Here is a 57,020-nt window from a genome sequence, read left to right as displayed (position 1 = left end):
TGCGGACCGCCCTGCATCATGGCGAGCACCTCCTTGCCGGGGCTGAATTCGGTGACGGTCGCCTTCAATAGACGCAGGGCTCCCGCGACGTCATTGACGTCGATCAGACGCCGCATCTCGTCGAAGATACGCACGATGACGCCGCGCTCGATTGCGCGCGGGAACGCCACGAGAATTCCGTCGATATCCGTCTGCGCCAACGTCTCGCGGGAATCGAACAGCTCCTCATAAAGCTTTTCGCCCGGCCGCAAGCCCGTATAGACGATGTTGACGTCGATATCCGGCCGCAAGCCGGAGAGACGAATGACATTGCGCGCGAGATCGGCGATCTTCACCGCGGCACCCATGTCGACCACGAAGATCCGCCCCCGTTCCTCGGGGTCCTCCAGGCTATGGGCGGCCGATTGCAGCACCAGAAGGCAGGCTTCCGGTATCGTCATGAAGTAACGTTCGATCTCCGGATGGGTGACCGTCAGCGGTCCACCGGCCTTCAATTGCTTTTCGAAAAGCGGAACGACCGAGCCGGCCGAGCCGAGGACATTGCCGAAGCGGACGGTGACGAAACGCGTTCCGGCCTTATCGGAACCCAGATCCATCGCCTGGCAGAACATCTCCGCCATGCGCTTGCTGGCGCCCATGACATTCGCCGGATTGACGGCCTTGTCAGTCGAGATCATGACCACCGCGCCCACCTTGGCGCGCATCGCGGCCTCCGCCACGTTGCGGGTCCCGATGGTATTGGTGAACAGTCCTTCGAGCGGCTGCGCTTCGACGATCGGAACATGCTTCAGTGCCGCGGCGTGAAAAATGACGTCCGGCCGGTGCGCATCGACAATGCGGGCGATCGCCTCCTTCTCACGCACGTTGCACAACAGCGGATGCAGGGCGTATTGGGGGTTGCCTCGACGCAGTTCGCCGTCGATCGCGTAAAGCAGGTACTCACTGGCATCCACAAGGATCAGGCTGGCCGGTTCCAGGGCGACGATCTGACGGACGAGTTCCGATCCGATCGAACCGCCCGCTCCGGTGATCAATATCTTCTGGCCCTTGATCATCGTCGCCATTTTCGGAACGTCCAGGCGTAGCGGCTTGCGCTGCAACAAATCCTCCAGCTTGATCGGGCGGACTTCCACTTCCGCGCCGACTTCGCGCAGGTCGAGAACCTTGGGCAAGCGCAGCATCTCCAGACGATGCTCGCTGGCGATGTCGATCAAATCCTGAATCCGCGCGTGGCGCTCGAAGTCCTCGCGCGTTCGCGTCAGGATCAAGGCTTCGGGCCGGCGCCCCCGTCGATCGAACCGCCGGATGATCTGCGGCAGTTTCTCCATCCCCCCCAGTACCGGAACGCCGCGAATGAACCGGCCGGTGCGGCGTCCCCGCTCGTCGATGATCGCCAGAACATCGAAGGATTGTCCGCTTCGTTCCGCGATGGTCTTCAAGAATGTCTCGGTGTTATCGCCGGCGCCGATCAGCAAAACGCGCTTGGCCGAGCCGCCGTCCCTGTCCCGGGCGCGGCGCGTATCCCGCCAGTTGCGATAGACCCGATAGACGGCGCGTGGCGTCGCCAGCAAGACGATCAGAAACGCCCATGCGATAATCATCGACGAGCGCGGGATCGCCTCCAGCCGCACCAGCAGGAAATGCGCGACGATGAAAATCGCAACCGAGATTGTAGCCGCCTTGATGATCGCCACGAGATCCGGGAGCGAGGCGTAGCGCCAGACCCCCCGGTTCATCCCGAGCACGAATCCGACGATGCCAACGACTGCGCCAAAAACAAGCGTCGCAAGGCCATATTCCAGCAGGTTGGAAAGGACCCTATCCAGATCCAGCCTCAGGACCAGAGCCAGAAACAGCGCCGCGCCTCCCATGACGGCATCATGGACTAAGGCTATACCTCGAATGAAAAGCATTCGAGAGACGTGACTTGAACTTGCCATAACAACCATCCACCCGCAGTGGAAATTTAAAGGATTAAGAGTTTCTTACCCAAAAAATCCGTCGAGGGATAGGCTGAGCCCCCCAACCCCAGACGAGATCAGCATAGCATGCTTCATGGCTAGAATTCGGCTCGGCGCCAAGTCGGCCGTATCACAGCCACCACCCGCTCGGGCGAGCAGCTGACCGAGGTGGTTCATTCGTCGATTATCGCCACCAGGGTCTGGAGCTTGAACTGAAGGTGCTCCTTCATCAAACGGCCGAGAAGAGGGGCGTCCCGCCTCGCAAGCGCGGCATGGATGACCTCGTGTTCCCGCGTCGCGGCGAGCCAGCGCTCGGGTGTCAGATTGGCTTGATAGCGCGCCCGGTAGACACGCCGCGCCACCATGGCGTGATGCTGGATGAGAGTGGGGTTGCCGGCGGCCGTGAGTATGGCCGCGTGGATCGCCTGGTTGATCTCGAAATAGGTGGGGCGATCCTGCATTTCGTGGCTTTCGCGAAGACGGCGTGTCAGTTCGCCGATCGCCGCAATATCCTCATCCGAGGCTCGTTCGGCCGCCAGTTCGCCGGCCAGGCCTTCCAGCACCGCGATCAACGGGAACAGTTCCGCCAGTTCCGACAGGGTCTGCCGCGCCACGACGGCACCCCGGTTCGGGACGAGTTGCACGAACCCCTCGTGCGCCAAAACCTTCAAGGCCTCACGAACCGGCGTGCGCGACACGCCAAAACGTTCGGTCAGTGCTTTCTCAGGCACTTTCTCGCCGCCCTTCAGCTCGCCTTCCATGATCATCCGCCGCATCCGGTCGGTCAGTTCGACCGCCAGCGCGGGACGCGTCAGGAAGCCTTCGGGGTTCAGGTCGGCAAGGCTCATGTCTCATTGTCCTGCGTCAGTATAGCGATCCGCCAACAGGCCGTCGCGCTTGATCTCGGTCCCACCGCAGCCCACGGCGGACGGGATGTCTGCTGCTACGCCGCCGCGAGCGGCCGGTCCAGCGCGCCGGCGAGAACCTCGGCGACATGAACCGCCTTTCGGCCTGCACCGTCGGTGATCTGGTGGCGACAGGAGGTGCCGTCCGCGACGATGATCGCATCCTCCGACGCACTTCGCACGGCTGGCAACAAGGACAACTCGCCCATCGCCAACGACACGTCGATCGTCTTGGCATCGTAGCCGAAAGCGCCGGCCATGCCGCAACATGAAGATTCGATCACCTCAAGATCGAGGTTCGGAATCAGCCGCAACGCGCCTTCGACCGCCGACATCGCGCCGAACGCCTTTTGGTGGCAGTGTCCGTGCAGGTAGGCCTTTCGGTCCAGCAGTCCGAGCGGCAAGGACAGGCGGCCAGCCCGGTTTTCGCGGACCAGAAACTCCTCGAACAGCATCGCGCCGGCGGCAACGGATTCGGCGTCCTCTCCGGGCACCAGCGCCAAGAATTCGTCGCGCAGCGTCAGGATGCAGGACGGCTCGAGACCGACAATCGTCCGCCCCGCCCGCACATGCGGTAGCAGCGCTGCGATCGTACGCCGCGCCTCCTCCCTGGCTCGATCCGCCATGCCCGCCGCGAGGTAGGTCCGGCCGCAGCACAGCGGCCGCTCGCCAATGCCGAGACTGGCGGTCGCAACGCTGTAGCCGCCTGCTTCGAGGACCTTCACTGCAGCACGCAGCGTCTCGGGGTCGAACCAGCGGCCGAAGGTGTCGGCGAAAAGAACCACACCACGTTCGCCCGCTCGCGGCAGCGGCTCGCCCCGATCCCCCTCCCCGTCGCGGAACCAATCGCGCCGAAAGATCGGAAGCGTCCTGCGGCGGGAGAAACCGAACAAGCGCTCCGACAGCGCGGCAAACCCGGGAATGCGATCGCGCAGCGCCAGCAATCCCGTCAGCCGCGCAGCCACCGGCGCATAACGCGGTAGCTCGGCGATCAATCGATCCTTCAGCGAAAAGCCCTTGGCCTTCCCGCGCTGGTAGAGCACTTCCGCTTTCATTTTGGCCATGTCGACGCCGGTCGGACATTCGCGGCGGCAGGCCTTGCAGGAAACACAGAGCTTGAGCGTCTCGGCCATGTCGTCGGAGGCCAACGCATCGGGGCCGAGTTGCCCCGACAGCGCCAGGCGCAGGGTGTTGGCACGCCCGCGCGTCACGTCGTTCTCGTTTCGGGTGACGCGGTAGCTCGGGCACATGACGGCCCCAGCCATCTTCCGGCAGGCGCCGTTGTTGTTGCACATCTCGACGGCCCCTTGGAGCCCGCCGGCCGCTCCCGGCCAGTCCGACCAGTCAAAGGCCGTCGTGATATCCTCGACCGCGTAGCCTGGCGGGTATCGCATCAGGCTGCGGTCATCCATCTTCGGCGGATGGACGATCTTGCCGGAATTGAGCAACCCGGACGGGTCGAAAATGGCCTTCACCTCCTCGAAGGCGCGCACGATGCGCGCGCCGAACATCTGCTCGTGGAATTCCGAGCGGACGATGCCGTCGCCGTGTTCGCCGGAATGCGAGCCCTTGTATTCGCGCACCATCGCGAAGGCCTCCTCGGCGATCGCCCGCATGGTGGCCACGTCCTTGTCCAGCTTGACATTCAAGACCGGACGCACGTGCAGGCAACCCTCTGAGGCGTGGGCGTACCAGGTGCCGCGCGTGCCATGCCGCTCGAAGATCGCCGTCAGCCGATCGGTATAGTCGGCGAGATGTTCCAGCGGCACCGCACAATCCTCGACGAAAGACACCGGTTTGCCCGCCTCCTTCATCGACATCATGATGTTGAGGCCGGAGGCGCGCAGGTCGGCGATAGCGGCCTGCAGCTTGGCGTCCTTGACCGCAACGACACCGCCTTCTTGTTCGCCTCCCTTACCGAAACCGTAGCCGAGACCGCTCATGACGTCCCGCAGCGCTTCGATGCTGCGTTCGTTCTCGTCCGCCTCGTCGGCGAATTCGACGAGGAGCAGCGCCGCCGGATCGCCTTCGACGAAAGCTTCCAGCGTCGGCACGAACATGTCGATCCGCCGGGCGAGCGCGATCATGGTCGAATCGACGAGTTCGACCGAGGTGGGTTTCAGCGCGACGATGTGCTGCGCGGCGTCCATCGCCGCCCGGAAGGTAGGGAAATGGCAGGCGCCGAGCAGTTTGGTGGTCTTCGGCAGCGGCGACAGAGCGATCTCGATGGCCGTCGAAATTCCCAACGTGCCCTCGGAGCCGACGAGGAGATGGGCGAGATTGATCGGCTCGGCGGCCGGCATCAGCGCGTCCAGATTATAACCGCCGACCCGCCGCTGGACCTTCGGGAACCGCGCTTCGATCTCGGCGGCCTCGCGCCGGCCGAGCGCCAGCATGGCGGCGACGAGATCGCGCGGCGGCTCATCCGAGGCGCCCTGGTCGAGGCGGGCGAAGCGGCCCCTGGTTCCGTCGGCGAGGATCGCGTCGATGGCGATGACGTTGTCGCGCATGGTGCCATAACGCAGCGAACGCGAGCCGCAGGAATTGTTGCCGGCCATGCCACCGATCGTCGCCCGCGAAGCGGTGGAAACATCGACCGGGAACCACAGGCCATGCGGTTTCAGGAGCCGGTTGAGGTCGTCCAGCACGATGCCGGGCTCAACCACCGCGCGACGGCCTTCGACGTCCAGTTCCAGGAGACGGTTGAGGTATTTCGAAGTGTCGACGACGAGCCCGGAATTCACCGTCTGGCCGCATTGCGACGTGCCGCCGCCCCGCATCGTCAGCGGCAGTCCCTCCTCGCGGGCCGCGTCGAGCGCGGCGGCGACATCGTCCGTCGTCTTCGCCACCACCACGCCGGCCGGCATGATCTGGTAGATCGAGGCGTCGGTCGCGTAGCGCCCGCGAGAAAAACGATCGAACAGCACCTCCCCGGCGATTTCTTTCGACAGCCTGCGGGACAGGCCCGGCCGGATCATCTCACCCACGATTTCGGATCTCCACTGCGGGAAAGCGCCATTCGCCGCTTGACAGAAATAATGAATTCATAATTCAATATGACCGCAATTAAGATGTGCCGGCAAGAGCGCATCGCAGGAAAGGGATCGGATGCGGCAAGGCGTCACGATCTCAGGGGGACTGATCGTGAGCTATCAACCGGGACGTCACTTCCTCCAGATTCCGGGTCCGACGAACGTTCCCGATCGCGTCCTGCGAGCGATGGACAGACCGACCATCGACCACCGCGGCCCGGACTTCCAAGCGCTAGGCAAGCGGGTTCTCTCGGGCGTCCGCACGATCTTCAAGACCAGCAATCCCGTCGTCATTTACCCGGCCTCCGGAACCGGCGCCTGGGAAGCGGCGCTAGTCAACACGCTGTCGCCTGGTGATCTGGTCTTGATGTATGAGACCGGGCATTTCGCTAGTCTTTGGAAGAAACTAGCCGAACGCCTTGGTCTGAAAACGGAATTCATTGCTGGCGACTGGCGCCACGGCGCCGACGCCCAAGCGATCGGCGAGCGTCTCGCGGCCGACAAGGGCCACGCGATCAAGGCGGTCTGCGTCGTCCATAACGAGACCTCGACCGGCTGCGTGTCGTCCGTCGCCGATGTACGCAAGGCCATCGATGCGGCGAACCATCCGGCCCTTCTGATGGTCGATACGATCTCGTCGCTCGGTTCGATCGACTACCGCCACGACGAATGGGGCGTCGACGTCACCGTGGGCGGCTCGCAGAAGGGGCTGATGCTGCCTCCCGGCCTGTCATTCAATGCACTGTCCGACAAGGCGATCGAAGCGTCGAAATCATCGATGCTGCCGAAATCCTATTGGGCCTGGGACGAGATGCTGCCGGCCAACGCCAACGGGTTCTTTCCGTTCACGCCGGCGACCAATCTCCTCTACGGCCTCGATGCGGCGATCGAGATGCTGCACCAGGAAGGCCTCGACAACGTCTTCGCCCGGCATCAGCGTCATGGCGCGGCGACGCGCGCGGCCGTCGCGGGTTGGGGCCTGGACGTTCTGTGCGCCGAGCCGGCCGAGCATTCGGGCGCTCTGACCGCCGTACTGATGCCGGACGGGAGCGGCGCCGACGCTTTGCGCAAGATCATCCTCGAGCGCTTCGACATGTCGCTCGGTGCCGGACTGTCGAAGGTGGCCGACAAGATTTTCCGCATTGGCCATCTCGGGGACTTCAACGATCTCATGCTTGTCGGTACGCTGGGGGGCGTCGAGATGGGCTTGCGGATAGCGGGCGTGCGGCACAAGGCAGGCGGCGTAGAGGCGGCGATGGAGGTCCTCGCCTCGGCGACGGAGGGGCAGGCACAACAAGCAGCAGAGTAAGAATCGGGCGGAGGAAACCGCCCGTCCGAAAATAACCGGGAGGAAAGACAATGAACATTCGCACATTGATGATGGGCGTCGCGGCAGCGGCGCTTTGGGGAACGACGGCGAACGCCCAGGAGGTCCTGAAACTGGGCCATGTCGGCGCGCCGGGATCGCTCTACGAATCGACCGGCAACAACTTCGCCGCATGCGTCGACGCCAGCGGCAAGGCGACCGTCGAGGTCTATGGCTCGTCGCAGCTCGGCAATGACGAGGAGATGCTGCAGAAGCTCAAGCTCGGGCAAATCGCCTTCTCGATCCCCTCCTCGATCATGAGCTCCGTGTCGCCGACCTTCGGCATCTTCGAGATGCCCTATCTGATCAAGGACCGCGACCACATGCGCAAGGTCCGCGACGAGATGGGGAGCACCTTCGTCGACGCGGCCAGCGACAAGGGCTACCGGATCATCGGTTTCTGGGAAAACGGCTTCCGCAACGTGACCAACAACGTCCGGCCGGTTACCGTGCCAGCCGATCTGGAAGGCATCAAGCTGCGTACGCCGAAGGGCGAGTGGCGGGTGAAGATGTTCCAGAGCTACGGCGCCAACCCGACACCGATGGCCTTCTCGGAAGTGTTCACGGCGCTGAAGACCGGCGTCATCGACGGGCAGGAAAACCCCCTCGCCCAGATCTATTCCGGCAAGTTCCAGGAAGTGCAGAAATACCTGTCGATGACGGGGCACGTCTATTCGCCGGCCTATCTGGCCAGCTCCGCCAAGCAGTGGGAAGGCTGGGACGACGAGCTGAAGGCCGCGATCCAGGATTGCGCGGTCAAGGCCAGCGACTTCGCCTATGACGAATCCGCCAAGCTCGACGGCGAACTGGTCGACAAGATCAAGGAAGCCGGCGTCGAAGTGAACGAGGCCGACAAGGATGCCTTCATCGAGGCCTCCAAGCCGATCTACGAGGAATTCGGTCAGCAGGTCGAGGGTGGCCAGAAGCTGATCGAGGACATCCAGGCGCTCGCCTCCAGCTCGTAAACCGAACGCCGGTGGCGCCCGCGCCACCGGCTTGCTTCATTGCGGCACCGCCCGTCTGGCGGACGACCGTCCTATTATTACCGATCATCGACAAATGGGGCGCCCGAACGGGCGCGGGAGGCCGAATTGCGCCTGATGGCGAAGCTTCTGGGCGAGGTTCTGACCTGGGTGGTCATTACCCTCATGGTTGGCCTCACGACCGTGGTCGTGGTGGCGGTGATCTTCCGTAAGGCAGGGGCTTCGCTCTCCTGGTATGACGAGGTCGCCTCGGTGCTCCTGGCATGGACCACCTATTACGGCGCCGCTCTCGCCGCGCTCAGGCGCGGCCACATCGGCTTCGATGACGTGCTCCTCGCGCTGCCGCGGAAGGCGCGCGGCGCGGCGGTGATCGTCGCCGAAACCCTGGTGATTTCGTTCTTCGCGCTGCTCGCCTGGGCGGGGCTCGAGGTCCTGAGCATCCTCGAAGGCGAGACGCTGGTCAGCCTGACATGGGTGCCGGTCTCTCTCACCCAATCGATCATCCCGATCGGCGCCATCCTGTTCATCGTCGCCGAACTTCTCAGTCTGCCCGACTACTGGCGCGACGTGATGGCCGGACGCTCGGTGGAACACGCGGTCATGGCGCATGGCGCAACGCCCGACAAGGATCAGGCCTGATGTTCATGTTCGCTATCTTCATCGCGCTCGTCGCGATGGTCTGCATCAACGTGCCGATCGCCATCGCACTGGCGCTGGCGGCGGTCCTTGCCATCGGGCTGACCGACGGAGCCGGCGCCCTCGTGACGATCGCGCTCGATATGTACTCGGGCGCGAAATCCTTCTCGCTGATCGCCATTCCGATGTTCGTGCTGGCCGGCGCGATCATGAACGCGACGGGCATCACCCGGCGCCTCATCGCCTTCGTCTCGGCGATCATCGGCTTCGTGCGCGGCGGCCTGGCGATGGTCAATGTCGGCGTGTCGCTGTTCTTCGCCGAAATCTCGGGCTCGGCGGTCGCGGACGTGGCGGCAATGGGCTCGATCATCATCCCGGAGATGAAGCGGCGCGGCTATCCCGCCCCCTTCGCGGCGGCGATCACCTCATCCTCGGCCTCGCTGGCGATCATCATCCCGCCATCGATTCCGATGATCCTCTATGGTGTTTCCTCCGGCGCCAGCATCGAACAGCTGTTCGTCGCGGGTGTCGTGCCGGGGCTGCTAGGCGCGGCTGGGCTGATGGGTGTGGCCTACTACTACGCGGTCAAATACGACTGGCCGACCGAGGATGCCTTCAATCTCCCAGCGCTGCGCGCCACCTTCATCGACGCGCTGCCGACATTCTCCCTGCCGGTGATCATTCTCGGCGGCATCTTCGGCGGGTTCATGACGGCGACGGAAGCGGCCGGCATCGCCGTCGTCGCGGCGATCCTGGTGGGTGCCTGGTACCGGGAGGTCGACTGGCGTCAGCTCAAGGAGGCGATGCTGGAAGGTGGCATGCAGACGGCGGTCGTCATGCTGCTGGTCGCCACCTCTGTTCTGATGGGCTCATTCCTGACCACCGCGCGCGTTCCCCAGGACATCGCGGCGGCGATTTTGGACCTCACCAGCAACCAGTACTTCATCCTTTTGATCCTCAACGTCTTCTTCCTGGTGATCGGCTTCTTCCTGCATTCGGCCGCGGCGATCATCCTGGTCGTCCCGATCATCACCCCGCTGATCCAGCAGGCAGGGATCGATCCGGTGCATTTCGGTCTGGTCGTGACGCTGAATCTGGCCATCGGCCAGCAGACGCCGCCCGTCGCTTCGGTGCTGATCACGGCCTGCTCGATTGCCAAGGCGAACATCTGGGAGGTGACGAAGTGGAACCTGCCGCTGATCGGGGTTCTCCTGTTCGTGCTGATTATCTGTACCTACGTGCCGGCCATCCCGATGTTTCTCGTCGAATACTTCTACAGGTGATCCGATGTCCGATAACGAACTGCTCTACGAAGTCCGCGGAACCACCGCCTGGATCACGCTGAACCGCCCGCAAGCCCGCAACGCCCTGACCTTCGCCATGTATGACGGCCTTGCCGAGATCTGCCGGACGGTCCCCACCGACGGCTCGGTCAAATGCCTTGTCGTCACCGGCGCCGGTGAGAAGGCGTTTGCCGCCGGCACCGACATGACGCAGTTTCGCGGCTTCACCACCGATCAGGACGCGCTCGACTACGAACACCGGATGGACGTCGTCCTCGGCGCGGTCGAGGCCTGTCCGGTGCCGACCATCGCGGCGATCTCGGGCGCCTGCACCGGCGGCGGCGCGGGAATCGCGGCCGCCTGCGACATCCGCATCACCACCGCCGACCTCAGATTCGGCTTTCCGATCGCCCGCACCCTTGGCAATTGTCTGTCGATCGCCAATCTCTCGCGCCTTTCCAGCCTGATGGGCGCCGGCCGAACCAAGGAGGTTATCTTTACCGCGCGGCTCGTCGGCGCCGACGAGGCGCAGGCGATCGGCCTCGTCTCGGAGATCGTGCCCGATCACCCCGCGCTAATCACCCGTATCGAGGCGCTGGCCGAGCAGCTGGCCGGCCACGCGCCGATCACCCTCGCCACCACCAAGGAGGCGCTGCGCCGGCTGCGCATCGAGGGCGCCGGCGCCGATGACCGCGACCTGGTCGTCAAGGCCTATATGAGCGAGGACTTCAAGGAAGGCATGGAAGCCTTTCTCGGCAAGCGCAAACCCGAGTGGAAAGGCCGGTAATGACCGCTGCGAAAGGCCCGTTGGAGGGCATGAAGGTCATCGAGCTCGCCCATATCATGGCGGGTCCGGTCTGCGGCATGATGCTCGCCGACATGGGGGCTGACGTGATCAAGGTCGAAAAGCCCGAAGGCGACGACAGCCGGCGCTTCCTGCCGCCAGACATCGGCGGCGAATCCGCCGCCTACATGATGATGAACCGCAACAAGCGCGGCGTCGTCCTCGACCTCAAGAGCGACGACGGCAAGGCGGTGTTGCGGCGGATGCTGGAGACCGCCGACGTCGTCATCGAGAATTACCGCATGGGGACGATGGAAAAGCTCGGCCTCGGCTACGAGGACCTGCGCAAGGCCAATCCGGGTCTGATCTATTGCGAGATCTCCGGCTTCGGCCGCAGCGGCCCCTACGCATCGCGCGGCGGCTTCGACCTGATCGCGCAAGGCATGAGCGGACTGATGTCGATCACCGGCGAGGGGCCGGGCCGGCCGCCAGTGAAATCCGGCGCGCCGGTCACCGACATCACCGCCGGCATCCTCGCGGCGCTCGGCTGCTCTAGCGCCTATGCGCGCAAACTTCAGACCGGCGAAGGCCAGAAGGTCGACACCTCGCTGTTCGAGGCCGGCATTACCCACACCTACTGGCAGTCGGCGATCGCGTTCGCCACCGGCGTTTCGCCCGGCCCGCTCGGCTCGGCGCATCCGCTCAACGCGCCCTATCAGGCATTCCAAACCGCCGACGGCTGGATCACGGTCGGGGCGGCCAACCAGAAGAACTGGGAGCGGATGCTGGCTGTCGTCGGCGCGCAGGAACTGGCGAACGATCAACGCTTCTCGAACAACAGCGGGCGGATGCAGAACCTCGCCGCGCTCGAAAACATCCTCAACGGCTACTTCTCGCGGCAGTCATCGGCGGAGTGGCTGGAGCGACTGGAGACGGCGGGCGTTCCCGCGGGTCCCGTCCTCGACGTCGGCGAGATGCACCGCGACCCGCAAACGCTTTTCCGCGAGATGGTGGTCGAAACCGAGCATCCGAAGGCCGGCCCGGTGAAGGCGATCGGACTGCCGATCAAGTTCTCCGAAACGCCCGGCGGCGTCACGCGCCCCGCGCCGCTGCTCGGCGAGCATAGCCGCGAAGTCCTTTCGCAGGCCGGCTACGACGACAAGGCCATCGACGCCATGCTCGAATCCGGCGCCGTCCGCGGCCCCACGGCGTAGCGGGAATGGCACATCTCGGCCTCGCCGACCGGCTGATCCTGGCCAGGAACGGCGGGCTGCGCGTGCCTCCCGCCGACGTGTCGGACAGCGTAGCCAGTGCGTGTGACGCCTATGCGATCCAGCGCCACGTGGCGGATGCCGTGGGTCCGGTCGGCGGCTTCAAGACCGGCCGTCGTCCCGGCCAGGACCAGATCATGGCGCCAATCTTTCAAAAGGACGTGCGGGCGAGCCCCGCCGTCTTCACTCGCACGGACATCGACCGCATTGGCATCGAACTGGAAGTCGGCTTCATCGTGGACAGGCCGCTGCCGGATCCCGAGAGCGCGGAATTCGAACGCCAAGCACGCGACTGCGTCTCCGCCGTCGCTGCGTTGGAGATCGTCGACACGCGGCTGACCGACATCGAGACGGCGCCGCCGCTGCTCAGGCTGGCCGACAATCAGCTCAATGGCGCCGTCGTTATTGGGGCGTCGCGCGCGGATTGGCAGGCGTTGGACCTTACGACGGTCAGCGCCAGGCTGAACCTCGGCTCGCATACCGTCCTCGATGGCAGCGCCCACGTGCCGGGCGGCGACGCCTTCGCGACCTTCTGCGCCTTGGCCCGGATGATCGGGTCGCATTGCGGCGGCTTGAGTCCCGGTCAGGTGGTCATCACCGGCTCGTTGAACGGCATGCCTTTCATCGAACGCGGCACGCCGGTGCGCGGCTGGATCGACGGGTTCGGCGACGTCGCGGCGGATTTTCCGACGTAACCGAATGAGCGCGGCCGGGCCTGACAGCCGCGTTACAGATGCTTCATGTCATAGCGCCGCAGGAGGTCCACGATCATATCTCGCGCCCGGATCTTGTGCTCCTGGGCCATCTGACGCGCCTCGCCCGGCTCGCCGGCGCGGATCGCGTCGACGATACGCTGGTGCTCCGCGATAGAGCCCGTCGGCTTCGACCGCAGATGCAAGGTCAGCCGGCGCGCCCGGAAGGACTGGTCGATGTTGATCGTCGCGATCCGCTCCAGCCTGCCGTTGCCGGCGCCATGCACGAGGCAGGCATGGAACCGCGCATCCAGATCGGCCCAGCCGAGAAGGTCATCCCTGGCAAGGGCCTCGGCTAGCTCGGCGTTCAGCCGTTCCATGTCGCGGCAAACAGGTTCGCGCGCCTCGCGCGGCTGTTCGGCCAGGAGCAGCGCCGCCATGCCTTCGACGGCGATGATGACGTCGTAGACCTCCTTCATGTCGTCAGGCGACAGCGCGCTGATGACGACGCCGCGTTTCGACCGCAGCTCGACCATGCCCTCGCTCTGCAAACGGATGATCGCTTGATGCACCGGCGTCCGGCTCATCCCCAGTCGTTGCGCCATCTCCTGTTCGGAGCCCTGAAAGCCCGGAGGAAAGACGCCATCGCGAATCGCCTGTTTGACGGCGTCATAGGCCGCTTCGACCAGCGACGGCTTGCGCTCCGGTTTTTCAATGCCGAGGAGCGTCGGGACGTTCGACATCGTGATTTTCCCCTCTTGCCGCGAGAGCCTTTCCGGCACCCTACACGGCTCGACGGTTAAATCGAACGCTTTCTTGCATGCATCTTCGGACGCATGATTGACATTGCCGGTGGCGTGGTCACAGATTGGAAAAGATCGGTCGCCGCCGTTTCGCGCCTGGAGGGTGCGCGACGCAAGTGGGCCGGTCGGGAGACATTCACTGGGAGGAATACTATGAAACTCACGTCACTGATGGCAGGCGTCGTCCTGGCGGTCGGACTAACGGCCGGTTCCGCGAGCGCGCAGGACTATCCGACGAAGCCCGTCAACTACATCATTCCGTTCAACGCCGGTGGCGAATCCGACATCGCCGCCCGGCTGCAGCAGCCGGTCTTCGAGCGCCTCACCGGGCAGAGCATGGTGGTCCAGTACATGGCCGGGGCCGGGGGCGCGCAGGCCTGGTCGCAGCTCAACGGCATGGACGGCGACGGCTACACGCTGATGGGCACCAACCTGCCCCATATCATCCTGCAGCCGATGGCGCAGGAAGTCGGCTACAAGACCGACGACATCGCCAATGTCTACTTCTTCCAGTACACGCCGGACGCCATCGTCGTGCCGGCCGACAGCCAGTTCAAGACGCTGGAGGATCTGGTCAACTACGCCAAGGAAAATCCGGGGCTGGTGACTTTCTCTGGCTCGGGGACCAATTCGGCCAATCACGTCGCGAAGACGAAATTGGACGGTCTTGCCGGCATCACCACGACCTATGTGCCGTTTTCCGGCACGAGCCCGTCCATCGCGGCCGTACTCGGCAACCAGGTTCTGGCGAGCTTCGGCTATACGACCTCCGCCATCAATCAGGGCGACGCGCTGCGAGTCCTCGCCGTCGCATCGGAAGAGCGGGTGCCGAGCTTCCCGGACGTTCCGACCTTCAAGGAACTCGGCTACGACATGGTCGGGGGCGCCTATCGCGGCGTGGCCGTGCCGAACTCTACTCCCGAAGACGTCCGCAAGCAGGTCTCCGACGCCCTCGACAAGGTCAATCAGGACCCGGACTTCATCAAGAAGATGGAAGACGGCGGCTTCGTCGTCATCAATGTTCCCTACGACGAAGTCGAGGCATTCATGAACGAGCGCCGCGAGCAGTATCAGGCGGTCGCCGAGCAGATGGGCATCGCCCAGAAATAGGCGCCAGCCCAGCCCAGGCGGGAGTGGTCGACGCTTCCGCCTGCCATTTTCCATTCCATTGAAGCGATCGCCATGGACAAGCTCGTCTATCTTGCCGAGGCCTTGACGCCGTTCAACCTCGTTCTGGCGCTCGGCGGCGTGCTGGCCGGCATCGTCATCGGCGCGCTGCCCGGCCTGTCGGCGACGATGGCCGTGGCCGTCCTCGTGCCGTTCACCTTCACGATGGACCCGGCCTCCGGCCTCATCGTGCTCGGCGCCATCTATACCGGGGCGATCTACGGCGGCTCCTATTCCGCCATCCTGGTCAACACGCCGGGCACGCCCTCGGCCATCGCCACCACTTTCGACGGCTTTCCGATGGCCAAGCGCGGCGACGGCGCGTTGGCCATCTCCATCGCCACCCTGGCCTCGGTGTCGGGCGGCATCGTCGGGGCGCTGATGCTGATGTTCCTGGCGCCGCCGCTGGCGCGGGTCGCGCTCGCCTTCGGCCCGCCCGAATATTTCTGGCTCGCCGTCTTCGGCCTGACGCTGATCTCGGCGCTGTCGGTCGGCAATCTCATGAAGGGCATGATCGGCGCCTGCCTCGGCCTGCTCATGTCGATGATCGGGGTCGCGGTCATCGGCGCCGACGTCCGCTTCACCATGGGCAGTCATGCGCTGCTCGGCGGCATCAACATCGTCTCCGGCCTGATCGGGCTCTATTGCATCCCGGTCCTGATCGACCTCGTCGCGACCAAGGACCCGCATCTCAAGGTCGAGAGCGACACCAGCGGCTATCGGCTGAAGGAAGCCTTCGCCATCGTCATGCGGGAGAAGTTCAACCTGATCCGCAGCTCGGTGATCGGCACGCTCGTCGGCATTCTGCCCGGCGCCGGCGGTTCGGTCGCCAGCCTCGTCTCCTATTCCGAGGCCCGCCGGTCCGCCAAGCATCCCGAACGCTACGGCACGGGCGAGCCGGGCGGCATCATCGCCACCGAGGCGGCCAACAACGGCACCGTCGGCGGCGGCTTCATCCCGACGCTGGTGCTGGGAATTCCCGGCACGCCGCCGGATGCCGTCATCCTCGGCGCGCTGCTCGTCCAGGGCATCCGCATCGGCCCGACGCTGTTCACCACGCAAGGGTCGATCGTCTACACCTTCATCTTCGGTCTGCTCATCGGCACGATCCTGATGCTGCCGGTCGGCCTGCTGGTCGGGCGGTACGCCTACAAGGGCATCATCGCGATCCCGAAAGCCGCGCTGGTGCCAACCATCGCCTTCATGACGGTCATCGGCAGCTTCGCGATCCACAACAATCTCAACGACGTCGCCGTGATGCTCGGTCTTGGCGTCATCGGCTGGATCCTCAACCGGGTCGGCTTCGCCCCCTCCCCGATCGTGCTCGGGCTGGTGCTGGGGCAGATCGCCGAGCAGGGATTCGTGCAGAGCTATCTGATCGGCAACGCGCAGGGGAACGTTCCGGGCATGTTCTTCGCCCGGCCGATTTCGCTGGCCATCGTGGCCTTCTCGGTGCTGACGCTGTTCTATCCCCTGATCGTCGGAGCGATCGGGGCGCGGCGGGCCCGCAAGTCAAAGACCGACATCATCGTGGAGAGCCGAGATGGCCGTCCTTAGGAAACCGCACGACCTGCCGGGTACCATAACCGCAGCCCTGTTCATCGGCCTCGGCGTGGTGCTTATCCTGCAGACCGGCAGCATGACGCCGATGGGTTCGGTGTTTCCGATCACCATCTCCGCCGCGATGATCGTGTTCTCGGCGATCCTGATCCTTCGCAATTTCGTCATTGCGGCTCGGCGCCCCTCGGTCGAGGCGGCCGACGAAACGGCAAGCGAGACGGAGCAGACGCAAGGGTCGATGCCGCGCCGCATCGGCTTTCTGGTCGCCATGGCCGCGTGGATCGGGCTGATTCCGATCCTCGGATTCTTCGTCGCCAGCCTCATCGCCTTCTTCGCCATCATGGCCGTCGCCAGCCATGAGCGCGTCACGCTGCGCGAAGGCGCCGTCCTCGGCGTGATCGGTGTCGCCATCTTGACCGCTTTCTACCTGATCATGGCCAACGTCCTGCTGATCCCGATGCCGCGCGGCCTGTTCTTCTAGGGTCGGGTCGTCCGTGATCGCGACTGTCGCCGCCACGCCTCCCGCCATCATTCGATTCTGAAAGCATCGTCATGCGCATCACCGAGATCCGGGAAAAAACCGTCTCGATCGCCAGTCCGATCGCCAACGCCTTCATCGACTTTTCCAAGATGACCTGCTCCGTCGTCGCGGTAGTCACCGACCAGATGCGCGACGGCAAGCCGGTCGTCGGCTTCGGCTTCAATTCGAATGGGCGCTACGGCCAGGGCGCTCTGATGCGCGAACGCTTCATCCCGCGGCTGATGGAAGCCGACCCGGAGACGCTGATCGACCGCGAACACGACAATCTCGACCCCTTCGCGATCTGGAAGGCAATGATGACCAACGAGAAGCCGGGCGGTCACGGCGAGCGTTCGGTGGCGGTCGGGACGATCGACATGGCGGTGTGGGACGCGGTCGCCAAGATCGCGGACAAGCCGCTCTACCGGCTTCTGGCGGACCGCTACCGGGCCGGCGAAGCCGACGACAGCGTCTGGGTCTACGCGGCCGGCGGCTATTACCATCCCGGCAAGGAGATCGAGGGTCTGAAGGACGAAATGCGATCCTATCGCGATCGCGGCTATACGGTCTGCAAGATGAAGATCGGTCTCGCGCCGCTGAACGAGGATCTGAAGCGCGTCGAGGCCGCCCTCGCGGTTCTCGGCGAGGGACAAAATCTCTGCGTCGACGCCAACGGCCGGTTCGACCTTCAGACGGCTATCGCCTACGCCAAGGCGCTCGAGCCCTACGATCTCTACTGGTACGAGGAAGCCGGCGACCCGCTCGATTATGCGCTACAGGCGGAGCTGGCCAACCATTACTCCGGCCGAATGGCCACGGGCGAGAACCTCTTTTCCATGCAGGACGCGCGCAATCTGGTCCGCCATGGCGGCATGCGGCCCGACCGCGACGTCTTGCAGTTCGACTGCGCCCTCTCCTACGGGCTGGTGGAATATATGCGCACCCTCGACATGCTGAAGGAGAACGGCTGGTCGAGCCGCCGGGTGGTGCCGCATGGCGGCCATCAGATGTCGCTCAACATCGCCGCCGGCCTGCATCTCGGCGGCAATGAATCCTACCCGGACGTGTTCCAGCCCTTCGGCGGCTTCGCCGACGCGACCGAGGTGAAAGACAGCCGCGTCGGCCTGCCAAACGTTCCGGGCGTCGGCTTCGAGGCGAAAGCGGCGCTCTATGAATTGTTCAAGCGCGAGCTTCTTGATTAGGACAGGATCGTACGAGGTCTCCGAGACCGGTCTGAAACAGAATTGTTGATTCTGTTTCAGATTTATGACGAAGCACATGTTCCAGCCAAGCAATGGCTGCCGGCAGACCCTGCCTTGCCAGAGGCAATAAAAACTGGGACATTCGCGCCGATCAAAGCCGCTACAAGGTCATGCTTGGCTTCAAGATGCAGACGTCTGAAGAAACAAAAAACGCTCTTCGAAAGTCATGGAGACATCATCGGGAGGAATTTGCGCTTCCACCTATCGCCTATCTGATTATCTTGATTTTTGATGGGAATTTTAAGTCTCCCATTTATCTACCATTCTTGAATTTTGTGGTATTTGTATTTCCAATTATTACTATTATTCGTATTTATATCACGTTCCGAAAATTCCGTTACGATTCCTTGAGTTGATAAAGCACGGAAAGTTGGCCGACATCGAGGCATTTGAACCGTCCGTCGAGCGTGTTGCGTGAGATCACCGGACGCCTGAGAATGCTCAATTTGAAACAGAATCAATGTATTCTGTGTCAAAGCGTGCTTCTCACTCTGGCGCAAATCGGCTCCGGAAGCGCGGGCTAGGCCTGCATGAGTCTGGTCGTTCAGCACGCATTACAGAACCTCACGGCCGGGCTGTCGACGACCGAGCGAGGAAACGGGCGTATCCCGACCCACGACGAAGGGGTGATCGCGACCGAGATGGGTCCGATCACACCGCCTCGATCGTCGCCCTCACATCGCACGGATCGCGGCCAGCAGATCATCGTCCACCGCGATGCCGGTTTCGAGCGCTTCGCGCCGTGCCGCGCGGCCCTTGCGGCCCGGAATCCGGGTTCCCGACTCGGCGCTGATTTCCCCCACCAGCGTCGCCAGACGCTCAACGGCATGATCGCCGCCCATCGCCACCGGATCGATGACGAGGATCCACTGGCCCAGTCCCGGCGGCGGCCCCTTGTCGTCGAACAGGGAACTTGCCTCATAGGCGTAGTTCGCGCCGGTCAGTCCGGCCGACAGCATTTCCACGACCAGGGCGAGCGCGGCACCTTTGGCATCGCCCATCGGCAGCATGGTCCCTGCGAGCGCCGCGTCGGGATCGGTCGTCGGCTGTCCGGCACTGTCCAGCGCCCAGCCTTCGGGAATGGACACGCCCTTCTGCTTGGCGGCCATGACCTTGCCGCGCGCGATCTTCGACAGAGACAGATCGATGACGATCGGCTCTTGATCGCCCAAGGGCGCGGCGAAGGCGATCGGATTGGTGCCGAACAGGGCGCGGGTGCCGCCCCAGGGCGCCATCGCGCCGGGCGAATTCGCCATCATCAGGGCGACGAGGCCGGCTTCGGCGAAGCGCTCCACCGTCAGACCGAGCACACCGGCATGATGCGAGCGATAAACGGCGGCGCTCGCCACCCCGGTCTCCCTGACAATGGCCGGCAGTTGTTCCACGGCGAGATCGAGCGCCGGGAAAGCGAAGCCGTTGCCCGCGTCGATGCGCAGCAGCGCCGACCGGGTCCGCTCGGCTTGCGGAACCGCCGCGCCGGCGACCTTTCCGGCCCTGGCTTGCGCGCAATAGGCGACGAGGCGCCGCAGCCCGTGCCCGCTCTGGCCGGCGGCTTCCGCGGCGACGAGCCCGCGCGCAACCGAGGCGGCTTGCGACGGGCCGGTCGAGGCGCGTTGCAGCGCGTCGGACGCGAGCGTTTCAGCCTCGGCGATCGACAGTCTTTCGGTCACGAACGCGTCTCCAGATGGCGCAGGATATTGTCGGCCGTCACCCGGCTGACCCTGACATTCGATTCGTCGGTGACGCCGGCGATATGCGGCGTCAGGATGAGGTTGGCGATGCCGGCGAAAACGCGACCGGCTTCGGCGGTCAGGGGCTCGGTCTCGAATACGTCGAGCGCCGCCCCGGCGATCTTTCCCTCGCGCAGCGCGTCGGCCAACGCCGCCTCGTCGACCACGCCGCCGCGCGCCGAATTGATCAAGACGGCGCCGGACCGCATCGCCGACAGGGCATCCGCGCCGATCATGTGGCGGGTCGTGTCCGTCAGCGGCACATGCAGGCTGACGACGTCCGAGGTGCGCAGCAGATCGTCGAGGTCGAGCCGCTGGGCATCGGCCCAGGCGGCGTCGCTTTCCGGCAGGAACGGATCGAAGGCCGCGATCGAAAAGCCGAAGGCCCGCGCCCGTGCGGCCGTCTGCCGTGCGATCGAGCCGTAACCGACCAGCCCGAGGCGCTTGCCCTGCCCTTCCCGGCCGATCAATTGCTGGCGCGGCCAGCGACCGGCGATCACGTCTTCGGTCGCGGTATAGGCGCGCCGTAGCAGCGCGAGCGCCGTGGTGACGACATACTCGGCGACGGCGACGTCGTTCGCGCCCGATGCCGGATAGACCGTCACGTCGCGCGCCTTGCAGGCATCGAGATCGATATTGTCGAGACCGACGCCGAGGCGCCCGACACAGCGAAGGCCGGGCGCGGCGGCAAGCAGCGCGGCGGTGACCCTGGTCCGGTTGCGCACGACGATGGCGCTGGCGCTGGCGACCGCGGCGATCAGGTCGTCCGGACGATCGACGAGTTGCGGGTCGTAGAGGGTCTCATGCCGGGCCCGGATCCGATCGACGGCGGCCTCGTCCATGAACTCGGTAATGACAATTTCGGGCAATGGGCTCCCCTCCACAAAAGCCGTGGCGGCCGTCTCTGACAAGACGGCCGCCGATCAGGTATCACGCCGGGCGCTTCGTGGAGGCGTCCGGCGACGATGGCTCAGGCGCTGCGATAGAGCTTGGTCATGACGAATTCGCGATGTCCCAGCGCTTCGGCCGCCGTGACCCGGCCGTTCGCCGTGCGCATGATCGATTCGATCAGATCATCACCGGCCTGATCGATGGTCTTGTCGCGGCGCAGGATTCCGGTCACGTCGACGTCGACATGCTCGGACATCGTGCGCACGGTGCGCGGATTGGCGGTGATCTTGATCACCGGGACGATCGGATTGCCGACGACGTTGCCCTGGCCGGTCGGGAAGGTGTGGATGACATATCCGGCCGCTCCCATCAGCGTCACGCATTCGGCCGCCGCCGACGAGGTATCCATGAAATAGAGGCCGTTGCCCTTTTGCGGCGCCTCGGCCGGTTCGAGAATGTCGATGAATTTACACTCGCGCCCGATCTTCTCCAGATTGCCGAGCGCCTTTTCCTCGATCGTCGAGAGGCCGCCCTCGATATTGCCCTTGGTCGGCTGGCTGTCCGACAGATCGTCCGTGGCGTGGGCGAAGATGACGTCGTCCTGATAGGCCTTCCACATCTTGTACCAGCGCTCGCCGGTCTCGGCGTCGACCGCACGCTCCTTGCAGATGTGCTCGGCTCCGGTGATTTCCGAGGTTTCGCCGAAGACGCCGTAGATGCCCTCGGGGATCAGCTTGTCGTACATGTTGCCGACCGTCGGGCAGGAGCCGAGGCCCGTCGTGGTGTCGCTCTCGCCGCATTTGGTCGAGACCCAGAGCTCGGACACGTCGCATTCGACGCGCTGCTGCTCGGTCGCCCACTGGACGAATTCCTTGGCCTTGCGGGAGACGTCCATGATCGTCTTCAGGTCGCCGTTCTGCTCGATCGAGAAGGCGGCCACGGGCTTGCCGGTCGCGGCGATGCCGTCGGCGATCTTCTGGGTCCAGCCCGGCTCGATGCCGACCACGATGCAGGCGGCGACGTTCGGGTTCGCGCCGGTGCCGATCATGGTGCGGAAATGCAGTTCGAGATCTTCGCCGAACTGCAGCCGTCCATAGGCGTGCGGCAGGGCGAGCGTACCCTTGATGTTGTGGGCGACCGCCTCGCAGCAGGCGTTGGAGATGTCGTCGACGGGCAGGATCACGATGTGATTGCGGACGCCCACGCGGCCGTTCTCACGGCGGTAGCCCATGAATTTGCGATTGGTGTTGATCGGCATGGATCGGGTCTCTTTCCTGAACTGACGGATAAACGAAGGGGTCGAAGGCGGGACAGCGTCACCGCCCCAGCGCGATCACCAGCGGTTGGTCTTCAGATTGTGGACATGGACGTGTCCGCCCTTCTTCGCGTCCCCCTTCATGCGGCCGATATCCTCGCCGTATTTGACTGCCGTATCGCCCGTCAAAAGATCCTTCAGCGCGACCTTGTGGCCGATCGGCACATTGTCGTTGCAGATCAGCTTGAAGGACGAGTTGTCCGCTGTGACGACACACAGCATCTCGGTGCCGGCCTTGAGGTCCTCTACGACGACAACGCCGACGTTGTCCCTGTGATCGTGGACGAGCAGTTGCGGGATGCTCATGAGTGATTCCTCCGAGAGTTACGGTTGATGCAGACGTGAAAAGCAGCCTGGAGAGCTGACTCCAAGCGGATCGGCCAATGTGCGATCCGCGCTAGTCTTGTATAAGACATAAATTACCTTTACCCAACTATGTCAAGCGGCTTAGGGTCTTTGGAAACGGGACGGTGACGCATGTCGGACGGAGAGAAGGCCCCAGCGTTCAGACCGCTCTATCAGCAGGTGCGCGAGACCCTGGTCCGCCGGCTGATCGATGGCGTATGGACGCCGGGCCTGATGCTGCCGAGCGAATTCCAGATCGCGGCCGATCTTGGCGTCAGTCAGGGAACGGTGCGCAAGGCCCTCGACGCGATGGCGGCCGAACATCTCCTGGTCCGGCGGCAAGGACGCGGAACCTTCGTTGCGCTGCCCGAGGAGGGCCGCATCCTGTTCCAGTTCTTCCGGCTCGCGGCCGACGACGGTACCCGCCTGTTCCCCGATAGCCAGGTGCTGTCGCGCCTTCGCGGGCGCGCCGACGCCGCTGCCGCGAAGGCGTTGCAGCTTGCGCGCAACGACGCCGTCTGGCGGATCGACCGTGTCCGGCATCTGGGCGGCCGGGCGGTCATCGCCGAGCAGATCACCCTCCCCGTCGCAAAATTCCCTTCGCTGGCGGAAATCCGCGACCTACCGAACAACGTCTACGCGCTCTATTCGGAGGTTTTCTCGATCACGATCGGGCGGGCTCTGGAACAACTCAAGGCGACCGGCGCCGACGCGACCACCGCCACGCGGCTGAACTGCCAGCCTGGCCATCCGGTACTGTCCATCGAGCGGGTCGCCTTCGCGCTCGACGGTTCGCCGGTCGAATGGCGCCTGTCCCGATGCGTGACCGACGGTTTCCATTACCAGTCCGATCTTCGTTGACCAGTCAAGATCGCCCGCGAGGGTTCACCGACGCGGCGCGAATTCCATCCATCGAACCAGCAGCTTGACGCTCAGGGTTTGAGGATGATCTTGGGCGCAGCCGCCGCGCCGTTGCGGATGTCGCGGAACGCGCCGAGGCCATCCGAGAGCGAGCGGGTCTCGGTCCAGTTGAGCGCGCCCAGACGTCCGTCGAAGATTGCTGCGGCGGTCTCGCGAAAGTCCATCGGCGTATAGGTGTAAGTGCCGATGAAGGCGATTTCCTGCAAGGTCATCTTGCGGATATCGAGGCCGCCATTGGCATCGCCGAGACCGATATGGACGATAGCGCCGCCCGGACGCACCGCGCGGCAGGCTGCTTCCCGGGTCGCCGCAAAGCCGACGGCATCGATGACCAGATCGACGGCCCCGTCGGCGGGACCGCCGGGCTGAGAGGGATCGAACACGTGAAAGTCGCCGGTGCGCGTCAGCGTCGGGTGCCGGCCCTTATTGGTTTCGGAGATCGCGATGCCGCGCGCGCCCGCGGCGGCAAGCACGAGCGCCGCGCCCAGGCCGATCGCGCCGCCGCCGATAACCAGGCATGTGGCCTCTTCCAGCGGTTTGGCGAGAGTGTTCCTTGCCAGTCTCACCGCATGCCAGCCGCACGCGATAGGCTCGGCGAGCGCGGCCTTTTCGAAGCTCACGCCGGCGGGAATCGTGACGAGGTTATCGAGCGGCATCGACAGAAGCTCGGCGAACGCCCCCTCGCGCGGCGGCATGGAGATGATCTGCCGGCGGGGACAGAGATTGTTGCGGCCGGCCTTGCAGGCCTCGCACTGGCCGCAGGTCACCAACGGATTGACGGTCACGCGCCGGCCGGCCTCGGGGCCGTCGATGATCGTGCCGGCCGCCTCGTGGCCAAGGATAAGGGGAGCCGGCCGTCGCTCGTCATGGCCGAGAAAGGCGTGCATGTCGGACCCGCAGATGCCGACCGAGTCCACCCGCAGCAGCGCCTCGCCGGCTCGCGCGACGGCGTCCGGCACGGTGTCGTACTGCAATTGCTCGGGACCGATATAGACAAGCGCCTTCATTTGGCGGTGAACCCCCCATCGACGAACAGGATCTGGCCGGTGACATAGGCCGACGCATCCGAACACAGGAACAGCAGCGGCCCCGCGAGGTCGGCGAGTTCACCGTTGCGGCCGATGCAGGTTTGGCCCGCATGGCGCGCCGCGAGGGCCTGATCGGCGAAGACCGGGCCGGTCAGCTCGGTCGGGAAAAAGCCCGGTGCGAGCGCGTTGGCCAGGACGCCGGAGCCGGACCAGGCCTCTGCCATCGCCCGGGTCAGCTGCTCCACGCCGCCCTTCGAGGCGCCATAGGCGATGCCGCCCGGAAAGGCGCGGCGCGATTGCAGCGAGGCGAAATTGACGATGCGGCCCCAGCCCTTCGCCTTCATGGCCGGCACCAGCGCCTGCGCCAGGAAGAACGGAACCGTCAGATTGAGCGCCAGCGTCGCGTCCCAGCCCTCGGGAGTGACATCGTCCGCCGGCTGACGGGTGTTGAGGCCGGCGGCGTTGATCAAGATGTCGGGCGGACCGAACGGCCGCGATACGGCGTCGACGAGGCTGCCCACCGCGCTTTGATCCGAGAGATCGGCGACGACCGTAGCGACCTTGCCGCCCGTCTCCGCTTTCCATTGGTCGAGAACATTGCCGCGCCGCGCCACGCCGACGACCGCCGCGCCGGCTTCGGCGAGCATGGTGGCCGCGGCCCGGCCGAGCCCGCTGCTTGCGCCGGTCACGCAGGCGACCCGCCCGCTCACATCGAAAAGCGCCTGGCTTGCCACGGTCACGTGTTCTCCCTGCCTCACTCCGCCGCGCTCAGATCGAAATTCTCGCCGGGAAAATATTTCGCCAGCCGAATGTCGGCAGTGCGGGCATGGCCCTCCATGCCTTCCAGCCGCGATATGCGTGCGGTGGCCTCGGCAACCGGTCGCGCGCCATCGCGCGTGGCCCGCTGCCAGGTGACCATCTTCATGAATTTGTGGACCGACAGGCCGCCCGTATACCGCGCGGCGCCGGAGGTCGGCAGGACATGGTTGGTGCCGGACGCCTTGTCGCCAAAGGCAACCGTCGTCTCCTCGCCGAGGAAAAGCGAGCCGTAGCATTGCAGCCGCTCGAGCCACCAATCCGGGTCGGCGGCCTGCACCGACAGATGCTCGGGCGCGTATTCGTCGGCGACCTTGGCCATTTCCTCGCGGTCCTTGCAGACGATCACCTCGGCATAGTCGCGCCACGCCGCGGCTGCGTTCTGGCCGTTCAGTTCGGGCAGCGCCGCGATCAAGGCAGGCACCCGCTCAAGCACGGCGTCGGCTAAGGGCCGGTGCGAGGTGACGAGCCAGACCGGCGAGTTGTAACCATGCTCGGCCTGCCCGACGAGGTCGACGGCGACGATCTCCGGATCGGCGGTTTCGTCGGCGAGGATCAGGCTGTCGGTGGGACCCGCGAACATGTCGATGCCGACGCGGCCGAACAGGATCCGCTTGGCTTCGGCGACGAACTGGTTGCCGGGTCCGACGAGAATATCGGCCTTCGGCAGTCCGAACAGGCCGAAGGCCATGGCCGCGATGCCCTGGACACCGCCCATCGCCAGGATCGCGTCGGCGCCGCACAAATCGGCGGTGTAGGTGATCGCCGGATTGACGCCGACGCCTAGCCTGGGCGGCGAGCAGGCGGTGATGTGGCTGCAGCCGGCGACCTTCGCGGTGGTCACCGTCATCATTGCCGAGGCGATGTGGCTGTAGCGGCCGCCGGGCGCGTAGCATCCCGCCGCTTGGCAGGGGATGCTCTTCTGGCCGGCGATCAGTCCGGGAACGACCTCGATCTGGATATCGCGGATCGTCTCCTTCTGTGCCTCGGCGAAGCGACGCACATTGTCATACGCGAAGCGGATGTCGTCCTTCAGCTTCTGCGAGACCTTGGAGCCGGCTTCCGCGATCTCATCCCTGGTCAGAACGACATTGCCGTCATAGCGATCGAACTTCTCGGCATAGGCGCGCGCCGCGGCCTCGCCGCCCGCTTCGATCTCGGTGAGAATGGCCTGCACCGTTTCGCGCACATCCCCGGCGTCCGATGTCGGCGTCTTGCTGGCTTTCTTGAGATATTCGGCCATGGAATTTTCCTAACGATAGATCTCGGGGAGCATCGCCGTGGAAATCGCCGGCACGTAGGAGATCAAGAGAACGACGGCGAGCATGAAGATGACGAAGGGCACCGCCCGCCAGGCAATCGGCAGGATGGATTCGCCTGTCAGCCCCGAGACGACGAAGAGGTTCAATCCCAGCGGCGGGGTGATGAATCCGACCCCGAGCGAGGTGACCATCATGATGCAGAACTGGATTTCGTTCATGCCGATTTCGTCGGCGAGCGGTTTCAGGATCGGCGCCAGGATGACGATGTTGGGCGTCGTCTCCATCACGCAGCCGGCGGCAATCAGGATGCCGATCATCAACAGGATGAGCATGTTGGGATCGTCGGTGAGCGAGGTCACCGCGAAGACGAAGCCTTGCGGCACGCCGAGCGCGGCCAGTGTCTGCGCCAGCGGCAACGACATCGCGATGATCGGCACGATGACACCGTTCACCTTGGCGGACGAAACCAGCATGGAGGGGAAGTCGGAGAGCTTCAGCGTCCCCAGGACGAACCCCATGATGATCGTCACGACGACTGCCGTCGCGCCGGCCTCGGTCGGCGTCAGGCGGCCCGAGAAAATGCCATAGAAGATGATTCCGGGAACGAGAAATGCATACCAGCCGCTCTTCAGCGCCCGGCCGACATTGCCCAGCCATTCGCGTCCGGAGATCGCGCCGCCGCCCTCGTAGGCGTAAATCCGGTTGACGACGATATTGGTCAACAGGATCGAGAGCAGGATGGCGATGCCCGGAATGATGGCTGCCTGAAACAGCGTCGAGGCGGAGATGCCGAGCACCAGACCGACGATGATGTAGGCGATGGACGGGGGGATCAGAATGCCGGTGCAGGCGCCGGCGGCCACCAGGGCGCAGGCGTAAGGGCGCGGATAGCCGGATTCCACCAGACGGTCGATGGTCATGCGCCCGACCGCCGCTGCGCCAGCGGCGTCGGAGCCCGAGATCGCCGAGAACATGCCGCAGACCAGCACCGTGGCCGAGCCGAAGCCGCCCTTGGCCCAACAGGTCAGCGCTTCGGCGATGTCGAGGAATTTTCGACTGAGACCGGTGCGGACCAGCACATCCCCCGTCAGGATGAACAGCGGCACCGCCGTTAGCGCGAAGGCGTCGATCCCATCGAACAGGGATTCTCCGAACAGCGACAGCGGAAGCACCTGCGACCAGGCCAGCATCGCGACAGCCGAGGCGCCGATCGCGGCCCAGACCGGAATGCCCAGGATGATGAGCGCGACGAAAAGCAGAACCGGGCCGTAAAAATCCCATCCCAGTTCCACCGCCTGCTGTTGGAGTTGTTGCCAAAGCATCTGGGCCTCAATCGAACAGGCGCTCGCCCTCGTAGGGCGGGCGGCCGCTCACGAGGGCGGCGGTGTCCCGCACAAGGGACTGGGTGAGGCGAAAGATCATCAGGGCAAAGCCGACCGGCACGGCCATCAGGAACCAGACCATGGAAACCCGCAGACCGTGGCTGACCGAGCCGAATCTCCAGGAGACCTCGACGGTCTCGAACGACCAGTAGACGGCAAAACCAGCAACGACGAACATGACCAGGTCGCCGAGGATGTAGAGCAGCGCCTTGGCGCGAACGGACACATAATGGAACAGAACGTCGATGCGGATGTGGGCGCGCTCCTTCACCGCCGAGGCTGCGCCGATCCAGGCGAGATAGATGAAGGAATAGCGGACGATTTCCTCGCCCCAGATCGAGGAATAGGCGAATAATTCACGCCGGATCACCTCGACCGCCATCGTCGCGACGAGGACCGTGTAGAAGATGAGCAGCGCCCATCGCTCGACGTTCCGGTCCAGGAGCATCAGAATTTTCACGCGCCTCTCCCCTTCGCGGCAGAGCGGCGCCGACCACCGTCACGAACGGCAAATCCGGCACAGACCCTGACCCTCGTCAACGGCGCTCTATCCCGCGCCCTGCGATCATGAGATCGCGGATGAACGCGCTCGAGGCGCACTCATCCGCGCGATGCGTCAAGCGTCGTGGACGTAGTAGCGTCCCGTCGTGCCCGCAGCCTCCTCGAGGCCTTTGAAGACGTCCATCGATCCAGCGAGTTCGGACTTATAGGAATCCCAGTCGCTGCGCTGATAGCCGCCGGCTTCCTTCCATTCGCCCAACTGGTCCTCGCTCAGCGAATGAAACTCCACACCGGACTTTCGCATCTCAGCCATTGCGTAGGTCCGGGACGACGGCACCTTGGCAAGGTTCTGGTGGAAGGTCATCTCCGAGGCCCAGTCGACCGCCTCCTGAACGTCCTTGCCGAGCCCATTGAACCATTCGAGGTTACAGGCATAGCACTGGCTGTCGGGAACAGCCTGCGTGAACGTCACATGGCTGAGGATGTCCTTGAACCCGAAGGCATAAAGAGCGCCGACCGCGGGATCGAGCGCATCGGCCACACCCTGCTTGATCGCGGAGGACGTCTCGCCCCAAGCCACCGGCGTCGGATTGGCCCCGACCATGCGGTAGTATTGCTGCAGCATCTTGGAGCCGGGCACGCGAAATTTCACGCCCTGCAAGTCGCCCGGGGTGATGATCGGATTCCCGCCCTTCCTGACCGCCACGACCCGCGGATCGATGCAGAAGTAGAACAGGGGCCGGAATCCACGTTGTTCAACCTTCGCGTCGACCTGTTCTTTCCAGATATCGGACGTGACGAGGTTCACGAAGCGCTGATTGGAGCCGCACAGATACGGCATGTTGATGAGGTCGACGACCGGCGCATAGGGGGCGAAATTCGACAGCGAGAACTGACCGACGGGCACGGTTCCGCCCTGCACTTTCTGCGCCAGCGCACTGCCCACGCCGAGTTGTCCACCAGGGGCGAGCTTGACGTAGATCCGGCCATTGGAAGCGTTCTGAAGGTTCTCCTTCAGGTCAAGCTGCATCATCGGGTAGCTGCGCGTCGTGCCAAGTTGGTATTCGGTCGCCACCGTCACGACGTGCTCGGCGGCTCCCTCCCGCTCCCTTTCCTCGCTGGCCGCCTGCGCGACCGCCACATCCGACCAAAGCGTGCCCGCCGCGCCGGCAATCATGGCTGCAGTAAAAGCCCCGGCACCCGTCAGGCGCAGAAAATTCCGGCGCTCCGCGGATTCCAGTTCTGTGGGTTCATGAATCTTGGACATTGGTGGCCTCCTCCCGACCGTTATCAATATTGGGGACGTCAGATCTGCCTTCCCGTGCTCGCTCACGGTGCAACACGGCAATGACGAAAAGGATCGATGCCAGTGACAAGACCAACATCTCCCCGACGTCGGAGAGAAAAGCCTTCCCAGCCATTGCGCCGAGAACGACATTCGCAACGAAAATCGCAAACACGACCCCGGTCGCCGCAAGCGCGGCAGCACCCGAATTACGCATCGTCTCCTCCATGATTTGATGCGTCCCCGACAGGGTGTATGCCCTTTCAATCATCGATGCAAGCGCTTGCATATTGCGATTGGCAACAATTTCTTGGATAATGCCGGTCACGGACGCAAGGAAAAACAGCATGAGCGGCAGGTCTGCACCGACACTTGAAGACGTTGCGCGCCGCGCCGGCGTCTCAACCGCGACGGTGTCACGCTGCCTGAATGTGCCGGAGCGTGTCCTTCCCGCTACCAGAGAACGGATCATCCTTGCGGTCGCCCAGCTGGGATACACGCCCAATTTCGGCGGTCAGGCTCTCGCCTCGAACCGGACCAACACCGTCGGCGCGGTCATTCCGACCATGGAGAACGCCATTTTTGCTCGTGGCATCCAAGCGTTTCAGGAAGCCTTGGCCGCATCCGGCGTGACGCTGCTCGTCGCGAGTTCGGGCTACGACCCGGAGCGAGAGGGCGAACAGATCCGCGCGCTCGTCGGGCGGGGCGCCGATGGACTCTTGCTGATCGGAGTGACCCGCCCCGAAGCGACATACAATTTCCTGCGCCAGCGCGGGGTGCCGCATGTCATTGCCTGGAATTATCGCCCGGGCGACGACAACCTCTATGCCGGATTCGACAATCGCAGCGCGGCGCGCGCGCTGGCCACTAAAGTGATCAATTACAACCACACGATGATCGCTATGATTGCCGGCAAGACCGAGACGAACGACCGGTCCGCCGATAGGGTAAGCGGCGTGCGTGATGCGCTGGCGGCTGCCGGAATGGACGCACAGGCGATGCCGGTCGTGGAGACCACCTACTCGCTTGACGGAGGCGGCCGCGCCTTCGAGACCTTGATGCGACGGCACAATCCTCCGACGGCCGTGATCTGCGGCAACGACGTCCTGGCGGTCGGCGCGATGACCGGGGCTAGGGAACTTGGGATTTCGGTTCCGGCCGACGTCTCGATCGTCGGATTCGACGACATCGATTTGGCCCTAGTGGTCCAGCCGCAACTGACCACCGTGCATGTCCCGCATCGACGCATGGGCGAAGCGGCAGCCAAGCTATTGCTCCAGCTCAGGGACGGCCATCCGAATATGGAAAGCGTCATCCTCGACACGCATGTCGTGGAGCGTGGATCGCTCATCCGTCACGTTAGCGGGATGCCGCTCTTCCTGGGGCAAGGGAAAGCGGCTGTATGATGATCGCGATTCGAATCAAGACGATAGAATCATCGGCCAACATGCGGGATGAAGGTCTCCGCTGACGGCGGGAAGCTCCCGTCCGCCTCGGGCAAACGACGGGGAGAAAAACAATGGTTTCAGCGGCACGAGCGATTCCGGTGGCGCGGCCCATCCGGCTCGGCATGGTGGGCGGTGGCCAAGGCGCCTTCATCGGCGCGGTTCATCGCATCGCGGCCCGCCTCGACGGCGAGTTCCAGCTTGTGGCCGGCGCCTTCTCCTCCAATGCCGAGCGCTCGGCGACCTCCGGTGCCGAGATCGGGATCGACCCCGCTCGCGCCTATGCCACCTTCCAGGCGATGGCCGAAGCCGAAGCCCGGCGAGAGGACGGTATCGAGGCCGTCGCGATCGTCACGCCCAACCATCTGCACTTTTCGCCCGCCAAGGCGTTTCTGGAAGCCGGCATCCATGTCATCTGCGAAAAACCTCTGACCGCGAAGCTCAAGGACGCGGTGGAGCTGCAACGGATCGCGGCAGCCTCGGGGCGGGTCTTCGTCCTGACCCACAATTATACCGGCTATCCAATGATCCGTCAGGCGCGGGACATGGTGGCCGCCGGGGACCTTGGGACGCTGCGCGTCGTGCAGGCCGAATATGCCCAGGACTGGCTGACGGAAGCGGCCGAAACGGCGGGCTCCAAACAGGCCGAATGGCGCGTCGATCCCGAGAAGGCCGGCATGGGCGGCGCGCTGGGCGATATCGGCAGCCACGCCTTCAACCTTCTGACCTTCGTGACGGGCCTTGCGCTCGACAGCGTCGCGGCCGACCTTTGCGCATTCGTCCCCGGCCGCAGGCTCGACGACAATGATCACCTGATGCTGCGGTTTAAGGGCGGGGCGAAGGGCATGCTGTGGGCGAGCCAGGTCGCACCCGGCCACGAAAACGGCCTGCGCCTTCGCGTCTACGGTGAAAAAGGCGGGTTCGAATGGGCGCAGGAGAACCCGAACCAGCTCTGGTTCACTCCGTTCGGCGAACCGAAGCGGCTGATCACTCGGGGCGGATCGACCGCCGTTCCGGCCGCCCAGCGCGTCACCCGCGTTCCGGCGGGGCATCCGGAAGGCTATCTGGAAGGCTTCGCCACGATTTACCGTGAAGCGGCGGCTGCCATCCGGGCCGTCACCGACGGTCGCCCGATTCCGGCAGAGGTGATGTTTCCGACGATCGAGGACGGCGTCGACGCCATGCGCTTCATCGACGCCGCGGTGCGCTCATCGTCCGACGACAGTCGCTGGACGAAACTGCGGTAGACGCGCCACGCCCGATCAAAGCGCGATATCATCCCGGTCGTGATCCCCACCGTCCCGCAAGTCCGTCATGGTCTGCAGCAGGGTATTGCGGGCCGCCAGGATATGCGCCCGCATGACCGACGCGGCCCATTCGGCATCGCGCGAGGCGATGGCGCTGACGAGATCACGGTGATCGGCAAAACTTCGTCCGAGGTCGCGCGGCCGGAACTTCGTGTAGGTGTGGATGAGGAAGCCGATATCCATCAGCCGGTCGGCGGTATCGCGCAGCGTCTGGTTGCCCGAGATGTCCAGAATCCGATGGTGCAGCCGCTTGTTGAGATCGGACAGGATCTCGACCGCGTTCTCCTCCCCTGCCCTGGCCTCCATTTCGTCGCAGATTGCCGCGAGCGCACCAATGTCCGCATCGCCGCGCAGAGTGGCAGCAAGGCCGGCGCCGCTGCTCTCGAGCAGCGCGCGGACCGCGTAGACCTCGCTCACCTCGCGGATCGTCCGACGCCGGATCACCGCCCCGGCATGCGGCACCATCTCGATGAAGCCGTCCCCGGCGAGTTTGCCCAACGCCGCTCGGATCGGTGTCCGGCTGACGCCAAAGCGCTCGGCGAGCACCTCTTCGGTGAGGCGCACACCGTTTTCGTAATCGCCTTTGAGAATGGCCTCCCGCAGCGCCGCGTAGACCCGATCCGCGCTGCGTTCGCTCGGCACCCGTTTTCTAGACACCATGGTTGCGGTCCATCGCGAAGCTCCGTTTCATTGCGAATGATTGGATACAAAAACGCATTCTGACAACCTTATTTAATCATCAGATTGACAGATTGGATACAATCCGTATTTTCAGTCAAGTTGAGCGCTGGGAGGCGCGGCGGAACGCATATCCGAAAACAGGCGACCGCCTTCGGGTTTGCGTCCGCAGTGACAATTGTCCGGCATCGCAGGATGCCAGACCGCGAAGCCCGGTCGGGCGCGCTAAGGGGGTGATCAAATGGCAAATCCCGCATTGAAGGCTGCGATCGCCCGCAAGGATTTCATTCTTGCGCCTGGCATCTACGACCTCATTTCGGCGCTCATCGCCGATCGCATGGGTTTTCCGGCTCTCTACGTCACCGGCTATGGCACGGTGGCCTCTTCGCTCGGATTACCGGACGCGGGCATTGCGACCTATTCAGACATGCTCGGACGGATCGCGCAAATGGCGCGGATGACCGAGACACCAATCATAGCCGATGCCGACACCGGTTATGGCGGCCTTCTCAACGTGCATCACACCGTGCGTGGATACGAAGCGGCGGGCGTCAGCGCGATCCAGCTCGAAGATCAGGTGTTCCCGAAGAAATGCGGCCACACGCCGACCCGTCAGGTCGTGCCGAGCGAGGAGATGGTTCGCAAGATTCAGGTTGCCGTCGACAGCCGCCAGAGCGACGATTTCCTGGTTATTGCCCGCACGGACGCTCGCACCGCACTTGGTCTGGACGAGGCCATCCGGCGCGCCGTCGCTTATGGCAAAGCCGGAGCGGATTTGATCTTTGTCGAATCGCCGGAAAGCGTCGACGAAATGGCCCGGATCGGTCGCGAGATCGACCGGCCGCTGATCGCCAACATGGTCAATGGCGGCCGGACTCCGCTGTTGCCGGCGGATGAGCTTCAGGCGCTCGGCTTTGCCGTCGCGATCCATCCGGCGGCCGGGTTCCTGTCCGCCGCTGCCGCGCTCCAGACAACCTATGCAGATCTCAAGGCGAATGGCATCAATACGGATCGCACCGAGCTGTACAGCTTCGCCGATTTCAATCAGTTGATCGGCTTCGAGGACGTCTGGGCGTTCGACCGGCGTTATGCGGTTTAGCGGCATGGCAAAGCGGTTCGAAAGAGGAACACCGAGCGACATCGGGGTGGAACTGCGGGAGCGTCTCGTTTGAGCAGCAGGGAGGAAACCGACCGTATGGGTCCGTTGGAAGGTATTCGCGTCCTGGAGATGGGTCAGCTGATCGCAGGCCCGTTCTGCGGACAATTGCTGGCCGATTTCGGCGCGGAGGTCGTCAAGATCGAGCCGCCGAAGACCGGCGACGCGATGCGGCAATGGGGCCGCACCGATGCCGACGGCCATACGCTCTGGTGGCCGGTGATTGCCCGCAACAAGAAATCCCTCACCCTGAACCTGCGCGACAGCCGCGCGCAGGACATCGTCAAGGCGCTGGTCGCCAAGACCGACATCCTGGTGGAGAATTTTCGCGCCGGCCGCATGGAGGAATGGGGGCTGGGTTACAACGTCCTATCGAAGATTAACCCCGGCCTGATCATGGTGCGCATCACCGGGTTCGGCCAGACCGGACCGTATAGCGACCGCGCCGGCTTCGCCTCGGTCTGCGAGGCGATGGGCGGCTTGCGTGAGATCAGCGGCCATCCGGATCGACCGCCGGTGCGCATGGGGATTTCGCTCGGCGATACGCTGGCCGGCCAGAACGGCTTTCAGGGCGCTCTCCTGGCATTGCAGCACCGCAACAGCACGGGCGACGGGCAGATGGTGGATGCGTCCATCTACGAATCGGTGCTCTCCGTGATGGAAAGCCTGGTCTCGGAATATGACGGCGGCGGTCATATCCGCCAACGCTCCGGCAGCATCCTGCCGGGGATCGCCCCGTCCAACGCCTATCCGACCAAGGACGGCGGCACGATCATCATCGGCGCCAACCAGGACAGCCTGTTCCGCCGCCTGACCGCGCTCATGGGGCAGCCGGAGCTCGCCGACGACGAACGGTTTTGCGACCATCAGGCCCGCGGGCGCAATCAGGCGGAAATCGACGCCATCATCGGCAAGTGGACGCAAACCAAGCCGGCGAAGGAGCTGGTCGACGCGCTCGCGGAGGTGGCGGTCCCGGCCGGTCCGACCTACCGGGCGAAGGACATGCTCGAAGACCCGCATTTCCAGGCGCGCGAATCCGTGACCCGCGTGGATGACCCGACGCTCGGCCGCTCGATCGCCATGCAGAATGTGTTTCCGCGTCTGTCCGAATCGCCCGGAACGATCCGCCATACGGGCCCCGCCCTCGGCCAGCACACGACACAAGTGCTGGCGGAATGGCTCGGCTACAGCGACAACGAAATTGCTCGACTGGATGCCGACGGCGTCATTTGAGCCATGAACACGAGTGCCGCGCCGACGCGCCGCGCCATCCTGGGGAGGATGCAAGTGACAGGAACGACAGGCAGGCCCGGCTGTGGCGGGGCGAAGGCCATGACCATAGGCGACTCGCGTCACGCGGCGCATGACGGGGATGCTCGGCAATGATCGAACCCATCATCGTCGTCGTCATCCTGTTGGCGCTCATCGCCATCGGAGCGCCAATATTCCTGGCGCTGGGCGCGGCCGGTCTGACAGGCCTCTACATGGCTCGCGGCTCGATGGCGTTCTTCTTCGGCCCGACATCGCTGTTCGGCCAGCTGAACAGCTTCGAGCTGCTGGCACTGCCGCTGTTCGTGCTGATGGGAAATTTCCTGGCGGCGACGCCGGTCGGCAAGAACCTCTTCCACGCGGCGGTGGTGTGGCTGCAATGGCTGCGCGGCGGGCTCGCTATCGCGACCGTGGGCGCCTCGGCCGTGTTCGGCGCCGTCAGCGGCGTGTCCATCGCCGGTGTCGCCGCCGTTGGCTCGATCGCCATTCCGCAAATGCTGGAGCGCGGCTATAGCCGATCGATCGCCGCCGGCAGCGTCGTCAGTTCCGGCGCGCTCGCCATGCTCATCCCGCCCAGCGTGCCGCTGATCATCTACGGCGCGGTCTCGAGCGTTTCGGTCGCCGACCTGTTCATCGGCGGTATCGTTCCGGGCATCGCCCTCGCTTTGGCGATTTCGGTCTATCTTTATATCCGCGTTCTGCTCAATCCGGAGGAAGCCCCGCGAGGAGAACATGTCCATTACAGCTGGGGTGATCGGCTCCGGGCGCTTGCCGGCATCTGGCATGCGGTGCTGCTGATCGCCGTGGTTCTCGGCACGATCTATTCAGGCGTCGCCACCCCGAGCGAGGCGGCGGCCTTCGGCGCGATCGGCGCCTTCGTCATCGCCGCCTTCATCTTCCGCTCGGTGGGAGTCAAAGGCACGATGAAGGTGCTCGGCTCCAGCGCGCGTATTTCCGGTGCCATTCTCCTGATCATGGGCTGTGCCCGGATCTTCGGCGACTACCTGAATTACGTCCGTGTCCCCGACGCAATCACCGGCCTTCTGGTCGGAACCGAGCTGCCGCCGGAGGTCATTCTCATCCTGATCATGCTGGTGCTGGTCGGCCTCGGCATGCTGGTCGACGCGGTCTCGCTCATCGTCGTCACCACGCCGATCCTGCTGCCGCTGATCCAGACGCTCGGCTACGACCCGCTGTGGTTCGGGATCATCCTGGTGATGAATCTGGAGATCGCGGTGATCACCCCGCCGGTCGGTCTCAATCTCTACACGCTGAAGGCGGTTGCCCCGATGCTGCGCATCGAGGAGATCGTCCGCAGCGTCGTGCCATTCGTCGCGGTGCAGTTCGTGATGCTCGTCATCTTCGTGCTGTTCCCGGCGATCAGCCTCTGGCTGCCAAACCTGATGAAATAAACCCAAGGAGGAAAACAACATGACCATCAACAGACGCGGTTTCATGACCGCCACCGGCGCGCTGGCGCTCGGCTCGGCGCTCGGCCTTCATTCCAGGGCCGCTTACGCGGAAGCGCAAAAGCTCACCGGCGTCACCTACCTGCCGCCGTCCTATGCCGATCTGGCCTATGGCAGCCAGGGCTTCGTCGACTTCGTCAACGAAAAGCACGGTGACGTCGCCACGATCGAGTTCTACGATTCCGGCCGCCTGCTGTCGGCGGACGAACAGCTCCCGGCGCTGCGTGCCGGAACCATCGACTTCATGTTCCACACGACGTCCTACGTCACCCGGTCGCTGCCGATCCTCGGCATTACCGGCCTGCCGGGCGTGGTCGGCGAGCTCTACGAAAATCCCGATCGCCTCAAGCGCGGCTCGCCCCTGTTCCAGCTCGTCGAGGACGAGTTGAAGAAGAACGGGCTGACCGTCTTGAGCCTCGGCGGCGGCATCATGGAGCCGGAATATATCTGGAGCACCAAGGACTCGCCGATCCGCAGCCTCGAGGACATCGAAGGCAAGAAACTGCGCGTCGTTTCCTTCGAGGCGACCAAGGCGATCGAAGACTTCGGCGGCGCGGCCGTGCGCATACCCTCCTCCGAGCTCTATCTCGCCATGCAGCGCGGCACCGTCGACGCGGCCGTCGCCAACATCTCGACGATCAACGGCCGTAAGATCCAGGAGCAGGCCTCCCAAGTCTACAAGCTGCCGGTCACCGCCTTCGGCATCGGCATCTTCGTCCAGACCGATCGCTGGGAGGCGATGAGCGAGGAGGTCCGCAACGCGATGATGGCGGGCGTCGAGTGGTTCGACGAAAATAGCGCGCGCGTCGCCAATCAGGACTATTTCGACGCCAAGTACTGGCCGGCGTTCCGCGAGGCAGGTCTTGAGGTCATCGAGCCGACCGAGGCGGAGCTGGAGCGTTTCCGCGAGGTCAGCACGAATGTCCGCGAGGCCTGGATCGGAGAAGTCGGCGAGGAGGTCGGCAAGAAGGCGATCGATCTCGCCATGGGCAAAGACGCTTAAAGGAGCGAAACCATGCTCGCCGTCCCGTTGAAACTGTTCGAGGCGTTTGCCCGACTCCTTGAAATCGTCGGCCAGGGCGTCCTCGCCTTCATGGCCCTGACGATCACCTACGACGCCACGATGCGCTATCTGTTCGCGGCGCCGACCTCGTGGAGTCTGGAGATCAACTCGTTCCTTGTCGTCTACCTCGCGGTGATGACGGCGGCGGAGGTTCAGCGGCGCGGCGAGCATATCGGAATTACGCTTCTCGCCGACGGACTTCGTCCCGGCGGGAGGTGGGCGGTGACAACGGCCATCGGCATCGTCGGCGCCGTGTTCTGTGCCATCATCACCTGGCGCGGCGGGCTGATGGCGTACGACGCATGGGCCTATGGGGAGCGCGTATCGAGCGCTTTAGGCACCCCCATGTGGCTTGCCTATGCCATGCTGCCGATCGGCTTTGGAACGCTCGGATTGCAGTTCCTGATCAACATCGTACGCGGCCCAGCGGCTGCGTCTTCGGAGACGATGCCGCATGTCTGAGAACCTCGCGCGCAAGCTCATCGCCAGCCGTCTTGTGTCCGGCGACATGAGGCCGGGCGCGGAGATCGCCCTCAAGATGGATCAGGCTTTACTGCAGGACGTGCTCGGCACCCTGGTGATGCTCGAACTCGAGGCGATGGGCATCGAGCGGGTCGCCACCAACCCGAGCGTTCAATATATCGACCACGGGCTGGTGCAATCCGACGAGGTGAACGCGGACGCGCACCTCTTCCTGAAGAGCGCCTGCGAACGCTTCGGCATCGTCTATTCCGGCCCGGGCAACGGCATCAGCCACCCGGTGCATATGGAGCGTTTCGGCGTGCCGGGACAGTCGATGGTCGGCAGCGACAGCCACACCCCGGCGGCGGGATCGCTCGGCATGCTGGCGATCGGCGCCGGCGGCATCGAGGTGGCGCTCGCCATGGCCGGAGAGCCGCTGTTCCTGACCATGCCTGAGATCTGGGGCGTCGAACTGACCGGCGCGCTGCCCGACTGGGTCTCGGCCAAGGACGTGATCCTGGAAATGCTGCGGCGTCACGGCGTCTCCGGCGCGACCAACACGATCATCGAATATTACGGCCCCGGTCTCTGCTGCCTGTCCGCCATGGACCGGCATGTCATCGCCAATATGGGCTCGGAACTCGGCGCTACGTCGAGCGTGTTTCCTAGCGACGAGGCGACTCGGCGCTTTATGCAGGCGCGGGGACGCGAAGCGGACTGGGTGCCGCTCGCCGCGGACGCCGGATGCGCCTACGACCGTCACGAGACGATCGATCTGTCGACGCTGGAGCCGTTGATCGCGCGCCCGCAGAGCCCCGACAACGTCGTTCCCGTCACCGAAGCCGCGGGCGAGCCGATCTATCAGGCCTATATCGGCTCCTCCGCCAATCCCGGTTATCGCGACTTCGCCGTCGTCGCCGACATTCTCGACGGCAGAACCGCCGCCGAAGGGGTCTCGCTCGACATCAACCCCTCCTCCCGCCAGGTGCTCGACGCGTTGGTGCAAACCGGCAAGCTCGGCGCCTTCATCCGCTCCGGCGCACGGCTGCATCAGGCCGGCTGCAATGGCTGCATCGGCATGGGCCAGGCGCCGGCCAGCGGACGCAACAGCCTGCGCACCGTGCCGCGCAATTTCCCCGGTCGCTCCGGCACGCGCGAGGATTCGGTGTTCCTGTCGAGCCCGGAAACGGCGGCGGCCTCCGCGCTCAGCGGCGTCATCACCGATCCGCGCACGCTGGAGATGGCCTATCCGAAGATCGCCGAGCCCGAGACGATGCGCGTCAACGACGCCGGCTTCATCTTTCCCAAACCGGGTGTCCGACCGGCGCTCTATCAGACCAAGCACACGCCGACGCTGCCCGACTTCGACGCGTTTCCCGATGAATTCACGGTCCCGGTTCTCCTGCGCCTCGGCAGCAATATCTCGACCGACGACATCATCCCGGCCGGCAATGTCCTGCCCTTCTGGAGCAACGTCTTCGAGACCGCAAAATACGCCTTCGCGCAAATCGACGGGAGCTATCCGGAGCGGGCCACGGAGGAGAGCCGGGGCCATGCGATCGTCGCAGCGAAGAATTACGGCCAGGGATCGAGCCGGGAAAACGCCGCGCTGGTTCCTCGCCTGCTGGGATTGCGGCTGGTCATCGCCGAGAGCTTCGCGCGCATCCACTGGCAGAATCTTGCCAGTTTCGGTGTGCTGCCACTGACCATCGACGCGGCAGCCGGCATCGACGCCGGCGACACCATCCAGATCGAAGCCGTGCGGAAGCAACTGGCTGCCGGCCCATCTGTGGCAGCGACGGTCGTTTCCTCGTCGGGCAAGACGCGCCAGATGACGTTCCAGCACGCGCTGAGCCCCCGGCAGATCGAGATCATGCTGCAAGGCGGCGTGATCAATTGGGTGAAAGCGCAGTCTTCTGGAACGGACCAAAGGAGATCGGCATGACCGGCAATTCCCAGTCAGTCGAGATCGTCGAGGTCGCCCCACGCGACGGATTCCAGTCGATCGACAAGCCGCTGCCGACCGAAGAGAAAATCGCGATCATCGAGGCTCTGCTCTCCGCTGGCGTGAAACGTATGGAACTCGGCTCCTTCGTCAGCCCGAAGGCGATCCCACAAATGGCGGACATGGCCGACATCGCCGCGCATTTTCAAGACCGGGACGGCGTTCGCCTGTCGGTGCTGGTGCCCAATGCCAAGGGCGCCGAACTGGCGCTGAAAAACCGTTACAGCGAACTGGTCTTCGTGTTTTCGGTCTCCGAGGCGCACAACCAGAACAATGTCCGCCAGAGCGTCGAGCAGTCGCTGGCACAGCTGCGCGCCGTGGTCGCGACGATGGCGCACGATGCCAATTTCCGTCTGCGCGTCGATCTCGCGACGTCGTTCGACTGCCCGTTCACGGACACCGTGCCGCTGGACGACGTTCGTCGTGCCTTCGCCAAGGCCATCGAGATTGCGCCCGAGGCGGAATTCGCTCTGTGCGACACGACCGGCCGGGCCGACCCGCTGACCGTCAAGGCGCGGTTCGAAGCGGTCATGGCCGATGCGCCGACAGCCACCAGCTGGGCATTTCACGGCCATGACACCTTCGGCATGGGTGTCGCGAACGCGCTGTTTGCCTATCAGGCCGGCGTGCGGGTGATGGAAGGCGCGGCGGCCGGTCTCGGCGGCTGCCCTTTCGCGCCGGGCGCCACCGGCAACACCGCCACCGAGGACCTGTATTTCGCCTTCCAGCAAGGCGGCATCGACACCGGCCTCGACCTGGAAAAACTGCTCGTCGCGGCCGACCGTATCGCCGCTTTGCCCGGTGGCAAGACCGGCGGGCATCTGCGCATCGTGCCCCGGAAGAGGGCCTACACCTGAAAGAAAGCCGGTCTCACACCGGTTTCGTCAGGCGCGATGATAGGGATGTCCGGCGAGGATCGTCGCCGCGCGGTAGAGCTGTTCCGCTACGAGAATGCGGGCGATCTGATGGGGATACGTCATTCGCCCGAGAGAGAGGACGAGGTTCGCGCCGGACCGCAAGGCGTCGTCATGACCGTCCGGGCCACCGATGAGCAAGGCGAGGTCGCGGCGGCCGTCGTCGCGGAACGTGGCGATCGCGGCGGCGAATTCTTCCGACGAGAGCGTTTTGCCCCGCTCATCCAAAATTAGGTGAATTGAGCCCTCCGCCAGCGAGGATCGCAGCCGCTGGGCTTCTTCGCGCTTGCGCTCGGGTGCGGTGCCAAGCCGCGATTCGGGATATTCGGAAAGCCCCTGGTAATCGAGCCCCAGCGGCGCGCCAGTTTTCTTCAAGCGGTCGAGATAGCGGTCAGCGAGCATCCGTTCCGGGCCGGCTTTCATCCGCCCGATTGCCGCAATCGTCAGTCGCATCGGCCGAGCCCTTTCCTCGGCCGAAGCCTCACTCCAACAATGACGCGCTGATCAATGGATCGTCGCGTCTCCGGCATCTCCGACGGACCACATCTTCTCGATGTTATAGAAGCTGCGGACTTCCGGGCGGAAGATATGGACGATGATGTCGCCGGTATCGACCAGCACCCAGTCGCCGTTCTGAAGGCCTTCCACCTTCGCCATCCCGAAGCCGTTGGATTTGAGATCGCGAAGCAGGTGGTCGGCGACCGCCGTCACATGACGATGCGATCGTCCGGAGACGATCACCATGTGATCGGCCAGTGCCGATTTGCCCTTCATGTCAATGGAAATGATGTCCTCGCCTTTCGAGTCTTCCAGGCTCGAAATCACGAGATCGATTGCAGTCCGGCCGACCGAAACATCGGTGGCGGGCGCGTCAGAAGGAGTGGTCTCGAAGACGTCCTTCGCTTCAGCCGCAGGTCTCAGTGTCGTTTTCCCTTTCCACGGGCAGACAATCAGTGCCGAAATGGCCCTGATTTACTGAATGTAGGCAGTCTTTGGTGGCGGTTTCAAGACGCACCGATATAAGAACGACATCATTCGACCCTAACAGTCGGTGCAAATGACGTCGGTCCCGACGCGGGGCCGAAGATAATACGTCCCCCCCATCTCAAAGGGCGTAGTCAATCCATACCCTCCAAACGGCAAATATTGGTAGGTCGTCGAGGCGACCAAGAGGGACTGACTGCGTAGGCCGGCAAGGTCGGCGGGCAACTGGAAGGGCCCGCCGGAGGCATCGGGAGTGGACCCTCTTGCCTGGGACCAACTGACGGACGCGCCGCCCTCGGCATTGATCTTGACCGACGTCACCTTGATCGCGACCTTCGTGGCGTCGTAGGGGGCGACCAGCGCGGACGAGACAGCGAAGATGGCGCCGATCTCGGCTTTGGTCGTTTCGGGGGCCTGGGTGATGAGGTCATTCACCGTACTGGCGGTGTGTTGGATTTTCCGATTGAGCGTGAATGCCATGGCGACTTCCGATCCGGCCATATAGAGCATCAGCAATATCGGAGCGATCAGGGCGAATTCCACGGCAGCGACGGCTCCCGTCGCACTGCGGAATTTCCCCGCGCGGCCTCGCCCTGGGTTCCCACGCCGGCCCCTGGCGCCATCAGACGGCCCGCCGGCAGTTTTCCAATGCCTGTGTAACGAGCGGAACAACCGCATCAAAACATCTCCGTCCGGAAAGCCGCCATCCCCGCGAGGAGGTGCGACCCATCCCCCATATTCGAGAGATATTTACGCATCAGGTCCGTGTAGATCGGCCATTTGTAATAGACACGGAGAGCGACAATCGAACCGGGACCGCCCGGCGCATAGCTGAAGCCGGTCGTGTCGAGATTCCCGCCACTGACCGGGGACGAGGAAGGAATTGCCGCAAAGCTCGAATAGGACTTGAGATCGATTTGGAGTTTTTGACAATCCAGAAGAAACCCAACCTTTCCGCACAACCGCTTGCGAAAATCCACCTCCGATAGATTGGCAGCCTGGATCTCGCCGGTACGTACCGTACGGCTGACACGGGCGACCGCCTGATCGAGGGTTAATTCGCCGAGAAAAACCAACGACGTCTCGATCGTGGCAAAGACGATCAGCAAGAATGGCATCGCCAGCAACCCGAACTCGACGATGGTCGCACCAGATCGATCGTTCCGCAGCCGAGTGAGTTTGGGAAGACGCGGCATGGCCTTACTGCACCAGCAAGGGGGAGTAGTCCTTCGCAAGCCGGTCTCCTTTGTAGCCGGCTTTGTCGAAGTCCGAATTCAACGTCATCTTAAGCGTGGTCGTGCTGTTTCCTGTGAAGGATATCGTATCGGCGACCAACGCCATCTGGTCGGAGCCGATGCCCAATTCGCCGCTGCCGGTGATCTTCAGGTTGTGTTTCGGCAGATAAACGGTTCCTTTGATGTTCACCGATCCGCCGCCGGCAATCGTGGCGTCCTTGGCGGGGGCGATGTCCCTGCGTCCGGCCATTGCGATTCCGGCATAGGTGCCCGTCGTCGGCGCCGAGATGTTCAGATTGGCGCCGCCATTCACCTTTGGATACGAATGGTCATCGACAAAGATCAGGGTCACGCCGGTGCCCGAAAGTGTGGCTTTGGATGACAGATCGAGGGGGCCACCGGCAATGACATAGGTCCCCGGCGCCAGCGTGATATTGGCCGAGGACGGAGCCTTCAAGCCGCCGCAATAGCGGCCGGGCTGGAGTGTGAAGTCACCGTCGCCCAGCGACGCGTTGCTGGACAGGCAGGTCCCTGTTTTCGCCGGCATCGGCAGATCCGCATAGGGGTCTTCCACAGGATCGCAGCCACCCGTCACTTTCGGCGAGAATTGACCCGACCCGCCCCCAACGGCGCAAAAATCCTTAGCCTTGGCGGTACCCGCCCCGGATTGGAAAAGCGCACTGCTGGATATCGAGTTGGAGTGGACCGAGCATTGAGGACCGATAAAGTCGGACGATCCGCCGAAGGAAATCGCCTTCGACGCGGTTTGCGATAGGCCGATCATGCAGTAACTCGACCGCAGGGGCCCGACGACGGCCTTCGCCAACACCTCCATCGGAAAGCTTTGCCCGAAGATCGGAAACGCCAGCGGATAGTCATATGTACCGGTAACCGTGACGCTGCGCTCGGCCTGGTTGATAGAAATTGCCACGGAAACAGCGTTGATCTGTTCGTTCGATGCGAAGAACGACTTGCCTTCGGCGATCAACGCCGCCTTTTCGGATACGCTCAATTTACTGAACTTCAGTCCGGCCGCCTTCACAGTCGCCAGCGCAGCGCTGTCGGCGGCGTCCTGCATCACGCTCCGGTTGCTCAGCGCCGCCGAATAATCGACGGCAAGCCCCATCGCTCCAAACAAGGGAATGGCCAGCAATGCCGCCATGATCGCGAAATTACCCGATTGGCTATCCGCAAATTTCTTGATCATACGCATAACGCTCTCACCCGACAGATAATCACGGGCAATTTACAGCGGACGCATTAATAGCGCTTTAAATAAACATGACTAATCCGACGTAGCGGTAGGTTTCCGACCGGCCCGCCGTCGATCGAAACATCCACAAAACGGCCGTAGAGCGGTCTAACGCCGCGCCGCCAAGACCGGCAGGGGTAGCGCCTTCATGGCCTTGGAGCCGATGGTGGTCGTCAGTTGACGCGACCGGCGCGACAGCGTCGGTAGGCTGCAGCGCCGTCGTCTCGCGCCTGCTGCCGATAGAGAAGATCCGCGCCGATGCTGTCTTCGTCCCGATCGATCCTGCCCTCGTAACTGTTTCCCGCCGTCTGGCGTCCATATTGCTGGCAGAAGGCCTCCGTTCCCCGTGAGTTGGGGTTTGCCGAGACCTGCGCGCCGGCAATCGGCGATAGATTGGGATAGGGCGTACCGGCATTGCAGCCGGCAAGGCCGACGAGAATGCCCAGCAATAGGATGGTGGCGCGCATAACTGCCTCCAATAACATGACGATCCTCACCCCTATCTGGAGCAGCAGGTGCCGGGCACCAAGGGTGATAAAGCAGGCGTGTTCGCCACCGGTCCGGCATGTGGCCGTTTTTCCCGGTATGGTGATGCGGACACTCCCATCGTATTCCGTCGGGAAAGGCTGAACGACAGGTCGAGCCCGATGCGTTGTCCCATTCGGGTTGCGGTCAGCCCCGATCGTTAGTGCGGCTGCGGCCCCGTTTGACGCGCGCACGCGCTTCTGGGCAATTGCCGTCATGGTCTACGAAGAGATCGATCCCCTGGCGCCGGACGTCGCGGCGGCCCGCCTCAGGCCGCTCGGCGGCCTCGCCTTTCTCGACAGCGCCATGCGGCACGCAACGCTGGGCCGCTACGCCTATGTCGCAGCTTCGCCTTTCGCCCGCTTCGCCGTCGACGCGGGCGGCGCGATGCTGGACGGACGCCGGCTCGAAGGTGCCCCATTGGCCGCGCTGGATGCGACCCTGCGGCAGTATCGCACCGAGGCGGTCGCCGGCCTGCCGCCGTTCCAGGGCGGCATCATCGGGTTCATCGGCTATGAGTTCGCGCATCATCTGGAGCGGCTCGCAACGCCGCCGGATCTCGATCCGGAGGTGCCGAGCCTGCGGCTCAACCTCTACGACACGATTCTTGCGTTCGATCTCGTCGACGATCGGGCCTTCATCATCGCGTCCGGCCATCCCGCCGACGAGGCGAACCGCGAGCGTCACGCACATGCGCGGATCGCGGCGTACAAGGCGGCGCTCGCGACACCGGCATCCGCATCCTCTGGCTCGTCGGCACCCGCTCTCGACTGGCGTTCGAACTTCTTCGCCGCCGACTATCACGCGGCGATCGAACGGGTGCGCGACTACATCCTCGCCGGTGATATCTATCAGGCCAACATCGCCCAGACCTTCGAAGCAACCCTGCCGGACGGCTTCGATCCGTTTCAGCTCTATCTCAAGCTGCGGCGCAGCAATGCCGCCCCCTTTGGTGCCTTCCTCGACTATCCTGATCTCGCCATCGCCTCGTCCTCGCCGGAGCGGTTCCTCAAGCTCGATCGCCGCGCAGTTGAGACCCGCCCGATCAAGGGCACAGCGAAACGCGCGGCCGACCCAACCGAGGACCAGGCACTCGCGGCGGCGCTGCTGGCTTCCGAGAAAGACCGCGCCGAGAACGTGATGATCGTCGATCTTCTGCGCAACGACCTGTCGCGTGTGTGCGAAGCCGATTCCGTCGCGGTGCCTGTGCTCTGCGGCCTGGAAAGCTACGCGTCGGTGCATCACCTCGTCTCGGTCGTCACCGGGCGCCTGCGCGACGGCGTAACCGCGGGCGATCTCCTCGCCGCGACCTTTCCCGGCGGTTCGATCACCGGAGCACCGAAGATCCGTGCGATCGACATCATCACCGAGATCGAGAAGACCGCGCGAGGCCCGTATTGCGGCGCTATCGGCTATCTCGGCTTCGACGGCGCGATGGATCTCAATATCGCCATCCGCACGGTCAGCTTCGCCAACGGCAAGGCACGCCTCGCCGCCGGTGGCGGCATCACCGTCCTGTCCGACCCCGCAGCCGAATACGAGGAAACCTTCACCAAGGCGACCCGCGTCCTCGCGGCGTTCGAGGACGATGCCGAATGATCCTCGTTATCGACAATTACGACAGCTTCGTTTTCAACGTCGCCCGCTATCTCGACCGACTGGGCGGCCAGACGCGGGTCGTGCGCAACGACTCGCTGACATTGGCCGACATCGAGGCATTTCGGCCGACGTCCATCATCGTTTCCCCCGGCCCCTGCACGCCGGCCGAGGCGGGAATCTCACGCGATCTGGTTCGCGCATTCTCCGGCCGCCTTCCCATCCTCGGCGTCTGTCTCGGCCATCAGGTGATCGGCGAGGTCTTCGGCGGCACCGTGATTCGCGCGATGAAGCCGATGCACGGCCGGGCCTCGGAACTCCATCATGGTGCGACGGGCTTGTTCGAGACAATGCCAAGCCCGACGACTGTGGGGCGCTACCATTCGTTGATCGTTGAGGAGACACCGGCGATGCTGGAGAGCCTGCGTGTCGACGCGCGCTCGGCGGAAGGCGAGATCATGGCGCTTTCCCATCGCGCGGACCCGACCTACGGCATCCAGTTTCACCCTGAATCGGTGCTGAGCGAACAGGGCGAACTGATCTTTAAGAACTTCCTGACCCTCGCTGAGGCCTGGCATGACCGACATCTGGCTTAACGGCGCCTTCGCCCCGTGCGACGGCGCGATCGCCGCGAACGACCGCGGGCTGCTCCTCGCGGACGGCGTCTTCGATACGGCGCTGGTTCTCGGCGGCCGGGTGTTCCGCATGGGCGAGCATCTCGACCGTCTTGCCGGCGCCGCCGGACGTCTGGAAATCCCGGTGGCCCGAAAGGATATACAAGCCGCCATGTCCGCGCTGGCGGAGCGACAGGTCAACGGCTCGATCCGGCTGACGGTCACGCGCGGGCCGGGACCACGTGGCATCGCCCTCCCCCCGGACCCGCGTCCGACCCTTCTCGGCTCGTCCGCGCCGCTGACGCCGAGCGCGATGTTCTCGACGATCCGCCTGGATGTTTCCTCGATCCGGCGCAATGAAACCTCGCCCACCACGCGGGTGAAATCACTGGCGTATCTCGATGCGGTCCTTGCCAATCACGCGGCCCGGCAGGTGGGCGTCGACGAGGCTTTGTTCCTCAACACCAAGGATCGCGTCGCGTGCTCCGCGCTCGCCAACGTCTTCGTGCTCAAGGACGGGGAACTGTCGACCCCGCCGCTCGCCGACGGCGTTCTCGACGGGATCACCCGCCGCTGGGTTCTCGCTCATGCCGGAGAATTCGGCCTTGCCGTTCGCGAACGCTCGCTCGGGCTTGCCGATCTTGCGGGCGCCACGGTGTTCCTGACCAACAGCCTACGACTGGTCTCCCCCGCGACGCTCGATCCGTCGACCATCGGACAGACGGATGGTTCGCTCACCCCTTTGATGATCGGGCTATGCCAGGCCATCGCAGGCGAATGCGGCATCGATCCGCGGGCGCTGAGCGCCGTCGTCGAGCCGCACTGACGGAGACGGCGCTCCACTCGGCCCCATGGCTCAGCCTCGCCGGTTGCCGGCCGCCACGAGCCAGGCCGGATTGAACCAGGTGTCGGCTTCGCCGTCATAGGGCAGCGTATTGATGTCCCAGTGCCGGACATAAGGCGCGTAGACATCCCAGACGGCTGGCCCTCCCCCCACATAAACGACGCGGTTGGGAAAGCGGGAGAGCACCTCCTGCGGATCATCCGACGAGCGAATCTCGACGATGACCCGGTCGTTCCTGGCAAAGCTTGGAAAGGAGGCGACCGTCTTCGGTCCGGCGATCAGCACATGGCCGCGGGTGATCTCGAAAAAACGCTCGACGTCCTCGGTAAAGACCCGCTCCGGCCGCCCCTCCCATGGCAACTGCCCGCCAAGGCCAAGCTGTCCGCTGCGACCGATCGCGCAGATGACCCGCACATCCGCCATAAGTCCATTCCTTCCGTGTCCGCATTTCGGGCAAAGCCACCGCCACGCGCGACATGGCGAGCCTCGGCCGAAAAAATTCGCCAAGAGGCGCCGACAAGGAACCCTTACGATTCCAGTTTCGTTCATAAACTAGTTAAAAGATTGATGGCCGGCTATCGGTCAATAAACCAGCATGGATATGAACATAACAGTCCCCCTTGTATCGGAAGCCAGAATGGATGCCGGCCAGTCATTGGCCATCCTCCCCTCGCTTCTTTCGATTGCGAAATCGACACGCGCCTTTCAGGCGCTGCTGCTGGCCGAAATTGGTCTTCATCCCGGCCAGGATCAATTGCTGGACAGCCTTGACCCGGCCAATCCGACGAGCGTGTCGATGCTCGCCGACCGGTTGTCGGTCCGACCTTCAACGGTATCGAAGATGCTCGACAGGCTGATCGATAGAGGGCTGGTGGCGCGCACGCCCAATATCCGAGACGCCCGACAGACCATGGTTCAGCTGACACCGATGGGCGAGGAGGCGCAGGTCGCCATTCGCGATATCTGGCACCGTCTGGAAGACGATCTGGCGACTTCCATCCCGTCAGGGGATATCGCCGCGCTCAACCGGTCTTTGATGCATGTCGGTGAAATTCTCGCTCAGAAACTGCGCCGACTCCGCTGATTCACAGGCCGCGAAGGCGCGGCGCCAAGCGCTCCGGGATCTGGTTAACTTCGACGCGCGCGCTTCTCGTTGAGGCCGTCGCGGGAAGAACATCGGGAAGAGCACGGAGAATCGGCCTTGCGGGAGAGCGTGCATATCGACAGCGGTGCTCTGTCAGCCGAAATCGTTACGACCGGGGCAGCGATCCGCTCGATTTATCTGCAGGGAATTTCTCATTCGCTGATCCTCGGCGTCCGCGACCTTGGATATTATCAAGCCGGAAACGACGAATATTTTGGCGCCACCATTGGCCGTTTCGCCAATCGGATTGGCGCGGGACATCTTCAAATCGAAGGCGAAGCACATCGGCTCGCGTGCAACGATCCGCCCAATCATCTCCATGGCGGGCCGACCGGCTTTTCGGTGCGGTCATGGGCCATCGAAGAGCGCCGAAAGGATAGCGTCACGCTCGCCTATGTGTCCCAAGACGGCGAGGAAGGCTATCCGGCGCGGGTCGAGGCTCGCGCGACATTTGCCGTTTCAAATGACGCCGCATTGACGATCACCTACGAGGCCGAAACCGACCGCACGACCGTCGTCAATCTGACATCGCATCTGTACTTCAATCTCGACGGCGACGGCGACATCCGCGACCATCGGCTCGACGTCGCGGCCGACCACTATCTGCCGATCGACGCCGGGGCCCTGCCGGACGGACGGATCTTGCCGGTGGCGGGAACCCTATTCGATTTTCGCCAAGCCAAACCACTTCGCGACGCGCCCGACCCGCTGGACCACAATTTCTGTCTGGCGCGCGGCATCACGTCGGAACCTCGGCCGGTAGCAACACTCGCCTCAGCGCGCAGCGGCGTGCGGATGCGGCTGGCGACCACCGAGCCGGGCCTGCAGGTCTACAACGGGGCAAAGCTCGACGGCACCGTGCTTGACCTTGCCGGCCGCCCCATCGGCAGCCGGGCGGCGGCGGCACTGGAGCCGCAAGGGTGGCCGGATTCGCCGAACCGGCCGGACTTTCCTCCAGCCGTGCTTCGCCCCGGCGAAACCTATCGCCATCGCAGCGTCTATCGCTTCGAAACGGTCTGATCCGCTGCGTCGCATGACGGCGGGCGTCTCGACTAAAAACGGGCGCCCTGGAGCGCCCGTTCGCATGCATGATCTTGATATCGCGATCAGCCCATGGCCTTGAAGTTGAATTCGGCGCCGTCCTTGATGCCCGACGGCCAGCGCTGGGTCACCGTCTTGGTCCGGGTGTAAAAGCGGAAAGCGTCGGGGCCATGCTGGTTGAGATCGCCGAAGCCGGAGGCCTTCCAGCCGCCGAAGGTGTAATAAGCGAGCGGCACCGGGATCGGCACGTTGACGCCGACCATGCCGATATTGATGCGGCTGGCGAAGTCGCGCGCCGCGTCGCCGTCGCGGGTGTAGATCGCGACGCCGTTGCCGTATTCGTGCTCCATCGGCAGCGATAGGGCTTCCTCGTAGTTCTTGGCGCGCACCACCGACAGGACGGGGCCGAAGATCTCGGTCTTGTAGATGTCCATGTCGCGGGTGACGTCGTCGAACAGGCAGGCGCCGACGAAGAACCCGTCCTCATAGCCCTGCATCTTGAAGCCGCGACCGTCGACGACAAGCTTTGCGCCCTCCTCGACGCCCCGATCGATGAGGCCCAAAACGCGCTTTTTCGCCTCGCCGGTGACCAGCGGTCCCATGTCGACGTCGTCGCCGGCCGTATACGGAGCGATCTTCAACGCCTCGACCCTCGGGATCAGCTTTTCGACCAGCCGGTTCGCGGTCTCCTCGCCGACCGGCACCGCGACCGAGACCGCCATGCAGCGCTCGCCAGCCGCGCCGTAGCCGGCGCCGATCAACGCGTCGGCCGCCTTGTCGATGTCGGCGTCGGGCATGATAATCATGTGGTTCTTGGCGCCGCCAAAGCACTGGACGCGCTTGCCGTTGGCGCAGCCGCGCGAATAAATGTACTGGGCGATCGGGGTCGAGCCGACGAAGCCGATGGCCTGGATGTCAGGGTCGTCGAGGATCGCGTCGACCGCGCCCTTGTCGCCATTGACGACGTTGAGAATACCCTCCGGCAACCCCGCCTCGACCATCAGTTCGGCGAGCATGATCGGCACCGACGGATCGCGCTCCGACGGCTTGAGGATGAAGGCGTTGCCGCAGGCGATCGCCGGCGCGAACTTCCACATCGGGATCATCGCCGGAAAATTGAACGGGGTGATGCCGGCGACGACGCCGAGCGGCTGGCGGATCGAATAGATGTCGATGCCGGGGCCGGCGCCTTCAGTGAATTCACCCTTCAGAAGGTGCGGGAGGCCGATGCAGAACTCGACGACCTCGAGCCCGCGCTGTACGTCGCCCTTGGCGTCGGGGATGGTCTTGCCGTGCTCGCGCGACAGCGCCTCGGCGAGCTTGTCCATGTCGCGATTGAGCAGTTCGACGAACTTCATCATCACGCGGGCGCGACGCTGCGGGTTGGTCGCCGCCCAGGCCGGCTGGGCCGTCTTGGCGTTCTCGACGGCGGTGCGAAGCTCGTCGGCGCTCGCCAGCGCGACCTTGGCCTGGACCTCGCCAGTCGCCGGATTGAACACGTCGGCGGTGCGTCCGCTGGTGCCGGCGACGCGCTTGCCGCCAATGTAGTGACCGATCTGTTCCATGTCGTTCCTCCTCATGAGTTCGTCTTGCCGTCTATCTCGCGCGGCACGGGCGAAAAGCCAATCCTTCGCATCGCGCATCCGTTGTGCGAAAAGTAACGTCCATCAGGCCGGAGCAGAGCGAATGGGCATGAATTGGGATGACGTCCGGCTGTTTCTGGCGGTGGCGCGGGCCGGGCAGATTCTGGCCGCAGCGCGGCGGCTGGAACTGAACCACGCAACCGTCGGGCGACGGCTGACGGCGCTGGAGACGGCCTTCGGCGCCCGGCTTCTGGTTCGCCGGCCGAACGGCTGCGAACTCACCGACACCGGCCGGGCATTTCTGGAACAGGCCGAGCGCATGGAAGCGGCTATGCTCACCGCCCGCGCCGCTGTCGGCGGCACCGACATCGCGCTGTCCGGCACCGTGCGGGTTGGCGCGCCGGACGGCTTCGGCACTGCCTTCCTCGCCCCCCGACTCTGGCAATTGACCGAGCGCCATCCGAACCTCACCGTGCAACTGGTCCCGGTGCCGCGGGCTTTTTCGATGTCGCGCCGCGAAGCCGACATCGCCATCACCATCGAACGACCCGACGCCGGACGTCTGGTCGCCGCCAAGCTCACCGACTATGCGCTCGGGCTTTACGCCACCCCGGCCTATCTCGCCGAACACGGAGAGCCGCGCACGCTCGCGGACCTCGCCGTTCACCGCCTTGTCGGCGCCGTCGAGGACCTGCTCTACAGTCCGAAATTGGCCTATTACGGCGACATCACCGCCGAGTGGCCGTCGCGTTTCGAGGTGTCGAGCGCGCTGGGCCAGACCGAGGCGGTGGCCGCCGGCGCCGGCATCGGCATTCTGCACGGCTTCATGGCCGCTGGGCGCGCGGACCTTGTCCGCGTGCTGCCGGAGCAGACCATCCACCGGGCCTACTGGCTGGTCTATCACGAGAGCGTCCGGGACGTCCGCCGCATCGCCGCCGTGGCGGATTTCATCCGCGAGATCGTGGCGGCGGACCGCTCCGCCTTCGCATGATCGATCCCAGCGAGAGAACCGATGTCATGGCTGACTATCGGAGCTTCACTGTAAATCACTGAAAATGGCGCATCCGGGATGGCAGAGGGCGCAGTGGCTGTTATGAGCGAAGCGGACAATGGCACGGCTCAGGAACTCATGCAGAATCTCGACGACACAGGACAATCCATCGCTTCCGGCCAAACGAGCGAGCCCGTGACCCGAATTCTGAAGGCGGGGCGCAATTGCCGCGATGTCACGCTCACCCGCCGCGCCGCTCTTCTGGTCGATGGGAGTGAGTATTTTCCGCGCCTGGCGGAATCTCTGCGCATGGCGCGGCGGTCGATCTTCATCGTCGGCTGGGATTTCGACGGGCATATTCACTTGCGGCGCGGAGAAGACGGGAATGGGCACGATGCCCTGGGTCCACTGTTGCGGGAGTTGGTGGAAGCCAACCCGGAGCTGGAAGTTCGAATCCTCGTCTGGAGCGTGGCGCTGGCACACGCTCCCGGCAGTTCGATGGATCTGATCTTCGGCGCGGATTGGCAAGACCACCCCCGTATCACCGTGCGTCTCGACAGCGATCACCCGCTCTATGCCGCGCATCACCAGAAGATCGTCAGCATCGACGACAGTCTGGCATTCGCCGGCGGTATCGACCTTACCGTCGAGCGTTGGGACAGTCCCGGCCATGCGCCGGACGATCCGGCACGCCGTGCCGATGGCGAAAACTACAGGCCGGTTCACGACATGCAGATGGTGGTCGATTCGGATGCCGCGGCGCAGGTGGCCGACATCGCTCGGTTGCGTTGGTGCCGAGCGACGAAGGAAGACCTTGCCCCGCTGAGCGACCGGGTCGACCTCTGGCCGAAGGACGTCGCCCCCGACTTCGAAAACGTTCCCCTCGGCGTCGCCTGTACCCTGCCCGGCTGGAACGGCCATTCACCTGTGCACGAGGTGGCGGCCCTGATCGCCGACGCGCTGTCGGCCGCGCGGCATACCATCTACATCGAGACGCAATATCTCGCGGCGCCGATGGTCGCCGGCATCCTGGCTAAGGCGCTGGCGCGAGCCGACGGCCCCGAAATCGTCATCGTGACGACACAGACCCTCAACGGGTTCATCGAACAGATCGCCATGGGCTTGAATCGCGATCGGCTCATTCGCCGCCTGCGCAAGGCCGATCGGTTCAAGCGGCTGCGGGTCTTCTATCCGCTGTCGGATGGAAGCCGCGATGACGCTGAAATCCTGATCCACGCCAAGCTGATCGTCGTTGACGACAGCTTTCTCAGGGTCGGCTCTTCCAATCTCAACAACCGCTCGCTCGGGCTCGACACCGAATGCGATATCGGCGTCGAGGCAAACGACACGCCGTCCCGCCAGGCGATCGAGCGGCTACGAAACCAGCTTGTCGGCGAACATCTTGCGGTCGATCCCTCACGTGTCGCCGAAGCGATCGCTGCGGAGGGATCGCTGGTGCGGGCGATCGATCGGTTGAATGATGCCGGGCGGCTCCGTCCCTTCGCGGCGATGTCGGATCGCGGACCGTCGCGGCGCATTCCCTTCACCAGCTTGCTCGATCCAACCCGGCCGTTCAACCTGTCAAGCTGGCTGTGGCACAAGCGGTAGTCACCTCTCTGCCGACACGTCCTTTGACGCCTTGCCGCGCCAGACCAGTTCGGTCACCGCGAACACGATGCTGCCGATGACGAGCGGGGCAAGAAAATAGACGAAGCGGAAGACCAGAAGCGCCCCGATCACGTTTGCCTGTGGCAGCAGGTACACGACCACGGCCTCGATAATGCCGAGACCGCCGGGTACATGCGTGATGAGGACGCCCATATTGGCCAGTACGAATGCCGTGGCGGCGGTCAGATAGGGCACTTCGGTGACGGCGCTGAGCGCCTGGTGAAGGCATGCCGCCACCAGCGCGAAATTCAGGCTGCCGACAGCGACCTGGGCCAGCGCAAGCCGAAGATCGGGCATCTCCAGCGTCCATTTCCGGATACGCAGACGGCCTTTGACGAAGGCTGCGGCAACGAGGTAGAGAGCCGTCGCGGCCAAGGATCCGATGCCCAATGCCAGGACAAGCGGTTGCGAGACACCGATCAGCTTGGCCGCCAGCGCCGGACGCAGCAGGATCGATATCCCGCCGAGCGTAGCCAGGCCGACCCCGACCGTCATTCCCGAAAATAGAATGATCTTGGAAACATCCACGGCCGAAAGGCCCCATCTGGAATAGAAACGGTAGCGGATCGCACCGCTGCTGAGGCCAGCGAAGCCGATGCTGTGCCCCAATGACAATGAGACGAACGAGGTAAGCGCGACACGCGGATAAGCCAGGCGCTTGCCGACGTAACGAACCGCGAGGGCGTCGAAGCCGGTGAGACAAAGATAGCTCGCGGCGGCGAATAGTCCGGCGCTCGCGAGCCGGCCGAGCGGAAACGACGTCACCGACTGGACGAGTTCGTCGAAGCTGTAGCGGCCCAGCGTGCGGTAGAGCAGCCAGCCCGCCAGCAGCATTCCCGCCACGACCATCCCGCGCATCAGCCATATGCGCCACGAGATCGCCTCGCCCTGCGAGTCTTCATCCGATCCCGCAACCGCGCGATCCTCGTCGACTGTATCGGTCATCGAGTGGCTCCATTGACGGGCGGCGACGGTGTCAGTTCGAGTTCGAGCAGCAGCGGCAGGTGATCGGAGGCGACTCGCGTCAGCGGCGTCCGGATGCTCCTCACGGATCGAACGGAGACGGCGCCACGCAGGAAGGCGTGATCGATACGCAGTAGCGGCAGCCGGCTCGGGAAGGTCGCGCCCGGATCGCAATTCCCGGCCAGATGGCGCGCTTCCGACAGATCTTGCGCCAGCCGCCGGTAGGCTCGCGACCGTGGGACCGCATTAAAGTCGCCTATCAGGACGGCGGGATCCTGGCACCGGGGATGCGCCAGCCAATCGCCGCCCAGCACGGTCTCGGCCTGACGCAAGCGTTCGCCGCCATTGAGACCGAAATGGGTATTGATCACCTGCAACTCCTTTCCCGCCACATCCACGGACACCCACAACGCGCCACGGGGCTCCAGGTTCGGCCGCCCCGCAAGTCCCGGCAGCGGCCCGGCTTGCATCAACCGTGACGGACGCCGCGTCAGGATCGCATCGCCATACTGTTCTTCCTGGACGGTGAGCGCCGGATGGAAGTGGGTCATCATCCCGAGGAGGCGCGCGATGTCAGCCGCCTGATCGGCCGCCCCTGTCCGCCTGCGGCCGACATCGACCTCCTGAAGCGCGACGATATCCGCGTTGCACTCGGCAATGACCTCGGCGATCCGCTCCGGCGACAGCTTGCGATCCGTCCCGATGCAGCGGTGGATGTTGTAGGAGAGTACGCGGATCATGAATGCCGCAACCGCCCGACCTCAAGGCTCTCGTTCACTGTCAAATCACCTGTCCGACTCACGCGCCGACCGAAAGACTGGCCGAACGATTGACTAGACATCCCGAGATATGGCGCTGGCCTTTCCCGAAAAGGGAGAAAGGCTGTCCGCCAAGAAGGAATTGCCGCGCTGCAGATGCCGTAAACACCGCCGACGAAGACCCGATAGGCAGGCCGAGATCGATAAAACCGGCCCGCAGGTCACTTGGACCACTCCTGGCGGCCTAGAGCGTCAGGCGATTAATCAGCAACATAGCCAGCGGCCTTGAGGTAGTTCCAACATTCTTCGGGCTCGAACAGGTCGCAGATGTTGCCGACTGCACGCCAGAGATC

The 57,020-nt window shown here is 64.1% G+C and carries 54 protein-coding genes (1 of these 54 running past the window's edge); 28 read left to right on the top strand and 26 right to left on the bottom strand.

The window, feature by feature from the left end:
- The 3 genes from VSX60_RS12590 to VSX60_RS12580 form a co-directional block, all read right to left on the bottom strand.
- On the bottom strand, positions 1-1,871 hold the 5' portion of the coding sequence (locus VSX60_RS12590; RefSeq protein WP_327624550.1) for a polysaccharide biosynthesis protein. Its footprint begins 70 nt before the window's first position; the window shows 1,871 of its 1,941 coding nt (coding positions 1-1,871); its start codon is at positions 1,869-1,871; the stop codon falls past the left edge of the window.
- A gap of 263 nt (positions 1,872-2,134) precedes the next feature.
- Positions 2,135-2,809 (bottom strand): GntR family transcriptional regulator, encoded by a 675-nt coding sequence (locus VSX60_RS12585; RefSeq protein WP_327624549.1) that lies wholly within the window; start codon positions 2,807-2,809, stop codon positions 2,135-2,137.
- 95 nt (positions 2,810-2,904) lie between these two features.
- Complete coding sequence (locus VSX60_RS12580; RefSeq protein WP_327624578.1) at positions 2,905-5,844, bottom strand: FAD-binding and (Fe-S)-binding domain-containing protein; 2,940 nt, start codon at positions 5,842-5,844, stop codon at positions 2,905-2,907.
- A 166-nt stretch (positions 5,845-6,010) separates the two neighbouring features.
- Here VSX60_RS12580 and VSX60_RS12575 point away from each other — a divergent pair, with 166 nt between their 5' ends.
- The 7 genes from VSX60_RS12575 to VSX60_RS12545 all read left to right on the top strand — a co-directional run bounded on the left by VSX60_RS12575 (position 6,011) and on the right by VSX60_RS12545 (position 12,916).
- Positions 6,011-7,207, top strand: a complete 1,197-nt coding sequence (locus VSX60_RS12575; protein WP_327624548.1) for a pyridoxal-phosphate-dependent aminotransferase family protein — start codon at positions 6,011-6,013, stop codon at positions 7,205-7,207.
- Between the two features lie 50 nt (positions 7,208-7,257).
- Positions 7,258-8,229 carry a TRAP transporter substrate-binding protein gene (locus VSX60_RS12570; protein WP_327624547.1) on the top strand — a complete coding sequence of 324 codons (972 nt, stop codon included), beginning with the start codon at positions 7,258-7,260 and terminating at the stop codon, positions 8,227-8,229.
- 135 nt (positions 8,230-8,364) lie between these two features.
- Positions 8,365-8,886, top strand: a complete 522-nt coding sequence (locus VSX60_RS12565) for a TRAP transporter small permease (RefSeq protein WP_327624546.1) — start codon at positions 8,365-8,367, stop codon at positions 8,884-8,886.
- A complete protein-coding gene (locus VSX60_RS12560; protein WP_327624545.1) occupies positions 8,886-10,166 on the top strand; it encodes a TRAP transporter large permease in 1,281 nt (426 codons plus the stop codon). The genes VSX60_RS12565 and VSX60_RS12560 overlap by 1 nt, the downstream gene beginning before the upstream one ends.
- Positions 10,167-10,170: 4 nt before the next feature.
- Positions 10,171-10,953, top strand: coding sequence for an enoyl-CoA hydratase/isomerase family protein (locus VSX60_RS12555; protein WP_327624544.1), 783 nt, complete (start codon positions 10,171-10,173; stop codon positions 10,951-10,953).
- Positions 10,953-12,164: a CaiB/BaiF CoA transferase family protein gene (locus VSX60_RS12550; protein ID WP_327624543.1), complete on the top strand. Its 1,212-nt coding sequence runs from the start codon at positions 10,953-10,955 to the stop codon at positions 12,162-12,164. Before VSX60_RS12555 ends, VSX60_RS12550 begins: the two co-directional genes overlap by 1 nt.
- Positions 12,165-12,169: 5 nt before the next feature.
- A complete protein-coding gene (locus VSX60_RS12545) occupies positions 12,170-12,916 on the top strand; it encodes a fumarylacetoacetate hydrolase family protein (protein ID WP_327624542.1) in 747 nt (248 codons plus the stop codon).
- Between the two features lie 32 nt (positions 12,917-12,948).
- Here the strand turns inward: VSX60_RS12545 and VSX60_RS12540 are convergent, their stop codons facing one another.
- Entirely contained in the window at positions 12,949-13,656 is a 708-nt protein-coding gene (locus VSX60_RS12540; protein ID WP_327624541.1) for a GntR family transcriptional regulator, read from the bottom strand.
- Between the two features lie 213 nt (positions 13,657-13,869).
- On the opposite strand from VSX60_RS12540, the gene VSX60_RS12535 reads away from it, so the two are divergent.
- The 4 genes from VSX60_RS12535 to VSX60_RS12520 all read left to right on the top strand — a co-directional run bounded on the left by VSX60_RS12535 (position 13,870) and on the right by VSX60_RS12520 (position 18,165).
- On the top strand, positions 13,870-14,826 hold the full coding sequence (locus VSX60_RS12535; RefSeq protein WP_327624539.1) for a Bug family tripartite tricarboxylate transporter substrate binding protein: 957 nt from the start codon (positions 13,870-13,872) through the stop codon (positions 14,824-14,826).
- Between the two features lie 72 nt (positions 14,827-14,898).
- Positions 14,899-16,440 (top strand): tripartite tricarboxylate transporter permease, encoded by a 1,542-nt coding sequence (locus VSX60_RS12530; RefSeq protein ID WP_327624538.1) that lies wholly within the window; start codon positions 14,899-14,901, stop codon positions 16,438-16,440.
- Positions 16,427-16,924, top strand: a complete 498-nt coding sequence (locus VSX60_RS12525) for a tripartite tricarboxylate transporter TctB family protein (protein ID WP_327624537.1) — start codon at positions 16,427-16,429, stop codon at positions 16,922-16,924. Before VSX60_RS12530 ends, VSX60_RS12525 begins: the two co-directional genes overlap by 14 nt.
- Positions 16,925-16,995: 71 nt before the next feature.
- The gene (locus VSX60_RS12520) at positions 16,996-18,165 is read left to right on the top strand and encodes a mandelate racemase/muconate lactonizing enzyme family protein (RefSeq protein WP_442873091.1); all 1,170 of its coding nucleotides are present in this window, start codon (positions 16,996-16,998) and stop codon (positions 18,163-18,165) included.
- A 734-nt stretch (positions 18,166-18,899) separates the two neighbouring features.
- Here VSX60_RS12520 and VSX60_RS12515 read toward each other — a convergent pair.
- The 4 genes from VSX60_RS12515 to VSX60_RS12500 all read right to left on the bottom strand — a co-directional run bounded on the left by VSX60_RS12515 (position 18,900) and on the right by VSX60_RS12500 (position 22,467).
- Complete coding sequence (locus VSX60_RS12515; protein WP_327624536.1) at positions 18,900-19,895, bottom strand: Ldh family oxidoreductase; 996 nt, start codon at positions 19,893-19,895, stop codon at positions 18,900-18,902.
- Positions 19,892-20,824 carry a hydroxyacid dehydrogenase gene (locus tag VSX60_RS12510; RefSeq protein ID WP_327624535.1) on the bottom strand — a complete coding sequence of 311 codons (933 nt, stop codon included), beginning with the start codon at positions 20,822-20,824 and terminating at the stop codon, positions 19,892-19,894. The genes VSX60_RS12515 and VSX60_RS12510 overlap by 4 nt, the downstream gene beginning before the upstream one ends.
- A 101-nt stretch (positions 20,825-20,925) precedes the next feature.
- Positions 20,926-22,104 carry a UxaA family hydrolase gene (locus VSX60_RS12505; RefSeq protein ID WP_327624534.1) on the bottom strand — a complete coding sequence of 393 codons (1,179 nt, stop codon included), beginning with the start codon at positions 22,102-22,104 and terminating at the stop codon, positions 20,926-20,928.
- 75 nt (positions 22,105-22,179) lie between these two features.
- Entirely contained in the window at positions 22,180-22,467 is a 288-nt protein-coding gene (locus VSX60_RS12500) for a UxaA family hydrolase (protein WP_327624533.1), read from the bottom strand.
- 171 nt (positions 22,468-22,638) lie between these two features.
- On the opposite strand from VSX60_RS12500, the gene VSX60_RS12495 reads away from it, so the two are divergent.
- The gene (locus tag VSX60_RS12495) at positions 22,639-23,367 is read left to right on the top strand and encodes a GntR family transcriptional regulator (protein ID WP_327624532.1); all 729 of its coding nucleotides are present in this window, start codon (positions 22,639-22,641) and stop codon (positions 23,365-23,367) included.
- 71 nt (positions 23,368-23,438) lie between these two features.
- On the opposite strand, the gene VSX60_RS12490 is transcribed toward VSX60_RS12495, so the two are convergent.
- From VSX60_RS12490 to VSX60_RS12460, 7 genes are all read right to left on the bottom strand, one after another.
- Positions 23,439-24,434 carry an alcohol dehydrogenase catalytic domain-containing protein gene (locus VSX60_RS12490; RefSeq protein WP_327624531.1) on the bottom strand — a complete coding sequence of 332 codons (996 nt, stop codon included), beginning with the start codon at positions 24,432-24,434 and terminating at the stop codon, positions 23,439-23,441.
- Positions 24,431-25,189: an SDR family NAD(P)-dependent oxidoreductase gene (locus tag VSX60_RS12485; RefSeq protein WP_327624576.1), complete on the bottom strand. Its 759-nt coding sequence runs from the start codon at positions 25,187-25,189 to the stop codon at positions 24,431-24,433. The genes VSX60_RS12490 and VSX60_RS12485 overlap by 4 nt, the downstream gene beginning before the upstream one ends.
- A 20-nt stretch (positions 25,190-25,209) precedes the next feature.
- Positions 25,210-26,514: a histidinol dehydrogenase gene (gene hisD / locus VSX60_RS12480; protein WP_327624530.1), complete on the bottom strand. Its 1,305-nt coding sequence runs from the start codon at positions 26,512-26,514 to the stop codon at positions 25,210-25,212.
- 9 nt (positions 26,515-26,523) lie between these two features.
- Complete coding sequence (locus VSX60_RS12475) at positions 26,524-27,855, bottom strand: TRAP transporter large permease (RefSeq protein ID WP_327624529.1); 1,332 nt, start codon at positions 27,853-27,855, stop codon at positions 26,524-26,526.
- A 7-nt stretch (positions 27,856-27,862) separates the two neighbouring features.
- Positions 27,863-28,375, bottom strand: coding sequence for a TRAP transporter small permease (locus VSX60_RS12470; RefSeq protein ID WP_327624528.1), 513 nt, complete (start codon positions 28,373-28,375; stop codon positions 27,863-27,865).
- Positions 28,376-28,531: 156 nt separating this feature from the next.
- Positions 28,532-29,683 carry a TRAP transporter substrate-binding protein gene (locus VSX60_RS12465; RefSeq protein ID WP_327624527.1) on the bottom strand — a complete coding sequence of 384 codons (1,152 nt, stop codon included), beginning with the start codon at positions 29,681-29,683 and terminating at the stop codon, positions 28,532-28,534.
- Complete coding sequence (locus tag VSX60_RS12460; protein ID WP_327624526.1) at positions 29,667-30,050, bottom strand: hypothetical protein; 384 nt, start codon at positions 30,048-30,050, stop codon at positions 29,667-29,669. Before VSX60_RS12460 ends, VSX60_RS12465 begins: the two co-directional genes overlap by 17 nt.
- On the opposite strand from VSX60_RS12460, the gene VSX60_RS12455 reads away from it, so the two are divergent.
- Both VSX60_RS12455 and VSX60_RS12450 read left to right on the top strand, forming a co-directional pair.
- Entirely contained in the window at positions 30,049-31,107 is a 1,059-nt protein-coding gene (locus VSX60_RS12455) for a LacI family DNA-binding transcriptional regulator (protein WP_327624525.1), read from the top strand. The two genes, VSX60_RS12460 and VSX60_RS12455, sit on opposite strands and share 2 nt — an antisense overlap.
- Before the next feature lie 113 nt (positions 31,108-31,220).
- Positions 31,221-32,393 (top strand): Gfo/Idh/MocA family protein, encoded by a 1,173-nt coding sequence (locus VSX60_RS12450; protein ID WP_327624524.1) that lies wholly within the window; start codon positions 31,221-31,223, stop codon positions 32,391-32,393.
- Positions 32,394-32,408: 15 nt separating this feature from the next.
- Here VSX60_RS12450 and VSX60_RS12445 read toward each other — a convergent pair whose 3' ends face one another.
- Positions 32,409-33,113, bottom strand: coding sequence for a GntR family transcriptional regulator (locus VSX60_RS12445; RefSeq protein ID WP_327624523.1), 705 nt, complete (start codon positions 33,111-33,113; stop codon positions 32,409-32,411).
- A gap of 259 nt (positions 33,114-33,372) precedes the next feature.
- On the opposite strand from VSX60_RS12445, the gene VSX60_RS12440 reads away from it, so the two are divergent.
- From VSX60_RS12440 to VSX60_RS12410, 7 genes are all read left to right on the top strand, one after another.
- Positions 33,373-34,230, top strand: coding sequence for an isocitrate lyase/PEP mutase family protein (locus VSX60_RS12440; RefSeq protein ID WP_327624521.1), 858 nt, complete (start codon positions 33,373-33,375; stop codon positions 34,228-34,230).
- 69 nt (positions 34,231-34,299) lie between these two features.
- Positions 34,300-35,520, top strand: a complete 1,221-nt coding sequence (locus VSX60_RS12435; protein ID WP_327624520.1) for a CaiB/BaiF CoA transferase family protein — start codon at positions 34,300-34,302, stop codon at positions 35,518-35,520.
- A gap of 149 nt (positions 35,521-35,669) precedes the next feature.
- On the top strand, positions 35,670-36,968 hold the full coding sequence (locus tag VSX60_RS12430) for a TRAP transporter large permease (protein ID WP_327624519.1): 1,299 nt from the start codon (positions 35,670-35,672) through the stop codon (positions 36,966-36,968).
- A gap of 19 nt (positions 36,969-36,987) precedes the next feature.
- Complete coding sequence (locus VSX60_RS12425) at positions 36,988-38,028, top strand: TRAP transporter substrate-binding protein (protein WP_327624518.1); 1,041 nt, start codon at positions 36,988-36,990, stop codon at positions 38,026-38,028.
- Positions 38,029-38,040: 12 nt separating this feature from the next.
- Positions 38,041-38,550, top strand: coding sequence for a TRAP transporter small permease (locus VSX60_RS12420; RefSeq protein ID WP_327624517.1), 510 nt, complete (start codon positions 38,041-38,043; stop codon positions 38,548-38,550).
- The gene (locus tag VSX60_RS12415) at positions 38,543-40,495 is read left to right on the top strand and encodes an aconitate hydratase (RefSeq protein WP_327624516.1); all 1,953 of its coding nucleotides are present in this window, start codon (positions 38,543-38,545) and stop codon (positions 40,493-40,495) included. Before VSX60_RS12420 ends, VSX60_RS12415 begins: the two co-directional genes overlap by 8 nt.
- Positions 40,492-41,412 (top strand): hydroxymethylglutaryl-CoA lyase, encoded by a 921-nt coding sequence (locus VSX60_RS12410; protein WP_327624515.1) that lies wholly within the window; start codon positions 40,492-40,494, stop codon positions 41,410-41,412. The genes VSX60_RS12415 and VSX60_RS12410 overlap by 4 nt, the downstream gene beginning before the upstream one ends.
- Before the next feature lie 27 nt (positions 41,413-41,439).
- Here the strand turns inward: VSX60_RS12410 and rlmH are convergent, their stop codons facing one another.
- The 6 genes from rlmH to VSX60_RS12380 all read right to left on the bottom strand — a co-directional run bounded on the left by rlmH (position 41,440) and on the right by VSX60_RS12380 (position 45,407).
- Entirely contained in the window at positions 41,440-41,922 is a 483-nt protein-coding gene (gene rlmH / locus VSX60_RS12405; RefSeq protein ID WP_327624514.1) for a 23S rRNA (pseudouridine(1915)-N(3))-methyltransferase RlmH, read from the bottom strand.
- Positions 41,923-41,973: 51 nt separating this feature from the next.
- Positions 41,974-42,423: a ribosome silencing factor gene (rsfS, locus tag VSX60_RS12400; protein WP_442873094.1), complete on the bottom strand. Its 450-nt coding sequence runs from the start codon at positions 42,421-42,423 to the stop codon at positions 41,974-41,976.
- Between the two features lie 87 nt (positions 42,424-42,510).
- Entirely contained in the window at positions 42,511-42,996 is a 486-nt protein-coding gene (locus VSX60_RS12395; protein WP_327624513.1) for a TadE/TadG family type IV pilus assembly protein, read from the bottom strand.
- 134 nt (positions 42,997-43,130) lie between these two features.
- Positions 43,131-43,649 carry a TadE/TadG family type IV pilus assembly protein gene (locus VSX60_RS12390; protein ID WP_327624512.1) on the bottom strand — a complete coding sequence of 173 codons (519 nt, stop codon included), beginning with the start codon at positions 43,647-43,649 and terminating at the stop codon, positions 43,131-43,133.
- Positions 43,650-43,653: 4 nt separating this feature from the next.
- A complete protein-coding gene (locus VSX60_RS12385) occupies positions 43,654-44,895 on the bottom strand; it encodes a TadE/TadG family type IV pilus assembly protein (protein WP_327624511.1) in 1,242 nt (413 codons plus the stop codon).
- A 218-nt stretch (positions 44,896-45,113) separates the two neighbouring features.
- On the bottom strand, positions 45,114-45,407 hold the full coding sequence (locus VSX60_RS12380; protein WP_327624510.1) for a hypothetical protein: 294 nt from the start codon (positions 45,405-45,407) through the stop codon (positions 45,114-45,116).
- A 274-nt stretch (positions 45,408-45,681) separates the two neighbouring features.
- Between VSX60_RS12380 and pabB the strand changes: the two genes are divergently transcribed.
- The 3 genes from pabB to VSX60_RS12365 are packed head-to-tail and all read left to right on the top strand — an operon-like array spanning position 45,682 to position 48,501.
- On the top strand, positions 45,682-47,064 hold the full coding sequence (gene pabB / locus VSX60_RS12375) for an aminodeoxychorismate synthase component I (protein ID WP_327624509.1): 1,383 nt from the start codon (positions 45,682-45,684) through the stop codon (positions 47,062-47,064).
- The gene (locus VSX60_RS12370; RefSeq protein WP_327624508.1) at positions 47,061-47,657 is read left to right on the top strand and encodes an anthranilate synthase component II; all 597 of its coding nucleotides are present in this window, start codon (positions 47,061-47,063) and stop codon (positions 47,655-47,657) included. The genes pabB and VSX60_RS12370 overlap by 4 nt, the downstream gene beginning before the upstream one ends.
- Positions 47,638-48,501: an aminotransferase class IV gene (locus VSX60_RS12365; RefSeq protein WP_327624507.1), complete on the top strand. Its 864-nt coding sequence runs from the start codon at positions 47,638-47,640 to the stop codon at positions 48,499-48,501. The genes VSX60_RS12370 and VSX60_RS12365 overlap by 20 nt, the downstream gene beginning before the upstream one ends.
- 30 nt (positions 48,502-48,531) lie before the next feature.
- Here the strand turns inward: VSX60_RS12365 and VSX60_RS12360 are convergent, their stop codons facing one another.
- Entirely contained in the window at positions 48,532-48,942 is a 411-nt protein-coding gene (locus VSX60_RS12360; RefSeq protein WP_327624506.1) for a dihydrofolate reductase, read from the bottom strand.
- A gap of 214 nt (positions 48,943-49,156) precedes the next feature.
- On the opposite strand from VSX60_RS12360, the gene VSX60_RS12355 reads away from it, so the two are divergent.
- Both VSX60_RS12355 and VSX60_RS12350 read left to right on the top strand, forming a co-directional pair.
- The gene (locus VSX60_RS12355) at positions 49,157-49,603 is read left to right on the top strand and encodes a MarR family winged helix-turn-helix transcriptional regulator (protein WP_327624505.1); all 447 of its coding nucleotides are present in this window, start codon (positions 49,157-49,159) and stop codon (positions 49,601-49,603) included.
- 117 nt (positions 49,604-49,720) lie between these two features.
- Entirely contained in the window at positions 49,721-50,683 is a 963-nt protein-coding gene (locus tag VSX60_RS12350; protein ID WP_327624504.1) for an aldose epimerase family protein, read from the top strand.
- A gap of 86 nt (positions 50,684-50,769) precedes the next feature.
- Here VSX60_RS12350 and VSX60_RS12345 read toward each other — a convergent pair whose 3' ends face one another.
- A complete protein-coding gene (locus tag VSX60_RS12345; protein WP_327624503.1) occupies positions 50,770-52,269 on the bottom strand; it encodes a CoA-acylating methylmalonate-semialdehyde dehydrogenase in 1,500 nt (499 codons plus the stop codon).
- A 127-nt stretch (positions 52,270-52,396) separates the two neighbouring features.
- Between VSX60_RS12345 and VSX60_RS12340 the strand changes: the two genes are divergently transcribed.
- Both VSX60_RS12340 and VSX60_RS12335 read left to right on the top strand, forming a co-directional pair.
- The gene (locus VSX60_RS12340) at positions 52,397-53,278 is read left to right on the top strand and encodes a LysR family transcriptional regulator (RefSeq protein WP_327624502.1); all 882 of its coding nucleotides are present in this window, start codon (positions 52,397-52,399) and stop codon (positions 53,276-53,278) included.
- A 102-nt stretch (positions 53,279-53,380) separates the two neighbouring features.
- A complete protein-coding gene (locus VSX60_RS12335) occupies positions 53,381-54,886 on the top strand; it encodes a phospholipase D-like domain-containing protein (protein WP_327624501.1) in 1,506 nt (501 codons plus the stop codon).
- On the opposite strand, the gene VSX60_RS12330 is transcribed toward VSX60_RS12335, so the two are convergent.
- Positions 54,887-55,825, bottom strand: coding sequence for a lysylphosphatidylglycerol synthase domain-containing protein (locus VSX60_RS12330; RefSeq protein WP_442873093.1), 939 nt, complete (start codon positions 55,823-55,825; stop codon positions 54,887-54,889).
- 62 nt (positions 55,826-55,887) lie between these two features.
- Positions 55,888-56,649 (bottom strand): endonuclease/exonuclease/phosphatase family protein, encoded by a 762-nt coding sequence (locus VSX60_RS12325; RefSeq protein WP_327624500.1) that lies wholly within the window; start codon positions 56,647-56,649, stop codon positions 55,888-55,890.
- Positions 56,650-57,020: the final 371 nt, after the last annotated feature.

The sequence above is a fragment of the Aurantimonas sp. A3-2-R12 genome, from assembly GCF_036016755.1.
In the GTDB taxonomy this organism is placed as follows: Bacteria; Pseudomonadota; Alphaproteobacteria; order Rhizobiales; family Rhizobiaceae; genus Aurantimonas; species Aurantimonas coralicida_A.
The sequence above is the reverse complement of the archived record's forward strand: the minus strand, read 5'-3'. Positions and strand labels throughout refer to the sequence as shown.

Bases quoted from the DNA above. Each gene is read 5' to 3' on its own strand.
- VSX60_RS12585 (WP_327624549.1), bottom strand. From the start codon at position 2,809: ATGAGCCTTGCCGACCTGAACCCCGAAGGCTTCCTGACGCGTCCCGCG.
- VSX60_RS12580 (WP_327624578.1), bottom strand. From the start codon at position 5,844: ATGATCCGGCCGGGCCTGTCCCGCAGGCTGTCGAAAGAAATCGCCGGG.
- VSX60_RS12570 (WP_327624547.1), top strand. From the start codon at position 7,258: ATGAACATTCGCACATTGATGATGGGCGTCGCGGCAGCGGCGCTTTGG.
- VSX60_RS12565 (WP_327624546.1), top strand. From the start codon at position 8,365: ATGGCGAAGCTTCTGGGCGAGGTTCTGACCTGGGTGGTCATTACCCTC.
- VSX60_RS12560 (WP_327624545.1), top strand. From the start codon at position 8,886: ATGTTCATGTTCGCTATCTTCATCGCGCTCGTCGCGATGGTCTGCATC.
- VSX60_RS12555 (WP_327624544.1), top strand. From the start codon at position 10,171: ATGTCCGATAACGAACTGCTCTACGAAGTCCGCGGAACCACCGCCTGG.
- VSX60_RS12550 (WP_327624543.1), top strand. From the start codon at position 10,953: ATGACCGCTGCGAAAGGCCCGTTGGAGGGCATGAAGGTCATCGAGCTC.
- VSX60_RS12545 (WP_327624542.1), top strand. From the start codon at position 12,170: ATGGCACATCTCGGCCTCGCCGACCGGCTGATCCTGGCCAGGAACGGC.
- VSX60_RS12540 (WP_327624541.1), bottom strand. From the start codon at position 13,656: ATGTCGAACGTCCCGACGCTCCTCGGCATTGAAAAACCGGAGCGCAAG.
- VSX60_RS12535 (WP_327624539.1), top strand. From the start codon at position 13,870: ATGAAACTCACGTCACTGATGGCAGGCGTCGTCCTGGCGGTCGGACTA.
- VSX60_RS12530 (WP_327624538.1), top strand. From the start codon at position 14,899: ATGGACAAGCTCGTCTATCTTGCCGAGGCCTTGACGCCGTTCAACCTC.
- VSX60_RS12525 (WP_327624537.1), top strand. From the start codon at position 16,427: ATGGCCGTCCTTAGGAAACCGCACGACCTGCCGGGTACCATAACCGCA.
- VSX60_RS12520 (WP_442873091.1), top strand. From the start codon at position 16,996: ATGCGCATCACCGAGATCCGGGAAAAAACCGTCTCGATCGCCAGTCCG.
- VSX60_RS12505 (WP_327624534.1), bottom strand. From the start codon at position 22,104: ATGCCGATCAACACCAATCGCAAATTCATGGGCTACCGCCGTGAGAAC.
- VSX60_RS12500 (WP_327624533.1), bottom strand. From the start codon at position 22,467: ATGAGCATCCCGCAACTGCTCGTCCACGATCACAGGGACAACGTCGGC.
- VSX60_RS12495 (WP_327624532.1), top strand. From the start codon at position 22,639: ATGTCGGACGGAGAGAAGGCCCCAGCGTTCAGACCGCTCTATCAGCAG.
- VSX60_RS12490 (WP_327624531.1), bottom strand. From the start codon at position 24,434: ATGAAGGCGCTTGTCTATATCGGTCCCGAGCAATTGCAGTACGACACC.
- hisD (WP_327624530.1), bottom strand. From the start codon at position 26,514: ATGGCCGAATATCTCAAGAAAGCCAGCAAGACGCCGACATCGGACGCC.
- VSX60_RS12475 (WP_327624529.1), bottom strand. From the start codon at position 27,855: ATGCTTTGGCAACAACTCCAACAGCAGGCGGTGGAACTGGGATGGGAT.
- VSX60_RS12465 (WP_327624527.1), bottom strand. From the start codon at position 29,683: ATGTCCAAGATTCATGAACCCACAGAACTGGAATCCGCGGAGCGCCGG.
- VSX60_RS12455 (WP_327624525.1), top strand. From the start codon at position 30,049: ATGAGCGGCAGGTCTGCACCGACACTTGAAGACGTTGCGCGCCGCGCC.
- VSX60_RS12460 (WP_327624526.1), bottom strand. From the start codon at position 30,050: ATGCTGTTTTTCCTTGCGTCCGTGACCGGCATTATCCAAGAAATTGTT.
- VSX60_RS12450 (WP_327624524.1), top strand. From the start codon at position 31,221: ATGGTTTCAGCGGCACGAGCGATTCCGGTGGCGCGGCCCATCCGGCTC.
- VSX60_RS12445 (WP_327624523.1), bottom strand. From the start codon at position 33,113: ATGGTGTCTAGAAAACGGGTGCCGAGCGAACGCAGCGCGGATCGGGTC.
- VSX60_RS12440 (WP_327624521.1), top strand. From the start codon at position 33,373: ATGGCAAATCCCGCATTGAAGGCTGCGATCGCCCGCAAGGATTTCATT.
- VSX60_RS12430 (WP_327624519.1), top strand. From the start codon at position 35,670: ATGATCGAACCCATCATCGTCGTCGTCATCCTGTTGGCGCTCATCGCC.
- VSX60_RS12425 (WP_327624518.1), top strand. From the start codon at position 36,988: ATGACCATCAACAGACGCGGTTTCATGACCGCCACCGGCGCGCTGGCG.
- VSX60_RS12420 (WP_327624517.1), top strand. From the start codon at position 38,041: ATGCTCGCCGTCCCGTTGAAACTGTTCGAGGCGTTTGCCCGACTCCTT.
- VSX60_RS12415 (WP_327624516.1), top strand. From the start codon at position 38,543: ATGTCTGAGAACCTCGCGCGCAAGCTCATCGCCAGCCGTCTTGTGTCC.
- VSX60_RS12410 (WP_327624515.1), top strand. From the start codon at position 40,492: ATGACCGGCAATTCCCAGTCAGTCGAGATCGTCGAGGTCGCCCCACGC.
- rlmH (WP_327624514.1), bottom strand. From the start codon at position 41,922: ATGCGACTGACGATTGCGGCAATCGGGCGGATGAAAGCCGGCCCGGAA.
- VSX60_RS12390 (WP_327624512.1), bottom strand. From the start codon at position 43,649: ATGCCGCGTCTTCCCAAACTCACTCGGCTGCGGAACGATCGATCTGGT.
- VSX60_RS12385 (WP_327624511.1), bottom strand. From the start codon at position 44,895: ATGATCAAGAAATTTGCGGATAGCCAATCGGGTAATTTCGCGATCATG.
- VSX60_RS12380 (WP_327624510.1), bottom strand. From the start codon at position 45,407: ATGCGCGCCACCATCCTATTGCTGGGCATTCTCGTCGGCCTTGCCGGC.
- pabB (WP_327624509.1), top strand. From the start codon at position 45,682: ATGGTCTACGAAGAGATCGATCCCCTGGCGCCGGACGTCGCGGCGGCC.
- VSX60_RS12370 (WP_327624508.1), top strand. From the start codon at position 47,061: ATGATCCTCGTTATCGACAATTACGACAGCTTCGTTTTCAACGTCGCC.
- VSX60_RS12365 (WP_327624507.1), top strand. From the start codon at position 47,638: ATGACCGACATCTGGCTTAACGGCGCCTTCGCCCCGTGCGACGGCGCG.
- VSX60_RS12360 (WP_327624506.1), bottom strand. From the start codon at position 48,942: ATGGCGGATGTGCGGGTCATCTGCGCGATCGGTCGCAGCGGACAGCTT.
- VSX60_RS12355 (WP_327624505.1), top strand. From the start codon at position 49,157: ATGGATGCCGGCCAGTCATTGGCCATCCTCCCCTCGCTTCTTTCGATT.
- VSX60_RS12345 (WP_327624503.1), bottom strand. From the start codon at position 52,269: ATGGAACAGATCGGTCACTACATTGGCGGCAAGCGCGTCGCCGGCACC.
- VSX60_RS12340 (WP_327624502.1), top strand. From the start codon at position 52,397: ATGAATTGGGATGACGTCCGGCTGTTTCTGGCGGTGGCGCGGGCCGGG.
- VSX60_RS12335 (WP_327624501.1), top strand. From the start codon at position 53,381: ATGAGCGAAGCGGACAATGGCACGGCTCAGGAACTCATGCAGAATCTC.
- VSX60_RS12325 (WP_327624500.1), bottom strand. From the start codon at position 56,649: ATGATCCGCGTACTCTCCTACAACATCCACCGCTGCATCGGGACGGAT.